The 55,099-nt window shown below is 55.3% G+C and carries 60 protein-coding genes and 2 tRNA genes (1 of these 62 cut by a window edge); 35 read left to right on the plus strand and 27 right to left on the minus strand.

From position 1 onward, the window contains the following. The first annotated feature begins 530 nt into the window (after positions 1-530). From N6P30_RS17275 to rutR, 3 genes are all read left to right on the plus strand, one after another. On the plus strand, positions 531-782 hold the full coding sequence (locus N6P30_RS17275; protein ID WP_023292816.1) for a hypothetical protein: 252 nt from the start codon (positions 531-533) through the stop codon (positions 780-782). After that, entirely contained in the window at positions 754-1,101 is a 348-nt protein-coding gene (locus N6P30_RS17280) for a low molecular weight protein tyrosine phosphatase family protein (protein ID WP_032663841.1), read from the plus strand. The genes N6P30_RS17275 and N6P30_RS17280 overlap by 29 nt, the downstream gene beginning before the upstream one ends. A 236-nt stretch (positions 1,102-1,337) precedes the next feature. After that, positions 1,338-1,976: an HTH-type transcriptional regulator RutR gene (rutR, locus tag N6P30_RS17285; RefSeq protein WP_008499819.1), complete on the plus strand. Its 639-nt coding sequence runs from the start codon at positions 1,338-1,340 to the stop codon at positions 1,974-1,976. On the opposite strand, the gene N6P30_RS17290 is transcribed toward rutR, so the two are convergent. Both N6P30_RS17290 and putA read right to left on the minus strand, forming a co-directional pair. Further along, positions 1,973-2,368, minus strand: a complete 396-nt coding sequence (locus N6P30_RS17290) for a lysozyme inhibitor LprI family protein (protein WP_023292815.1) — start codon at positions 2,366-2,368, stop codon at positions 1,973-1,975. The genes rutR and N6P30_RS17290 overlap by 4 nt on opposite strands. A gap of 101 nt (positions 2,369-2,469) precedes the next feature. Further along, positions 2,470-6,432, minus strand: a complete 3,963-nt coding sequence (putA, locus tag N6P30_RS17295) for a trifunctional transcriptional regulator/proline dehydrogenase/L-glutamate gamma-semialdehyde dehydrogenase (protein WP_023292814.1) — start codon at positions 6,430-6,432, stop codon at positions 2,470-2,472. A 423-nt stretch (positions 6,433-6,855) separates the two neighbouring features. Here putA and putP point away from each other — a divergent pair, with 423 nt between their 5' ends. Both putP and N6P30_RS17305 read left to right on the plus strand, forming a co-directional pair. Beyond that, positions 6,856-8,364: a sodium/proline symporter PutP gene (gene putP, locus N6P30_RS17300; RefSeq protein ID WP_008499815.1), complete on the plus strand. Its 1,509-nt coding sequence runs from the start codon at positions 6,856-6,858 to the stop codon at positions 8,362-8,364. A 116-nt stretch (positions 8,365-8,480) separates the two neighbouring features. After that, positions 8,481-8,900, plus strand: a complete 420-nt coding sequence (locus N6P30_RS17305; protein WP_023292812.1) for a DUF3574 domain-containing protein — start codon at positions 8,481-8,483, stop codon at positions 8,898-8,900. A 70-nt stretch (positions 8,901-8,970) separates the two neighbouring features. Here N6P30_RS17305 and N6P30_RS17310 read toward each other — a convergent pair whose 3' ends face one another. Continuing rightward, positions 8,971-10,155, minus strand: a complete 1,185-nt coding sequence (locus N6P30_RS17310; RefSeq protein ID WP_021240801.1) for a NupC/NupG family nucleoside CNT transporter — start codon at positions 10,153-10,155, stop codon at positions 8,971-8,973. 251 nt (positions 10,156-10,406) lie between these two features. Here N6P30_RS17310 and efeU point away from each other — a divergent pair, with 251 nt between their 5' ends. The 4 genes from efeU (at position 10,407) to phoH (ending at position 14,986) form a co-directional block, all read left to right on the plus strand. Further along, a complete protein-coding gene (gene efeU, locus N6P30_RS17315) occupies positions 10,407-11,240 on the plus strand; it encodes an iron uptake transporter permease EfeU (protein WP_008503506.1) in 834 nt (277 codons plus the stop codon). A 40-nt stretch (positions 11,241-11,280) separates the two neighbouring features. Continuing rightward, positions 11,281-12,408, plus strand: coding sequence for an iron uptake system protein EfeO (gene efeO, locus N6P30_RS17320; protein WP_021240800.1), 1,128 nt, complete (start codon positions 11,281-11,283; stop codon positions 12,406-12,408). 5 nt (positions 12,409-12,413) lie between these two features. Continuing rightward, entirely contained in the window at positions 12,414-13,697 is a 1,284-nt protein-coding gene (gene efeB / locus N6P30_RS17325; protein ID WP_023292811.1) for an iron uptake transporter deferrochelatase/peroxidase subunit, read from the plus strand. Between the two features lie 500 nt (positions 13,698-14,197). Continuing rightward, a complete protein-coding gene (phoH, locus tag N6P30_RS17330; RefSeq protein WP_008503509.1) occupies positions 14,198-14,986 on the plus strand; it encodes a phosphate starvation-inducible protein PhoH in 789 nt (262 codons plus the stop codon). A gap of 221 nt (positions 14,987-15,207) precedes the next feature. Here phoH and N6P30_RS17335 read toward each other — a convergent pair. The 3 genes from N6P30_RS17335 to N6P30_RS17345 form a co-directional block, all read right to left on the minus strand. After that, positions 15,208-15,295: transfer RNA gene (locus N6P30_RS17335), tRNA-Ser, on the minus strand. Positions 15,296-15,442: 147 nt separating this feature from the next. After that, positions 15,443-16,120, minus strand: coding sequence for an isochorismatase family protein (locus N6P30_RS17340; protein ID WP_008503510.1), 678 nt, complete (start codon positions 16,118-16,120; stop codon positions 15,443-15,445). Between the two features lie 20 nt (positions 16,121-16,140). Beyond that, positions 16,141-17,001 carry a pirin family protein gene (locus tag N6P30_RS17345; protein WP_023292809.1) on the minus strand — a complete coding sequence of 287 codons (861 nt, stop codon included), beginning with the start codon at positions 16,999-17,001 and terminating at the stop codon, positions 16,141-16,143. A 109-nt stretch (positions 17,002-17,110) separates the two neighbouring features. Here N6P30_RS17345 and N6P30_RS17350 point away from each other — a divergent pair, with 109 nt between their 5' ends. Next, a complete protein-coding gene (locus N6P30_RS17350) occupies positions 17,111-18,016 on the plus strand; it encodes a LysR family transcriptional regulator (RefSeq protein ID WP_023292808.1) in 906 nt (301 codons plus the stop codon). A gap of 134 nt (positions 18,017-18,150) precedes the next feature. On the opposite strand, the gene N6P30_RS17355 is transcribed toward N6P30_RS17350, so the two are convergent. Next, positions 18,151-18,238 (minus strand) — tRNA-Ser (locus N6P30_RS17355). A gap of 232 nt (positions 18,239-18,470) precedes the next feature. Between N6P30_RS17355 and ghrA the strand changes: the two genes are divergently transcribed. The 4 genes from ghrA to N6P30_RS17375 all read left to right on the plus strand — a co-directional run bounded on the left by ghrA (position 18,471) and on the right by N6P30_RS17375 (position 21,386). Continuing rightward, complete coding sequence (gene ghrA / locus N6P30_RS17360) at positions 18,471-19,409, plus strand: glyoxylate/hydroxypyruvate reductase GhrA (RefSeq protein WP_032663835.1); 939 nt, start codon at positions 18,471-18,473, stop codon at positions 19,407-19,409. An 84-nt stretch (positions 19,410-19,493) separates the two neighbouring features. Beyond that, positions 19,494-20,231: a phosphatase gene (locus tag N6P30_RS17365; protein WP_008500850.1), complete on the plus strand. Its 738-nt coding sequence runs from the start codon at positions 19,494-19,496 to the stop codon at positions 20,229-20,231. A 21-nt stretch (positions 20,232-20,252) separates the two neighbouring features. Continuing rightward, the gene (locus tag N6P30_RS17370; RefSeq protein ID WP_021240794.1) at positions 20,253-20,807 is read left to right on the plus strand and encodes a molecular chaperone; all 555 of its coding nucleotides are present in this window, start codon (positions 20,253-20,255) and stop codon (positions 20,805-20,807) included. Between the two features lie 96 nt (positions 20,808-20,903). Continuing rightward, entirely contained in the window at positions 20,904-21,386 is a 483-nt protein-coding gene (locus N6P30_RS17375) for a DUF1097 domain-containing protein (RefSeq protein WP_072203727.1), read from the plus strand. A 43-nt stretch (positions 21,387-21,429) separates the two neighbouring features. Here the strand turns inward: N6P30_RS17375 and csgG are convergent, their stop codons facing one another. Genes csgG through csgD form a run of 4 tightly spaced genes read right to left on the minus strand, consistent with a single transcriptional unit; the run spans position 21,430 to position 23,771 of the window. Then, positions 21,430-22,263 carry a curli production assembly/transport protein CsgG gene (gene csgG, locus N6P30_RS17380; RefSeq protein ID WP_023292805.1) on the minus strand — a complete coding sequence of 278 codons (834 nt, stop codon included), beginning with the start codon at positions 22,261-22,263 and terminating at the stop codon, positions 21,430-21,432. A 26-nt stretch (positions 22,264-22,289) separates the two neighbouring features. Then, positions 22,290-22,703: a curli production assembly/transport protein CsgF gene (gene csgF, locus N6P30_RS17385; RefSeq protein ID WP_008500846.1), complete on the minus strand. Its 414-nt coding sequence runs from the start codon at positions 22,701-22,703 to the stop codon at positions 22,290-22,292. 23 nt (positions 22,704-22,726) lie between these two features. Continuing rightward, a complete protein-coding gene (csgE, locus tag N6P30_RS17390; protein WP_008500845.1) occupies positions 22,727-23,116 on the minus strand; it encodes a curli production assembly/transport protein CsgE in 390 nt (129 codons plus the stop codon). 4 nt (positions 23,117-23,120) lie between these two features. Further along, positions 23,121-23,771, minus strand: a complete 651-nt coding sequence (gene csgD / locus N6P30_RS17395; RefSeq protein ID WP_021240790.1) for a biofilm master transcriptional regulator CsgD — start codon at positions 23,769-23,771, stop codon at positions 23,121-23,123. Between the two features lie 763 nt (positions 23,772-24,534). Between csgD and csgB the strand changes: the two genes are divergently transcribed. The 5 genes from csgB (at position 24,535) to ymdB (ending at position 27,006) form a co-directional block, all read left to right on the plus strand. Beyond that, positions 24,535-24,990 carry a curli minor subunit CsgB gene (gene csgB, locus N6P30_RS17400; RefSeq protein WP_008500843.1) on the plus strand — a complete coding sequence of 152 codons (456 nt, stop codon included), beginning with the start codon at positions 24,535-24,537 and terminating at the stop codon, positions 24,988-24,990. A 41-nt stretch (positions 24,991-25,031) separates the two neighbouring features. Next, positions 25,032-25,484: a curli major subunit CsgA gene (gene csgA, locus N6P30_RS17405; protein WP_023292803.1), complete on the plus strand. Its 453-nt coding sequence runs from the start codon at positions 25,032-25,034 to the stop codon at positions 25,482-25,484. Positions 25,485-25,544: 60 nt separating this feature from the next. Beyond that, positions 25,545-25,877 carry a curli assembly chaperone CsgC gene (csgC, locus tag N6P30_RS17410; protein WP_023292802.1) on the plus strand — a complete coding sequence of 111 codons (333 nt, stop codon included), beginning with the start codon at positions 25,545-25,547 and terminating at the stop codon, positions 25,875-25,877. Between the two features lie 160 nt (positions 25,878-26,037). Further along, on the plus strand, positions 26,038-26,358 hold the full coding sequence (locus N6P30_RS17415; protein WP_008500840.1) for a type 1 fimbrial protein: 321 nt from the start codon (positions 26,038-26,040) through the stop codon (positions 26,356-26,358). A 105-nt stretch (positions 26,359-26,463) separates the two neighbouring features. Then, positions 26,464-27,006, plus strand: a complete 543-nt coding sequence (gene ymdB / locus N6P30_RS17420) for an O-acetyl-ADP-ribose deacetylase (RefSeq protein WP_008500839.1) — start codon at positions 26,464-26,466, stop codon at positions 27,004-27,006. Between the two features lie 34 nt (positions 27,007-27,040). Here the strand turns inward: ymdB and mdoC are convergent, their stop codons facing one another. Continuing rightward, positions 27,041-28,180, minus strand: a complete 1,140-nt coding sequence (gene mdoC / locus N6P30_RS17425; protein WP_008500838.1) for a glucans biosynthesis protein MdoC — start codon at positions 28,178-28,180, stop codon at positions 27,041-27,043. Between the two features lie 254 nt (positions 28,181-28,434). Between mdoC and mdoG the strand changes: the two genes are divergently transcribed. The 3 genes from mdoG to N6P30_RS17440 all read left to right on the plus strand — a co-directional run bounded on the left by mdoG (position 28,435) and on the right by N6P30_RS17440 (position 32,821). Then, positions 28,435-29,988 (plus strand): glucans biosynthesis protein MdoG, encoded by a 1,554-nt coding sequence (gene mdoG / locus N6P30_RS17430; RefSeq protein WP_032663830.1) that lies wholly within the window; start codon positions 28,435-28,437, stop codon positions 29,986-29,988. Beyond that, positions 29,981-32,509 (plus strand): glucans biosynthesis glucosyltransferase MdoH, encoded by a 2,529-nt coding sequence (gene mdoH, locus N6P30_RS17435; RefSeq protein ID WP_023292800.1) that lies wholly within the window; start codon positions 29,981-29,983, stop codon positions 32,507-32,509. Before mdoG ends, mdoH begins: the two co-directional genes overlap by 8 nt. An 84-nt stretch (positions 32,510-32,593) precedes the next feature. Beyond that, a complete protein-coding gene (locus N6P30_RS17440; protein WP_008500835.1) occupies positions 32,594-32,821 on the plus strand; it encodes a YceK/YidQ family lipoprotein in 228 nt (75 codons plus the stop codon). Positions 32,822-32,827: 6 nt separating this feature from the next. On the opposite strand, the gene N6P30_RS17445 is transcribed toward N6P30_RS17440, so the two are convergent. The 3 genes from N6P30_RS17445 to N6P30_RS17455 all read right to left on the minus strand — a co-directional run bounded on the left by N6P30_RS17445 (position 32,828) and on the right by N6P30_RS17455 (position 35,586). Beyond that, complete coding sequence (locus tag N6P30_RS17445) at positions 32,828-33,202, minus strand: MysB family protein (protein ID WP_008500834.1); 375 nt, start codon at positions 33,200-33,202, stop codon at positions 32,828-32,830. A gap of 96 nt (positions 33,203-33,298) precedes the next feature. Further along, on the minus strand, positions 33,299-34,516 hold the full coding sequence (gene mdtG, locus N6P30_RS17450; RefSeq protein WP_023292799.1) for a multidrug efflux MFS transporter MdtG: 1,218 nt from the start codon (positions 34,514-34,516) through the stop codon (positions 33,299-33,301). A 143-nt stretch (positions 34,517-34,659) separates the two neighbouring features. Then, positions 34,660-35,586, minus strand: coding sequence for a Kdo(2)-lipid IV(A) acyltransferase (locus N6P30_RS17455; protein WP_008500832.1), 927 nt, complete (start codon positions 35,584-35,586; stop codon positions 34,660-34,662). A gap of 221 nt (positions 35,587-35,807) precedes the next feature. Between N6P30_RS17455 and N6P30_RS17460 the strand changes: the two genes are divergently transcribed. Then, positions 35,808-36,857: a rhodanese-related sulfurtransferase gene (locus tag N6P30_RS17460; RefSeq protein ID WP_023292798.1), complete on the plus strand. Its 1,050-nt coding sequence runs from the start codon at positions 35,808-35,810 to the stop codon at positions 36,855-36,857. Between the two features lie 41 nt (positions 36,858-36,898). On the opposite strand, the gene N6P30_RS17465 is transcribed toward N6P30_RS17460, so the two are convergent. The 9 genes from N6P30_RS17465 to mdtH form a co-directional block, all read right to left on the minus strand. After that, positions 36,899-37,477 (minus strand): YceI family protein, encoded by a 579-nt coding sequence (locus tag N6P30_RS17465; RefSeq protein WP_008500830.1) that lies wholly within the window; start codon positions 37,475-37,477, stop codon positions 36,899-36,901. A 1-nt stretch (position 37,478) separates the two neighbouring features. Further along, a complete protein-coding gene (locus N6P30_RS17470; RefSeq protein WP_023292797.1) occupies positions 37,479-38,045 on the minus strand; it encodes a cytochrome b in 567 nt (188 codons plus the stop codon). A gap of 208 nt (positions 38,046-38,253) precedes the next feature. Then, positions 38,254-38,367 (minus strand): DUF2770 family protein, encoded by a 114-nt coding sequence (locus N6P30_RS17475; protein WP_021240776.1) that lies wholly within the window; start codon positions 38,365-38,367, stop codon positions 38,254-38,256. 59 nt (positions 38,368-38,426) lie between these two features. Further along, positions 38,427-39,545 (minus strand): N-methyl-L-tryptophan oxidase, encoded by a 1,119-nt coding sequence (gene solA, locus N6P30_RS17480; protein ID WP_023292796.1) that lies wholly within the window; start codon positions 39,543-39,545, stop codon positions 38,427-38,429. 116 nt (positions 39,546-39,661) lie between these two features. Beyond that, complete coding sequence (gene bssS, locus N6P30_RS17485) at positions 39,662-39,916, minus strand: biofilm formation regulator BssS (RefSeq protein ID WP_008500827.1); 255 nt, start codon at positions 39,914-39,916, stop codon at positions 39,662-39,664. Between the two features lie 272 nt (positions 39,917-40,188). Further along, a complete protein-coding gene (gene dinI, locus N6P30_RS17490) occupies positions 40,189-40,434 on the minus strand; it encodes a DNA damage-inducible protein I (RefSeq protein ID WP_008500826.1) in 246 nt (81 codons plus the stop codon). Positions 40,435-40,508: 74 nt separating this feature from the next. Beyond that, a complete protein-coding gene (gene pyrC / locus N6P30_RS17495; protein WP_023292795.1) occupies positions 40,509-41,555 on the minus strand; it encodes a dihydroorotase in 1,047 nt (348 codons plus the stop codon). Positions 41,556-41,682: 127 nt separating this feature from the next. Continuing rightward, complete coding sequence (locus tag N6P30_RS17500; protein ID WP_008500824.1) at positions 41,683-42,243, minus strand: lipoprotein; 561 nt, start codon at positions 42,241-42,243, stop codon at positions 41,683-41,685. Positions 42,244-42,366: 123 nt separating this feature from the next. Further along, the gene (gene mdtH, locus N6P30_RS17505) at positions 42,367-43,575 is read right to left on the minus strand and encodes a multidrug efflux MFS transporter MdtH (protein WP_023292794.1); all 1,209 of its coding nucleotides are present in this window, start codon (positions 43,573-43,575) and stop codon (positions 42,367-42,369) included. 236 nt (positions 43,576-43,811) lie between these two features. Here mdtH and rimJ point away from each other — a divergent pair, with 236 nt between their 5' ends. The 4 genes from rimJ (at position 43,812) to murJ (ending at position 47,647) form a co-directional block, all read left to right on the plus strand. Next, positions 43,812-44,396: a ribosomal protein S5-alanine N-acetyltransferase gene (gene rimJ, locus N6P30_RS17510; protein WP_008500822.1), complete on the plus strand. Its 585-nt coding sequence runs from the start codon at positions 43,812-43,814 to the stop codon at positions 44,394-44,396. Between the two features lie 9 nt (positions 44,397-44,405). Continuing rightward, positions 44,406-45,056 carry a YceH family protein gene (locus N6P30_RS17515; RefSeq protein WP_021240772.1) on the plus strand — a complete coding sequence of 217 codons (651 nt, stop codon included), beginning with the start codon at positions 44,406-44,408 and terminating at the stop codon, positions 45,054-45,056. Positions 45,057-45,058: 2 nt separating this feature from the next. Further along, positions 45,059-45,982: a Gfo/Idh/MocA family protein gene (locus N6P30_RS17520; RefSeq protein ID WP_023292793.1), complete on the plus strand. Its 924-nt coding sequence runs from the start codon at positions 45,059-45,061 to the stop codon at positions 45,980-45,982. Between the two features lie 129 nt (positions 45,983-46,111). After that, entirely contained in the window at positions 46,112-47,647 is a 1,536-nt protein-coding gene (gene murJ, locus N6P30_RS17525) for a murein biosynthesis integral membrane protein MurJ (protein ID WP_021240770.1), read from the plus strand. A 59-nt stretch (positions 47,648-47,706) separates the two neighbouring features. On the opposite strand, the gene flgN is transcribed toward murJ, so the two are convergent. The 3 genes from flgN to flgA all read right to left on the minus strand — a co-directional run bounded on the left by flgN (position 47,707) and on the right by flgA (position 49,183). After that, a complete protein-coding gene (flgN, locus tag N6P30_RS17530; RefSeq protein ID WP_008500818.1) occupies positions 47,707-48,132 on the minus strand; it encodes a flagella biosynthesis chaperone FlgN in 426 nt (141 codons plus the stop codon). A gap of 4 nt (positions 48,133-48,136) precedes the next feature. Then, entirely contained in the window at positions 48,137-48,430 is a 294-nt protein-coding gene (gene flgM / locus N6P30_RS17535) for a flagellar biosynthesis anti-sigma factor FlgM (protein WP_008500817.1), read from the minus strand. 93 nt (positions 48,431-48,523) lie between these two features. Further along, the gene (flgA, locus tag N6P30_RS17540; protein WP_023292792.1) at positions 48,524-49,183 is read right to left on the minus strand and encodes a flagellar basal body P-ring formation chaperone FlgA; all 660 of its coding nucleotides are present in this window, start codon (positions 49,181-49,183) and stop codon (positions 48,524-48,526) included. Positions 49,184-49,340: 157 nt separating this feature from the next. On the opposite strand from flgA, the gene flgB reads away from it, so the two are divergent. The 8 genes in view from flgB to N6P30_RS17580 are tightly spaced (at most 57 nt apart) and all read left to right on the plus strand, a layout consistent with a single transcriptional unit that may run on beyond the window. Then, positions 49,341-49,757: a flagellar basal body rod protein FlgB gene (flgB, locus tag N6P30_RS17545; RefSeq protein WP_008500815.1), complete on the plus strand. Its 417-nt coding sequence runs from the start codon at positions 49,341-49,343 to the stop codon at positions 49,755-49,757. A gap of 3 nt (positions 49,758-49,760) precedes the next feature. Beyond that, on the plus strand, positions 49,761-50,165 hold the full coding sequence (flgC, locus tag N6P30_RS17550; RefSeq protein WP_008500814.1) for a flagellar basal body rod protein FlgC: 405 nt from the start codon (positions 49,761-49,763) through the stop codon (positions 50,163-50,165). Between the two features lie 11 nt (positions 50,166-50,176). Next, positions 50,177-50,887, plus strand: coding sequence for a flagellar hook assembly protein FlgD (flgD, locus tag N6P30_RS17555; protein WP_021240768.1), 711 nt, complete (start codon positions 50,177-50,179; stop codon positions 50,885-50,887). Between the two features lie 26 nt (positions 50,888-50,913). Continuing rightward, positions 50,914-52,122 carry a flagellar hook protein FlgE gene (gene flgE / locus N6P30_RS17560; RefSeq protein WP_008500812.1) on the plus strand — a complete coding sequence of 403 codons (1,209 nt, stop codon included), beginning with the start codon at positions 50,914-50,916 and terminating at the stop codon, positions 52,120-52,122. Positions 52,123-52,142: 20 nt separating this feature from the next. Next, positions 52,143-52,898, plus strand: a complete 756-nt coding sequence (locus N6P30_RS17565; RefSeq protein WP_008500811.1) for a flagellar basal body rod protein FlgF — start codon at positions 52,143-52,145, stop codon at positions 52,896-52,898. An 11-nt stretch (positions 52,899-52,909) separates the two neighbouring features. Continuing rightward, entirely contained in the window at positions 52,910-53,692 is a 783-nt protein-coding gene (gene flgG, locus N6P30_RS17570) for a flagellar basal-body rod protein FlgG (protein ID WP_008500810.1), read from the plus strand. A 57-nt stretch (positions 53,693-53,749) separates the two neighbouring features. Next, the gene (gene flgH, locus N6P30_RS17575) at positions 53,750-54,448 is read left to right on the plus strand and encodes a flagellar basal body L-ring protein FlgH (RefSeq protein ID WP_008500809.1); all 699 of its coding nucleotides are present in this window, start codon (positions 53,750-53,752) and stop codon (positions 54,446-54,448) included. Positions 54,449-54,460: 12 nt separating this feature from the next. Beyond that, on the plus strand, positions 54,461-55,099 hold the 5' portion of the coding sequence (locus N6P30_RS17580; protein ID WP_008500808.1) for a flagellar basal body P-ring protein FlgI. The gene runs 459 nt beyond the window's last position; the window shows 639 of its 1,098 coding nt (coding positions 1-639); it begins with the start codon at positions 54,461-54,463; its stop codon lies off the right edge, out of view.

Here is a 55,099-nt window from a genome sequence, read left to right on the forward strand (position 1 = left end):
ATCAACGGCTCAGAAGTGTCTAGATTATCCGTGGCGATTCAGTGACATCACTGTCTGGAAAAGACAGGGCTGATTAATATGACTGCTACGTGGTGTTAAAAATGAAGGAAATTGACGAGTTTGTAGAATATGATTTGGACTGGTTTTTATCCAGCCAGGAAGGGTGCCTCACGCATTTTACAACCCTTCTGACCCATAATGCGGCTTTTGTTCCATGGAGCTATTGTCATGTTCAATCTCCATTGGGTTAGTAGATGTGATTATGGTTGTCCTATATGAGCCAGGAGTGGAAGTGAGCTTTATGATTAACTCGACCATTTTCGGACAATTTTCTAAAAACGAATGTTCTGTTTTGATGGGGTATTTACCCTTCGTTTGAGCGGAGTATACCTATCACCGAAGCCAGAAACTTGACTATGACTCACCATAAACGGGAGTATTAACTGCCCCCGTAAGATGCTAAGCTTCTACAGTTTGTTCTCCCCGTATTATCGCGGCTGCTGACCCGATTAATCTGAGAGAGTAAAACAATGGAAACAAAACGTACTCGAGATTGGCGCAATGCACAGAAGCGACGTAACAAGTCTCGTGATATCCGCAAGACCTTATTAAAATTCCGTGGCGAAAAAAACTGGAAGATGCTTTACACGCGGTCGGATAAATTGTTGCGTGCCGCACAACTGGGGCTTGAGTATCCACGTATTACTAACCAACAGCTTGCCTTGAGAGGTCTGGAAGAGTACCTCTATTCGGATGAACGTACTTTTTATATGCAGTCGTAATCAATGGCGAAGCCCCACGGCGGAACAGGTGTTCCGCCGTTATCCATCCCTTGCCGTACTTTCCGCTGGGACTAGCCGGAATGCAAAAAAAAGAGTCTCTGCCGAATTGCTTCAATGGGCTGATGTTGTCTGTGTGATGGAGCAGAAGCACAAAAATCGCTTAGTGGCCCAATATGGCAGGATCATCGCATTCAAGCCTCTGCATGTGCTCGATATCTCTGACGATTATCTTTTTATGGATCCTGAGTTGATAGCAATATTCAAAGATATCTTACCGGAAAAATTGGGACTAACCGATCAAGAAACAGAGAGCCAATAAGCGTTTTATCTTTCTGTTATTTATTTCTACACATCCTTCTTCGACAATGTCCGCTTCTGGCGCAAAGCGGACCGTCTAAATGACCGAGGAGCCAGCCATAAAGAAAGGTCAGTAACATTCACACCTGGCCTCCCACAACTGCTTTCCTTTTTCGATTCGGCACAGCCCCGCCCCCAAAATGTCGAGAGAAAGCAGGGCTTTTGCTATGCTATGGCAAACCAATAAGGAGAGCGGGAATGACACAAGGCGCAGTGAAAACACCAGGTAAACGTTCGCAGGCGGTGAGCGCCAAGAAGCAGGCGATCCTCAGCGCGGCGCTGGAGACCTTTTCGCAGTTTGGCATTCACGGCACGCGCCTGGAGCAGGTGGCGGAGCAGTCCGGGGTATCCAAAACCAATCTGCTCTACTATTACCCGTCGAAAGAGGCGCTGTATGTTGCGGTGATGCAGCAGATCCTCGATATCTGGCTGGCGCCGCTGAAAGCGTTCCGCGAAGAGCTGGCCCCGCTGGTGGCGATCAAAGAGTACATTCGCCTGAAGCTGGAGGTGTCGCGCGATTACCCGCAGGCATCACGGCTGTTTTGTCTTGAGATGCTGCAGGGGGCGCCGCTGTTGCAGGCGGAGCTGACCGGAGATTTAAAACAGCTGGTGGACGATAAGTCGGCCATTATCGCGGGATGGGTGGCCAGCGGAAAACTGGCCCCGGTCGATCCGCATCATCTGATCTTTATGATTTGGGCCTCCACCCAGCATTATGCTGACTTTGCGGCCCAGGTCGAGGCGGTGACCGGTAAAACGCTCCAGGACGAAGCGTTTTTCCACAGCACCCTGGAAAACGTGCAGCGGATGATTATCGAAGGGATCCGCTTGCGCTAGTTCCCCGGTGGGAGAGGGCAGCTTAAGTCGCCCTCTTCGCACTGCATCAGCGAGGCCAGAAACGCCTCGCGCTCCACGGTTTTCTCCGCCAGGCACTGATTCACGATCATCGGCTGAACGCTGCCGCCTTCCGTCCCCGAACCGATAAACGCACAGTCCGCGTCGCGCAGGGCAATCCAGGCCTGCTGCGCCTTTTTCAGCAGCTCGCGCTGAGGGGCTACCGCACGCTTGACGGCGGCCTGATAGGTCTGGTTGAGCTTTTTGTCGGCAGCCTGGTACTGCTGCGCGCTACAGGTATTCAGTTCAACCTGGGTGGTCGCTTTGTCGCACTCGTCGGCCAGCGCGCTGGCGCTCAGCAGCAGCGCTGCGCCTGCGAGAAATACTCTTTTCATCATCCCCTCCGTGTAAAAAAGCCGGATGCGCTGCGCTTATCCGGCCTACGGTTGTTTTGTAGCCCCGGTAAGCGTAGCGCCACCGGGGAGAGTTTACACGATTAACCGATGGTCATCAGGCTGGCGTTACCGCCCGCTGCCGCGGTGTTGACGCTGAGCGAGCGCTCCACGTACAGGCGTTCCAGCAGCAGGTTGGTTTCGCCGCGCGCGAAGCCCTGCACCGAAACAATCGCCCCGCTGCGGGCCGCAACCTGCTCGCACAGCTCGCGCAGCTGGTCAGAATCACCGTGGTAAATGACGGCATCAAACGGCTGCGTCAGGAGCGCATCGGCTTTCGCGAAGTGAATGCGGGCCGAGACCGCTTTCGGCAGCTGTTTGGCCAGGTCGCGATGCAGCGCATCGTCCGGCCACAGCACTTCACACCCGGTGGCCATCGCGGCGGCCAACTGTACCAGCGCGTCCTGCTCGTTATCCGCCACGCACAGAACGCGCTCGCGCGGCATCAGCGTCCAGGTATTGCGCTCGCCGGTCGGCCCCGGCAGCAGACGCTGCGTACCGGCCTGTGCCAGCTCGCCGTACTGCTGCGCAATCGCACGCAGCTCTGGACGATTATCAGCCCACTTAATCAGCGCGTCCAGCGGCTGGGTCAGCACGGTTTTCAGCTGCGCATCCACCGGATACTCCGCATCCTGACGCGCCAGGGTAACGCCCAGCGCGTTCTCAGGACGGTTCGCCAGCAGACGGTACAGGTAGAGCGGACCGCCCGCTTTCGGACCGGTGCCGGAGAGGCCTTCACCGCCGAACGGCTGCACGCCCACGACCGCGCCAACCATGTTGCGGTTAACGTACAGGTTGCCCACTTTGGCGCTGCCGGTCACCTGCGCGATGGTCTCGTCGATACGGGTATGCACGCCGAGCGTCAGGCCATAGCCGGAGGCGTTGATCTGCTCAACCAGCTCGTTGAGGTTGTTGCGGTTGTAGCGCACCACGTGCAGCACCGGACCGAAGACCTCTTTTTTCAGCTCGTCGAAGCTTGCCAGCTCGATAAGCGTAGGCGGCACAAAGGTGCCGGAACGCCACTCGCGGGCGTCTTCGCTGTTGTCTCGCACCGCCTGGAACACCGGACGGCCTTTCGCGCGCATGGCCTGAATGTGGTTTTCAATATTGGCTTTGGCTTCCGCGTCGATCACCGGCCCGATGTCGGTGGTGAGACGGCCCGGGTTGCCCATGCGGCATTCGGCCATCGCGCCGCGCAGCATCTTCAGCGTGTGGTCCGCCACGTCATCCTGCAGGCACAGCACGCGCAGGGCGGAGCAGCGCTGACCGGCGCTGTCGAAGGCGGAGGCCAGAACGTCAACTACCACCTGCTCGGTGAGGGCAGAGGAGTCGACGATCATGGCGTTCATGCCGCCGGTTTCCGCAATGAGCGGCGTAGGACGACCCTGCGCATCCAGACGGGTGGCAATATTGCGCTGCAGCAGCGAGGCCACTTCGGTCGAACCGGTAAACATCACGCCGCGCACGCGGTTATCGGAGGTCAGTTTGGCGCCCACGGTTTCACCGCGGCCCGGCAGCAGCTGGACCACGCCCGCCGGTACGCCTGCCTCCAGAAGAATGTTGATGCCCTGTGCGGCAATCAGCGGGGTCTGCTCTGCCGGTTTTGCCAGCACGCTGTTGCCTGCGGCCAGGGCAGCGGCAATCTGGCCGGTGAAGATCGCCAGCGGGAAGTTCCACGGGCTGATACAGACGACCGGGCCGAGCGGACGGTGGGTTTCGTTGTCGAAATCATCGCGCACCTGACCGGCGTAGTAGTGCAGGAAGTCGACCGCCTCGCGCACTTCGGCGATGGCGTTGCTGAAGGTTTTACCCGCTTCGCGCACCAGAATGCCGATAAGCGACTGCATCTGGTCTTCCATCAGCACCGCCGCGCGTTCCAGAATGGCGGCACGCTCCTGCGGCGGGGTGGCGAACCAGATAGGGGCGTTATTCACCGCGCTGTCCAGCGCCTGATCCACTTCCGCTTCGGTGGCTTCACGCACGTAGCCGACGATATCTTTTGGCTCCGCCGGGTTGATGACCGGCTGCATGTCGCCGTCAGCAACGGGCTGCTCCAGCATCGGTTTGGCCTGCCACTTCTGCAGCGCGCTGTTGAGCAGGGCAGAGGAGAGGGACGCCAGACGGTGTTCGTTGGCGAGATCCAGCCCCGCCGAGTTGACGCGCCCCTTGCCGTACAGCTCGCGCGGCAGGGCAATCTTCGGATGCGGCAGGCCAATCTGGCCTTCCTGCGCCGCCATCTTCTCAACGGCCTGCACCGGATCGGCGACCAGCTCGTCGAGCGGCAGGGTGGTGTCGGCGATGCGGTTAACGAAGGAGGTGTTCGCGCCGTTTTCCAGCAGGCGACGCACCAGATATGCCAGCAGGGTTTCGTGGGTACCTACCGGGGCGTAAATGCGGCACGGGCGGTTAAGCTTGCCGTCCGCCACTTTACCGGTCACCTGCTCGTACAGCGGTTCACCCATGCCGTGCAGGCACTGGAATTCGTACTGGCCCGGGTAGTAGTTCTGCCCGGCCAGGCTGTAAATGGCCGCCAGGGTGTGGGCGTTGTGGGTGGCGAACTGCGGATAGATCAGGTTCGGCACGCCGAGCAGCTTTTTCGCGCAGGCGAGGTAAGAGACGTCGGTATAGACCTTGCGGGTGTAGACCGGATAGCCTTCCAGCCCTTCCATCTGGGCGCGTTTGATTTCGCTGTCCCAGTAGGCCCCTTTCACCAGGCGGATCATCAGGCGACGGCGGCTGCGGCTGGCCAGGTCAATCAGGTAATCAATGACGAACGGGCAGCGCTTCTGGTAGGCCTGGATCACGAAGCCAATGCCGTTCCAGCCCGCCAGCTCCGGTTCGAAGCACAGTTTTTCCAGCAGATCGAGGGAGATCTCCAGACGGTCGGCCTCTTCGGCGTCGATGTTGATGCCGATATCATACTGGCGCGCCAGCAGGGTCAGGGACTTCAGGCGCGGGTAGAGCTCTTCCATTACCCGATCGTACTGCGCGCGGCTGTAGCGCGGGTGCAGGGCGGAAAGCTTAATGGAGATGCCCGGGCCTTCATAAATACCGCGACCGTTGGACGCTTTACCGATGGCGTGGATCGCCTGCTGGTAAGAAACCATGTAGGCCTGCGCGTCGGCGGCGGTCAGCGCCGCTTCGCCCAGCATGTCGTAGGAGTAGCGGAAACCTTTATCTTCCAGCTTGCGGGCGTTCGCCAGCGCTTCGGCAATGGTTTCCCCGGTGACGAACTGCTCGCCCATCAGACGCATCGCCATGTCCACGCCCTTGCGGATCAGCGGCTCGCCGCTCTTGCCGATGATGCGGTTCAGGGAGCGGGAGAGGTTGGCTTCGTTATGGGTCGAGACCAGTTTGCCGGTGAACAGCAGGCCCCAGGTCGCGGCGTTGACAAACAGCGACGGGCTGCGGCCAATGTGCGAATGCCAGTTGCCGTTACTGATCTTGTCGCGGATCAGCGCGTCGCGGGTGGCTTTATCCGGAATACGCAGCAGCGCTTCCGCCAGGCACATCAGCGCCACGCCTTCCTGTGAGGAGAGGGAAAACTCCTGCAGCAGACCCTGAACCATCCCGGCGCGGCCGGTGGCGGTTTTCTGGTTACGCAGTTTGTCAGCCAGCTGGTACGCCAGGCTGTGCGCCTGTGCGGCAATAGCTTCCGGCAGACGGGCCTGCTCCAGCAGCATCGGTACGGCGTCGGTTTCGGCGCGACGGTACGCACCGGTGATGGCGGCACGGCTGACGGACTGCGGCAGGATCTGCTCGGCGAATTCGAGGAACGGCTGATGGCTTTCATCGCCAGCGGCAGGCGCGTCCTCGCTTTCATTGGCGGCACCGGCGAGCAGGGCAGGCAGCTCCGGCAGGCCCTCGTCGCTCTCGAGTCTTTCGAGATAGTTAAAAATCGCCTGCTTAATTAACCAGTGCGGCGTGCGATCAATGCGGGTTGCTGCGGTCTTAATCCGTTCGCGGGTCGCGTCATCCAGCTTAACCCCCATGGTGGTCATACCCATGCCAAAGCTCCTGTTGTGCTTTCATCGTGTTTGGTCGTTAGCGTGAAATATCCACCATGTTGCAACTTTGTGCAACCGTGTTAAATGTGACCTGGTTTGCAACCCAGAAAATGAATGGATTGTTAACGAATGGTTAGCTGGAAAAACGTGCTGGCTTTGTCGCGGAAAGCCTGGTTTTATGCGGGAGTTAACACTTTTCAAAGGTGCAACCCGTAAAAGCGTGAGCGAGTGCAACCTATAGGAAACTCGTATCAAACCGGGGATGAAATTGATGTAAATGCAGTGTTAAATCGTTTGTCAGCGGAGGGCGCATACGGCAGGATAGCGCGCCCAACCGAAACACAAGATACCGTCACCTCGTTCCGGTGATCATATAACAAGGCAACCCGGATGGTTGTCGCTCGACACTTTTGGAGAATTTGAATGGCAATTAGCACACCGATGCTGGTGACATTTCTCGTTTATATTTTTGGCATGATCCTGATAGGGTTTTTGGCGTGGCGTTCCACGAAAAACTTTGACGACTACATTCTGGGCGGACGCAGTTTAGGCCCGATGGTGACCGCACTCTCCGCGGGCGCATCGGACATGAGCGGATGGCTGCTGATGGGTCTGCCGGGTGCGATTTTTATCTCCGGTATCTCTGAAAGCTGGATCGCCATCGGTCTGACCGTGGGCGCGTGGATCAACTGGAAGCTGGTGGCGGGCCGTCTGCGCGTGCATACCGAGGCTAACAATAATGCCCTGACGCTGCCGGACTACTTCACCGGACGCTTTGAAGATAACAGCCGCATTCTGCGCATTATCTCTGCCGTGGTTATCCTCCTGTTCTTTACCATCTACTGTGCCTCCGGCATCGTGGCGGGCGCGCGCCTGTTCGAAAGCACCTTCGGCATGAGCTACGAAACCGCCCTGTGGGCCGGTGCGGCGGCGACCATCCTCTATACCTTCGTGGGCGGGTTCCTGGCGGTAAGCTGGACCGACACCGTGCAGGCGAGCCTGATGATCTTTGCCCTGATCCTGACCCCGGTGATTGTGATTTTCACCGTTGGCGGCTTTGGCGAATCGCTGGAAGTGATCAAGCAGAAGAGCATTGAAAACGTCGACATGCTGAAAGGGCTGAACTTTGTCGCCATCGTCTCCCTGATGGGCTGGGGCCTGGGCTACTTCGGTCAGCCGCACATTCTGGCGCGCTTTATGGCGGCAGATTCTCATCACACCATCGTTCATGCGCGTCGCATCAGCATGACGTGGATGATTTTGTGTCTGGCGGGCGCGTGTGCGGTCGGTTTCTTCGGTATCGCCTACTTTAATAACAACCCGGCGCAGGCGGGCGCGGTGAACCAGAACGCCGAGCGCGTGTTCATCGAACTGGCGCAGATTCTGTTTAACCCGTGGATTGCCGGTATTCTGCTCTCTGCGATCCTGGCGGCGGTGATGTCCACCCTGAGCTGTCAGCTGCTGGTCTGCTCCAGTGCAATCACCGAAGACCTCTATAAGGCCTTCCTGCGTAAAAACGCGAGCCAGAAAGAGCTGGTGTGGGTAGGGCGCTTTATGGTGCTGCTGGTGGCGCTGGTGGCGATTGCGCTGGCGGCCAACCCGGAAAACCGCGTGCTGGGTCTCGTGAGCTACGCGTGGGCGGGCTTCGGTGCGGCGTTTGGTCCGGTCGTCCTGTTCTCCGTCATGTGGTCCCGTATGACCCGTAACGGCGCGCTGGCGGGGATGATTATCGGTGCGGTGACCGTTATCGTCTGGAAACAGTTCGCCTGGCTGGGCCTGTACGAAATCATTCCTGGCTTCATCTTCGGCAGCATCGGTATCGTGGTCTTCAGCCTGCTGGGTAAAGCACCGTCTGCCTCCATGCAGAAACGCTTTGCGGAAGCCGACGCGCATTACCACTCCGCGCCGCCGTCTAAGCTGCAGCCGGAATAATTTTCTCACGCAGTACCGTAGGCCGGGTAAGCGCAAGCGCCACCCGGCTTTTTTCTTGCCAAAATCCGTCTTTTCCTGTGATATCCATGTGCTTATAACAATGAGGATAGCGAAGCATGACAATCAAAACAGGGTTAATGGCGGCGGCATTATTGATGCTGGCGGGCTGCAACGCGCCATCGCAACACGCGGCGGTGGAGACCTGCAAAGCGGATAGCCAGATGCAGCAAACCACGCTCTATTTCGGCTTAAACCGTCCTGCCGGGGCGCAGATTACCAGCAACGAGTGGCAGCAGTTTGTTGACCAGGACGTGACGCCGCGCTTTCGCGATGGCTTAACGGTGTTTGATGCCCGCGGGCAGTGGCTGGGGAACGACGGAAAAGTGGCGCGCGAGCCGAGCAAGGCGCTGATGCTGATCCACGGTAAAGATGCGCAGAGCGAGAAGAACATCGAAGCGTTACGCGGGATTTATAAGTCCCGCTTCGCGCAGGAGTCGGTGATGCGTGTCGATCAGCCGGTGTGCGTGCAGTTTTAATGAAAACGGCGGGAATTCCCGCCGTTGTTGTTTTGTAGGCCGGGATCGCTGCGCGCCACCCGGCATTGCATCAGAGCACCAACCCCGCAAAGCTCGCCGACAGCAAACTCACCAGCGTCGCGCCGTACACCAGACGCAGCCCGAAACGCGATACCACGTTACCCTGCTGCTCGTTCAGGCCCTTAATCGCCCCGGCCACGATGCCGATGGAGGCAAAGTTCGCGAACGAGACGAGGAAGACGGATAAAATCCCCAGCCCGCGCGGGGACATCTGGTGGGCTATTTTCTGCAGCTCAATCATCGCCACAAATTCATTCGCCACCAGCTTGGTCGCCATAATGCTGCCCGCGTTTAAGGCATCGCTCAGCGGAATCCCTACCAGCCACGCCAGGGGATAAAATACATAGCCCAGGATCTGCTGGAAGCTCATGCCAAATACGCTGGAGAAGAGGGCATTAACGGCGCTAATAAGCGCGATAAAGCCAATCAGCATCGCCAGAATAATCATCGCCACCTTAAAACCGGCCAGAATATACTCGCCGAGCATCTCGAAGAAGCTCTGGGATTCATGCAGTTTTTCGAGCTTAACATCCGGTTCCGCTTCCGGGCGCGCCGGGTTGATGACTGAGAGGATAATAAAGGTGCTGAACATGTTGAGAATCAGCGCCGCGACGACATATTTGGCGTCGAGCATGGTCATATACGCCCCGACAATCGACAGGGAAACCGTCGACATGGCCGTGGCCGCCATGGTGAACAGACGACGCGAGGAGAGATCGCCCAGCACGCCTTTGTAGGCAATGAAGTTTTCCGACTGGCCGAGGATCAGCGAGCTCACCGCGTTAAAGGATTCCAGCTTGCCCATACCGTTCAGTTTTGACAGCAGCGTACCGATTACCCGAATAAAAATTGGCAGGATCCGCCAGTGCTGAAGAATACCGATCAGTGCGGAAATAAAAATAATCGGACAAAGCACGCCGAGGAAAATGAACGCCAGCCCTTTTTCACCCATACCGCCAAAGACGAAATTGGTGCCTTCGCCAGCAAATTTGAGCAGTGACTCAAAAAATCCTGAGACGTATTTAATCAGGAATAACCCGCTTTCGGCGTGCAGGAAAAAGAACGCCAGCGCAATTTCAATAACAATCAGCTGTAAAACAAAACGAACCCGAATTTTCCGGCGGTCAAAACTCGTAAGCCAGGCGAGCGCAAGAATAATCACCAGCGCCAGCAGGAAATGGACAATTTTAAACATGGTTTATTTTCAGTTAGGTTGTGAGGCGGATATTTAGCCACAGCCCTGAATCAGCGTAAATGGGCATTTTCGTTATAACTTATAAACCTGAACGTTACGTACGTCACTATTATCAGGCTTTGCGTTTACAACTCGTCATCAAAACACCGCACATTTCGCTTGTTTTTCTTTCCGTCGTAATGATAATCACTATCACAAGAATTTACCTTTCTTTGCATCAGTTGACCGCGATAAACATTTAAGGTGTCGGCATGTTTGTTCCATTTCTCATTATGTTACGTGAAGGGCTCGAAGCCGCCCTTATCGTGAGCCTCATCGCCAGTTATCTGAAGCGAACCCAGCGCGGGCGGTGGATTGGCGTCATGTGGGTCGGGGTATTCCTTGCCGCGGCGCTCTGCCTGGGCCTGGGCATTCTCATTAACGAAACCACCGGCGAGTTCCCGCAGAAAGAGCAGGAGCTGTTTGAAGGTATCGTGGCCGTGATTGCGGTGGTGATCCTCACCTGGATGGTGTTCTGGATGCGTAAAGTCTCGCGTAACGTGAAGGTGCAGCTGGAGCAGGCGGTGGATAACGCGCTGCAGAAGGGGAACAACCACGGCTGGGCGCTCATTATGATGGTCTTTTTCGCCGTCGCGCGTGAAGGGCTGGAGTCTGTTTTCTTCCTGCTGGCAGCGTTTCAGCAGGATGTGGGGATCTGGCCGCCGCTGGGGGCCGTGCTGGGCCTCGCCACGGCCGTGGTGCTCGGCTTCCTGCTGTACTGGGGCGGTATCCGCCTGAACCTGGGCGCCTTCTTCAAGTGGACCAGCCTGTTTATTCTGCTGGTGGCGGCGGGTCTGGCGGCTGGGGCGATTCGCGCCTTCCATGAAGCGGGCCTGTGGAACCATTTCCAGGACGTGGCGTTTGACCTCAGCAACGTTCTCTCCACGCACTCTCTGACCGGAACCCTGCTCGAAGGTATCTTCGGCTATCAGGAAACGCCGAGCGTCAGCGAGGTGGCGATGTACTTCATTTATCTGGTTCCGGCGCTGGTGCTGTTCGCAATGCCGCCGCGTACCGGCACGCAGGCGTCGCGCGTTGCGCCGTAATTTTTGATTTAGTGACAACATACTTTTAAAGGGAAGAGTCATGGCAATTCAGTTCCGTCGTAGTGCGTTATGCGCAGGCATTGCCGCGCTGTTCGCTTCTGCTTTCTCCGCCTGGGGCGCGGATGTTCCTCAGGTCAAAGTCACCGTCAATGATAAGCAGTGTGAGCCGATGACCCTCACGGTGAACAGCGGCAAAACCCAGTTTATTATTCAGAACCACAGCCAGAAGGCGCTGGAGTGGGAGATCCTGAAAGGCGTTCTGGTGGTGGAAGAGCGTGAAAATATCGCCCCTGGCTTTAGCCAGAAGATGACCGCCAACCTGCAGCCGGGCGAGTATGAGATGACCTGCGGCCTGCTGACCAACCCGAAAGGGAAGCTCATCGTCAAAGGTGAAGCGACGGCCGATGCGGCGAAAGGCGCTGCGGTGCTGAGCCTGGGCGATGCAATTACCGCGTATAAGGCGTACGTCACGAAAGAGACGGCGGAGCTGGCGACGGCAACTAAAGCCTTTACCGATGCGGTGAAGGCCGGGGATATCGAAAAAGCGAAATCCCTCTATGCGCCAACCCGTCAGCACTACGAGCGCATCGAGCCGATCGCCGAGCTGTTCTCTGACCTTGATGGCAGCATCGATGCCCGTGAAGATGATTTCGAGCAGAAGGCTGCCGATCCGAAATTCACCGGTTTCCACCGTCTGGAGAAAGCCCTGTTTGGCGACAACACCACCAAAGGGATGGAGAAATACGCTGAGCAGCTGAACAGCGACGTGCTGGAGCTGCAAAAGCGCATCAGCGAGCTGGCCTTCCCGCCGTCTAAAGTGGTGGGCGGCGCGGCCGGTCTGATTGAAGAAGTGGCCGCGAGCAAAATCAGCGGCGAAGAAGATCGCTACAGCCATACCGACCTGTGGGACTTCCAGGCAAACGTCGACGGCGCGCAGAAAATTGTTAACCTGCTGCGTCCTCAGCTGCAGAAAGAGAACGGCGAGCTGCTGGCCAAGGTGGACGCCAACTTCAAAAAGGTCGACACCATTCTGGCGAAGTACCGTACCAAAGACGGCTTTGAAACCTACGACAAGCTGACCGATGCCGACCGTAACGCGCTAAAAGGCCCGATTACCGCCCTGGCGGAAGATCTCTCCCTGCTGCGTGGCGTACTGGGTCTGGACTAAGCACGATGAATAAGCATAACGAGAACGACGTGGCTGAGCCTTCCCGTCGTCGGTTGTTAAAAGGGGTAGGGGCGCTCGGGGGCGCGCTTGCTCTGGCTCGCGGGTGTCCGGTGGCGCACGCGGCGAAACCGCAAAGTGCGCCCGGCACGCTGTCACCCAACGCCCGCATGGAGACGCAGCCGTTTTATGGCGAGCATCAGGCGGGCATTCTGACGCCGCAGCAGGCGTCGATGATGCTGGTGGCCTTTGATTCGCTGGCCAGCGATAAAGCCGATCTGGAACGCCTGTTCCGCCTGCTGACGACGCGCATCGCGTTTCTGACCGCCGGTGGACCGGCGCCCGATACGCCGAACCCGCGTCTGCCGCCAATGGACTCCGGCATTCTGGGGCCTTTCATCGCCCCGGATAACCTGACCATTACCGTTTCGCTGGGTGAATCGCTGTTTGACGCGCGCTACGGGCTGGCAAAACAAAAGCCGAAGGCGCTGCAAAAAATGACGCGCTTCCCGAATGATTCCCTGGACGCCGCCCTCTGCCACGGCGATCTGCTTCTGCAGATTTGCGCCAATACGCAGGACACGGTAATCCACGCCCTGCGCGACATCATTAAGCACACGCCGGATCTGCTGAGCGTGCGCTGGAAGCGGGAAGGGTTTATCTCTGACCACGCCGCCCGCAGCAAAGGGAAAGAGACCCCGGTGAACCTGCTGGGCTTCAAGGACGGCACGGCCAACCCGGACAGCCATGATAGTGCGCTCATGAAGGAGGTGGTGTGGGTCACTGCCGATCAGGGCGAACCGGCATGGGCGGTCGGCGGTAGCTATCAGGCGGTGCGCATTATTCAGTTCCACGTGGAGTTCTGGGACCGCACGCCGCTCAAAGAGCAGCAGACGATCTTCGGTCGCGATAAGCAAAGCGGGGCGCCGCTCGGCATGAAGAACGAGCATGATGTGCCTGACTACGCCCGCGATCCGAATGGCGACGTGATTGCGCTGGACAGCCATATTCGTCTGGCCAATCCGCGTACCAAAGAGACGCAGTCCAGTCTGATGATGCGTCGGGGATACAGCTACTCGCTCGGCGTGACCAATTCCGGTCAGCTCGATATGGGGCTGCTGTTCGTCTGCTATCAGCACGATCTGGAAAAGGGCTTCCTGACCGTGCAGAAGCGGCTCAACGGCGAAGCGCTGGAAGAGTACATTAAACCCATCGGCGGCGGCTATTTCTTTGCCCTGCCAGGCGTGCGCGACAGCAACGCGTATCTCGCTCAAGGTCTTATTGAAGCCTGATAATTGTCCCTGCGACGATTCGCAGGGACATTATTTTTTCATATGACTATCCTGCTGTTATATTTCTGTAATATTTCTATATGAGACTGATTTCAACTGTAGGGACAGTCCTAAAAGTTGCATTCAGGTAAAATAAATGTTGCATTTATGATAACTCCTGATGTACTTAAGATAAGACAGCGGTAGTTCCCGGCAGTGATGCTGAATCACTATGGAGATCGCGAATGGTTGCGTCCTGTACTGGACAAGGTAAACATAACAACCGCAGCACCCGGCGCGGAGGCTCAGACTCCGGCAGCGATTTCCTCACCACTAAATTTTCCCCCCTCCCTCAAGAATCTGATTCGACCGACGTGCAGAACGGTGCGCGTAGCTGTTCCGTATCGTCATCCGATAGTGCAAGCAATGGCTTACAAGGAAGCCAACCCTCTGATGTTCGTGCGCATAATCGTGCCGACGCTGGCGCGTGTGATGAATACCAACAACTCAAGGTGCTATCCATGGGAAGACAAAAAGCAGTGATCAAAGCTCGTCGCGAAGCAAAACGTGTGCTGAGACGGGATTCACGTAGCCATAAACAGCGTGAAGAAGAATCGGTCACCTCGCTTGTGCAGATGAGTGGCGTAGAAGCAATTGGCATGGCCCGTGACAGCCGTGATAATTCTCCAATTGTGGCGCGCAATGAGGCTCAGGCGCACTACCTGAATGCTATCGAGAGTAAACAGCTCATCTTTGCAACCGGTGAAGCCGGATGCGGGAAAACCTGGATCAGTGCAGCCAAAGCGGCGGAAGCGCTGATCCATAAGGACGTGGAAAGAATCATTGTTACCCGTCCGGTACTGCAGGCTGATGAAGATCTCGGCTTCTTGCCCGGTGACATTTCGGAGAAGTTTGCCCCGTACTTCAGGCCCGTCTATGACGTGCTGGTGAAGCGGCTGGGTGCATCCTTTATGCAGTACTGCCTGCGGCCAGAGATTGGCAAGGTGGAAATCGCGCCGTTCGCCTACATGCGCGGACGTACATTTGAAAATGCGGTCGTCATTCTTGACGAGGCTCAGAACGTGACCGCTGCGCAAATGAAGATGTTTTTAACGCGCCTCGGGGAGAACGTGACGGTTATCGTTAACGGCGATATTACCCAGTGTGACCTGCCGTCCGGCGTGAAATCCGGACTGAGCGACGCGATGTCACGTTTTGAGGAAGATGAGATGATTGGGGTGGTACGCTTCACCAAAGATGACTGCGTGCGCTCGGCGCTCTGCCAGCGCACGCTGCAAGCGTATTACTGAGTGTGCAGTTGCGTTCAAGGCCCGGGAAACCGGGCTTTGTTTTATGTGCAGGCATGTTGTCGGGTGGCGCTGCGCTTACCCGACCTACAATACCCGTAGGCCTGGTAAGCGCAGCGCCACCAGGCATAAAGAGCGCAGGGAGTTTCAAGGTTCGAATCCCCCCTTTCGGAGAATATAAAAGAAAAAAGCCCGTACTTTCGTACGAGCTCTCATCTTGAATATGGCGGTGAGGGGGGGATTCGAACCCCCGATACGTTGCCGTATACACACTTTCCAGGCGTGCTCCTTCAGCCACTCGGACACCTCACCATATTGTTTTGCTGCCTGACCGCGTGGGGGGCAACGGGGCGCTACTATAGGGAGTTGCGCTGACACGGTCAAGCAGATTTTCAGCTTTAGTGCCTGTTCGGTTAAGCAATAATCAGCTCCACGGTTTTTACGCCGCGGAGCAGGGGATTAACGCTGTGAATCGAGCACTTCGCTGTTTTTAACCACTTCCTGCGCTTTGCTGTAGCTTTCGATCAGCAGCTGATAAGCCGGGAAGATATGGGTGTACACTTCCGCCCATTCCGCCGCATCTTCACGGTTCCAGGTACGCTGGATCTCAGAGGCCACCGCCGCCGTATCCATCGGGACCACACCGGCCTGTACCACGCGCGCCAGCGTGATCTCCTGCGCCATTTTGCTGTAGGTGCCGGAGGCATCAATCACCGCAAACACCTTATACCCGTCCGCAACCGCGCTGATCGACGGGAAGGCCATGCAGACGCTGGTAATGGTACCCGCAATGATCAACGTCTTACGCCCGGTGGCTTTTACCGCCGCCACGAATTCCGGGTTATCCCAGGCGTTGATCTCGCCTTTGCGGGCAACATATTGCGCATGCGGCGCGTTGGCGTGGATCTCCGGGATAAGCGGTCCGTTCGGCCCTTGCGGGACGGATGCGGTGGTGATCACCGGGATCTTCGCCAGGGTAGCGATTTTTGCCAGCGCTGCCGCACGGGCACGCAGTTCCGGCATTGGCATATCACCAACGGTCTGGAACAGACCGCTCTGGTGATCGATAAGGAGCATCACAGCATCGTTCACATCGATGACCGGACGGGTTCCATTAAAGTTCGCAGGTGTAGACATGTTCTTCTCCTTTATTACGTTCAGAGCTGGCCGAAGCGGCCGGAATTGAAATCACGAATGGCTTCGTTGATTTCGGCTTTACTGTTCATCACAAACGGGCCGTAGCCCACGATCGGTTCATTCAGCGGCTCGCCGGCCATCAGCAGCACTTTTGCATCGCTGTTCGCTTCCAGGTGCAGTTTGTCGCCTTCCTGACTTAACACGACCAGCTGGGCTTCACCCGCCTGAGCGGTACCGTTTACCGTGATGCTGCCTTCAAGCACGACCAGCGCCGTGCTCCAGCCTTCCGGCTGAGCGAGCGTCAGATGGCTTCCCTGGTTCAGCGCGATGTCCCAGACGTTGAGCGGCGAGAAAGTGTGCGCCGGGCCGGTCACCGTGTCGTAGCGACCGGCAATAACCCGCAGCGTTCCACCGTCGTCAGGCAGCGTCACTACCGGGATGTCGGCTTTCGTAATGCTCTGGTAGCCCGGTGCGGCCATCTTGTCTTTCGCCGGCAGGTTGACCCAAAGCTGCATCATTTTGAGTTCTCCGCCTTTTTGCGAGAACGCGCTGGAGTGGAACTCCTCGTGCAAAATGCCTGCGCCGGCGGTCATCCACTGCACGTCCCCGGGGCCAATGACGCCGCCTTTCCCCGTGGAGTCGCGATGCTCCACTTCACCGGCATAGACGAGAGTGACCGTTTCAAAACCCCGGTGAGGGTGTTGGCCTACGCCGCGTTTCGCACCGTCTGCCGGAAAGGTGTATGGGCCCGCGTAGTCCAGCAGCAGGAACGGGCTGAGCGGCTCGCCGTGCGTCTGATAGGAGAACATTGAACGGACCGGGAAACCGTCGCCCACCCAGTGCTGACGTGGCGCGGTATAAACGCCAGTGATGTTTTTCATGATTAACTCCTGATGTTCTGTTGATGTAATTAGCTTATATTCAGGGTTAATATCCCGGTAGATAGTGAAAATGGCATTCACTGTTCTGAAAATAGAACGATGAGGATTTATGCAGGATCTCAATGACTTCGTCTGGTTTGTGAAGGTAGTGGAGTACGGGGGGTTTGCGGCGGCGGGAAGGGCGCTTGACCAACCCAAGTCCAAACTGAGCCGCAGGATCGCGCAGCTGGAGGAGCGGCTTGGCGTACGGTTGATACAGCGCACGACGCGGCAGTTTACGGTGACGGAAGTGGGGCACACTTTCTATCAGCACTGTAAGGCAATGCTGATAGAAGCAGAAGCGGCAGAGGAGGCCGTTGCTGCGCTGCAGGCTGAGCCGCGCGGCGTCGTCAGGATCACCTGTCCCGTCACGTTACTGCACGTCCACGTGGGACCGATGCTGGCGCGGTTTATGGCGCGCTACCCCGGGATTAATCTCCAGCTTGAGGCCACCAATCGTCGGGTCGATCTTGTTGGCGAAGGTATTGATGTGGCTATCCGCGTGCGTCCGCGTCCGTTTGATGACAGCGATCTGGTGTTAAGGGTGCTGGCTGACAGGGGGCATTGCCTGGTGGCAAGTCCGCAGTTGATTGAACGTATGGGTAAACCGCGAATGCCTTCCGAGCTCAGTGAATGGCCTGGATTAAGTATGGGGGCCGGTAAACAGGTGCATAAATGGGAGCTCAGTGGTCCAGAAGGGGCGAAAGCGGAGATCCACTACACACCGCGCTTTATTACCACCGACATGCTGGCACTGCGGGAAGCAGCGATGGCGGGCGTGGGCGTTGTACAGTTGCCGATATTGATGGTGAAGGATCAGCTTGCGTCAGGGGAACTGGTACGGGTGCTGGACGCGTGGGAACCCCGACGGGAAGTGATTCACGCGGTTTATCCTTCGCGGCGCGGCATGCTGCCGTCGGTCAGGACGCTGGTGGATTTTCTGACTGAAGAGTATGCGAAGATGGTGGAGGAGTAGCTTTTTGTAGGTCGGGTAAGCGCAGCGCCACCCGACATAAAGAGCGCAGGGAGTTTCAAGGTTCGAATCCCCCCTGCATGCGTGCAATATGCGAAAAAAAAGCCCGCATTTTCATGCGAGCTCTTCTTTAAATATGGCGGTGAGGGGGGGATTCGAACCCCCGATACGTTGCCGTATACACACTTTCCAGGCGTGCTCCTTCAGCCACTCGGACACCTCACCATATTGTCATCCCGTTGTTGACGGGACGGGCGCTAATGTAAGGAAAAGCCGAACTGCCGTCAACTCACTTTTTCAGTAATTTAGCGCGTTTAGACAAACTTCAGGCAACATGATTCTTAATTGTGCTGAAAGCGTCTTTTTTATCAGCAACACAGCCGCGCAATAAATTTGTTATGCTGACAACCTCGTTAAAAAGCAAAATAAATCAGCGCAATAAAAGGCAGGAATGACTATGGATATACTTTTCTATCACCCCACGTTTGATACGGCCTACTGGATCGAGGCGCTCACGGCAGCTTTACCCGGCGCACGCGTTCGCGAGTGGAAGCGTGGAGATAACGAACATGCTGACTATGCGCTGGTCTGGCATCCACCGGTAGAAATGCTCCAGGGCCGTAAGCTGAAGGCCGTTTTTGCCCTGGGGGCGGGCGTGGATTCCATTCTGAGCAAGCTGAAGGCGCATCCTGACATGCTGCCGGAAGCGATTCCCCTGTTCCGCCTGGAAGATACCGGAATGGGCCAGCAGATGCAGGAATATGCCGTCAGCCAGGTGCTGCACTGGTTCCGCCGTTTTGATGACTATCAGGCCTTTAAACAGCAGGCCCACTGGGAGCCGCTGCCGGATTACCGTCGCGAAGACTTTACCATCGGCATCCTCGGTGCGGGCGTGCTGGGCTCAAAAGTGGCTGAAGCTCTCGCTCCGTGGGGCTTCCCGCTGCGCTGCTGGAGCCGCAGCCGTAAGGACTATCCGGGCGTAGAGAGCTTTGCCGGAACGGATGAGCTTCCGGCCTTTCTGAACGGCACGCGCGTGCTGATCAACCTGCTGCCCAACACGGCGGAAACGGTAGGGATCATCAATGAAGCCTTGCTCAACCAGTTAGCCGATCAGAGCTACCTGATGAACCTGGCGCGTGGGGTGCATCTGGTCGAGCCCGATCTGCTGAAGGCGCTGGACAGCGGAAAGCTAAAAGGCGCCATGCTGGATGTCTACAGCCGTGAGCCGCTGCCGGTGGAAAGCCCGCTGTGGGCACATCCGCGCGTGGCGATGACCCCGCACGTGGCCGCCGTGACGCGTCCGGCAGAAGCGGTGGCGTACATATCCCATACCATCAGCGAAATGGAGAAGGGTAACGCGGTCACCGGCCAGGTTGACAGACAGCGCGGCTACTGAGAGAAACCCGGCGTTCGCCGGGTTTTTGCTAATATTCGCCGCTGATAACTGCTATCCTTTGGAAAAACCGCAGAGGAGAGAGAGATGTATCCCGTTGACCTGCATATGCACACCGTCGCCAGTACCCACGCGTATAGCAACCTCCATGATTATATCGCCCAGGCGAAGCTGAAAGGCATTAAGCTGTTCGCGATCACCGATCATGGTCCGGACATGGCGGATGCGCCGCACTACTGGCATTTTGTGAATATGCGGATCTGGCCACGTCTGGTGGACGGCATTGGGATACTGCGCGGCATCGAGGCGAATATCAAAAATACCGACGGTGAGATCGACTGCACCGGGCCGATGCTGACGTCTCTGGATCTTATCCTCGCCGGTTTCCACGAGCCGGTTTTTGCACCTCAGGATAAAGAGACCAACACCGCGGCGATGATTGCCACCATTGCCAGCGGCAATGTGCACATTATCAGCCACCCCGGCAACCCGAAGTACCCGATTGATATTCAGGCTGTCGCGCAGGCGGCAGCGAAGCACCGCGTGGCGCTGGAGATTAACAACTCCTCCTTTGTTCACTCGCGCAAGGGCAGTGAAGCCAACTGCCGCGAAGTGGCCGCCGCCGTACGCGATGCGGGCGGCATGGTGGCGTTGGGTTCGGATTCCCATACCGCCTTTACGCTGGGTGATTTCAGCGAGTGCCTGAAAGTGCTCAATGACGTTAACTTCCCGGAAGCGCAAATCCTGAACGTGACTCCGCGCCGCATGCTCGATTTCCTCGAATCGCGCGGCATGGAGCCGATTGCCGAATTTGCCGATCTTTAATTGTGTAATGGAATAATAAAAATGAACGAGTTTTCCATCCTTTGCCGCGTGCTGGGTACGCTCTATTATCGCCAGCCGCAAGACCCGCTGTTGGTTCCGCTCTTTACGTTAATTCGTGAAGGTAAGCTGGCGGAGAACTGGCCGCTGGAACAGGATGATTTACTGGCGCGTCTGCAAAAAAGCTGCGACATGCAGCAGATTGCGACCGATTACAATGCGCTGTTCGTCGGCGATGAGTGCCGCGTTTCGCCATACCGTTCTGCCTGGCAGGAAGGGGCGACGGAAGCGGAAGTCCGTGCTTTCCTCTCCACGCGCGGTATGCCGCTGAGCGATACGCCTGCGGACCATATCGGTACGCTGCTGCTGGCCGCTTCCTGGATTGAAGATAACGCCGGGGATGATGAGAACGAAGCTATCGAAACGCTTTTCGAAACGTACCTGCTGCCGTGGGTCGGAACATTCCTTGGGAAAGTCGAAGCCCACGCCGCCTCGCCATTCTGGAGAACGCTGGCACCGCTGACCCGCGACGCAATTGCGGCGATGTGGGATGAGCTGGAAGAAGAGAACGAAGAGTGACTTAGATCACATAAATCCTGCAACGCCGCATTTCAATTTGCACATAATGTGCTTCTGATCGCATTTCTATGGTGCGCTTCTGCTAAGATGCGCGCCATGAACATATTACTTTGTATCGCAATAACAACGGGCATTCTCTCCGGGCTCTGGGGATGGGTGGCCGTGTCTCTCGGATTGCTCAGCTGGGCTGGATTCCTTGGCTGTACGGCCTATTTCGCCTGCCCGCAGGGGGGCGTCAAAGGGCTCTTTATCTCAGGCTGCACGCTGATGAGCGGGGTTATCTGGGCGCTGGTGATCATGAAAGGCAGCGCGCTGGCGCCGCATCTGGAGATGCTGGGGTACATTATGACGGGCGTAGTTGCCTTCCTGATGTGTATTCAGGCTAAGCATCTCCTGCTTTCGTTTGTGCCGGGCACCTTTATCGGGGCGTGCGCGACCTTTGCAGGGCAGGGTGACTGGAAGCTGGTGGTGCCTTCCCTGGCGCTGGGGTTGCTGTTTGGCTATGCCATGAAAAACAGCGGTCTTTGGCTGGCGTCGCGGCGGGAAAAAGCGCAAGACATCACGGCGGTGAGCGAATAAAAAAAGGCGAGATAATCATCTCGCCTTTTTTATGCGCTTCCTGTCAGGATTCCGGAGGGACTGACATATCGCGGTATTTCACCAGTATCGGGTTCTGCACGTCTGCTTTGTTTTGCAGATCCCACAGCCCGCGGTCAATACCGTCGTTGATTAAGAAGATCACGCCGGTTTCAATGGCCGACATCAGACACATCATGACCGGCTCGTTAGAGGTGTAGCCAATTTCACCCTCCAGCAAACGCTGGTAATCGATGAAGCGGAATACCCCTGCCTGAACTTCATAAGACAGGATGGTTTTGCTGGTGTTCACCGAATAGAGCACTTCGCCTGTACTGACGTTGACCACACGCAGGTTAACGGCGATTTGGTCGAGCTGGTACTGGGTATCCGCACCGATACCGAAGTACCGCGCGCCCGCACCACCCGATTTAACGTTACTTTCGTAACCAATAATCGACCCTTCAATCATCACGTTCGCTGCCGCCAGAGATTCCAGAGGCGTGCGGTTATTGGCCGCGACGGTACCATTCTCCTGTGCGGCACGAATGATTTTCCGTTCATTCAACAGGTTCTGAAGACCCTGACGTTCCAGCGGAATAAACCAGTGGGAATCCTTGAGCGCGGTAACCAGCATCGCGGTGGCACTTTGCGGCACGGCCGTGGAGAAGTTACTTGCCGGGTAAGGTTTGAATTGCCCGGTTTCATCCTGAATGTTGTATACGGAGACAAATATTTTCCCCGTTGGAGCAGGTAAATGCGTTAAATCACGATAACTCTGGGCCCGAGGCATTAATGTTGGTTTTGCAGCTTCTTTAGGTGGAGCAGTTAAACAACCGCTCAATAAGCACACTGCAACAAATATCAGGAAGCGCTGCATGATCGTTGTCCTTATTTAGCTATTGTTTAAAAGTCAGTTGAATTACTTTGTAGACCGGAAACCTGAATAGTGGAGATCCTTCCGGTTTTACGATCGGTCACGTTCAGCTGAAGCTGTCCATCGGTGTTGGCGATATCAACGATAAAATCGTTGGTCACCATCCGGCCGGGTTTGCCGGTATTAATGTTGGTCAGTAACCCGCCTAAAATCTGCGACTGGATAGCCTGAGTGAAGTTGTCCAGTGCGGATGGGGTATCAACGCTAAAATCCTTTAAGCTTGGGTCCTTATAGGAGTTTTGCGCCTGCGCTTCATTCAGCAGAAAGGCACCGTTGTTAGGGTTACCGCCAAAGTTAGGGTTACGGAACTGAAACGTCATATTTCCGGCCCAGCTTATAGGTGTTATTAGCATTATCGAAACAACTGCATATGCAATACGCATGACAGCCTCCGCATATCGGTTCGCTAGAACTCGTCTTTAGCTAAATCGCTGGTGCTTAATAGGGCTTTATCTATTTGCAGGCGATTAATAGCGTCTTCTGATTGGGCCAGTGCCAGGGCTACGTTTTTATCGAAGTCCATTTTAGTGGGGAATAAAAACGTTTGATAAATAACGTACTGATTGGCCGTTATTGTTATCCAACTTCCCCATCGTGCACTGGGCCGCTCGTTGATTGTTATATTTCCGGTATAAGTACTGTCCCATTTGTCACTGAAGGCTCGGTAAAAACTGTGCCCGACCGATGAGACAGTGTGGTCTGTTAACAATCCGGGAACTTCGACCTCGACGGCCTTTAGATTCCCGGCAGCGAGCAGGAAACTCGCTGCGGCGATCCAACTCAACGTGCGCTTCATGTGATTAACGCCTGAGGTTATCGTTTGCCCACGAAACCGCCTGAGTTCGGTTTTTTACAGCTATCTTCTTGAAAAGATTATAAAGGTGCGTCTTTACCGTATTTTCGCTGATAAATAACGAACGGGCGATTTCAATATTTGAAGCACCAATGCGTAACTTATTCAGGATCTCTTTCTCACGGTGCGTGAGCAGTGCTGACTCTGAGCTGTTATAGCGATAATTTCCGGAGTGCGTGATGAGGTAGCTGGCCAGCTTTTGCGAAAAATAACACTCTCCGCGCAATATGCCTTGCAGACCCTCAACTACCCGGTCTTCTTCTTCCGTGACGTAGAACACGCCATTGATATGCGGCCAGCTTTCAATATCCCTGAAAGGATATTCATCAGGCGTATTCAATAATAGCACGCGGATATTATTGTTTTTCCTGCTTAAAATATCTTGCCAGTAATGGATGAGCTTTTTATCAGCTTCCATCATATCGAACAGAATGATGCTGCCAGGTGCAATATCATCAAAAGAACGTTGAATATTATGCAATTTCCCGTTCAGTGATAAAGATTGCTTTAAATGTTGTAATAACGCTGTCGCTTGCAAAGAAGGTTTTGTGATCAACAGTAATGTATGACCATGTAAACTATGGACTTCATTATACATGATGAAACCCCACTTTTTTTTGGCACCTGGCAGCTGTCCTCCTGTTTAATAGAGGACACCAGAAGTACTGACAGATGTTGCACTGCTGTGTGTAGAATCAGACCATAACCTCCACGGGGAGGTAAATATAAAACCAATTTCGTACATCTAATTTCAATCTAGCTTTTACGAAGTTTAAAGCAAGTGTTAAACATGTAACCGAATGTAAAAATCAATATTAATTTGTGAAAATCACTTGTGATGAATGGCGAGAAATGATGAGAAAGTTGTACACCTAAATAGAGATGCACAGTTTTTAAAAATCATACAAATATTTATATCTCATTGATTATTAGATATATTTATTATTTTATGCGAACGATAAAACAGTATGAGGTACAGATTATTTCTAAGCCCATAAATGCGCGGTTGTCTGGCTTAAGAAAACGGGCTTCGTGTCACGACTGTGAAAAAGTGTCCTTCTGCCGTTACGTTTAAACAACGCGAGAAGACGCGTGGACAGCCTTCGCCTCGTTGTACAACCTGATTGTTGGACAGGGGAAATAAAAAATATAAGCTGGCCTGAGTAAAGTGATTTTTGTCGTAAATTACGACTTTGTGGTGATCCGAAAAATAAAAATAAGCCGCGCGGGTGAGATATTTAAAATGTTTCAGCGGACATACTCTTCACCGTAACGACGCGTTAACACAATATGCATCGTTTTTACAAGTAACACGGTTATAGGTTATGGCGTGATTAAATAACCAGGTCCAGGGTGACAACATGAAATACACATCGTTATTTATGGTGTTTACATTACTGGGTGCGCCTGGATTTGTAACCGCAGCGAATTCAGATTTAGCCAATGCTGAATATAACTTTGCGGTTAACGAATTAAGTCTTTCATCACTCAATCAGGCAGCCATTATTGGTCAACAGGGTGTTTTTAATGACGCTCAGGTTCGCCAGGAAGGTTCAAAACTCTTGTCCATTGTTTCACAGGATGGGGCGGGCAACAGAGCAAGAGTTGATCAATCAGGGAGTTACAATATAGCCTGGATCGATCAGAGCGGTACCGCGAATGATGCAGGTATTACGCAAGAGGGATACGGTAATAGCGCGAAAATTATCCAGAAAGGGTCGGGTAATAGAGCAAATATTACGCAGTACGGTACGCAGAAAACCGCAGTTGTAGTGCAGAAACAGTCGCAAATGGCGATTAACGTTATTCAACATTAGCGCATTCGCGACGATTTTAATCAATCCGATGGGGGTTTACCATGAAATTTCTCAAAGTGGCAGCGCTTGCAGCAATCGTAGTTTCTGGTAGTGCTATGGCGGGTTCTATTAATCAGGGCGGCTGGGGCCATGGGCATGGTCATGGCGGATACAGTGGCCCAAATTCAACCCTGAATATTTATCAGGACGGTGGCGGTAACTCCGCGGTTGCTCTGCAGACAGACGCCAGAAATTCCGTGCTGAATATTACCCAGAAAGGTGGCGGTAACGGCGCTGACGTTGGTCAGGGTTCTGATGACAGTAAAATCAACCTGACCCAGAAAGGATTTGGCAACAGTGCAACACTGGATCAGTGGAACAGCAAAAAATCTGTTATGAACGTTAACCAGTCCGGCGGCTTTAACGGCGCCCTCGTCGACCAGACTGCCTCTAACTCTACTGTTAACGTTACCCAGATTGGCTTTGGTAACCACGCGACAGCTCATCAGTACTGATACTGAAATCTGTGCTACAAAAAAACAGGGCTGATGCCCTGTTTTTTTCGGGAGTACATCATGAATACCTTAATTCTTCTTGCCGCGCTTTCCAGCCAGATAACTTTCAAAACGTCGCAGCAGGAAAATATGACCACCATTATTCCTCAGGTCACCCTGGCGCAGCCGTGTGATTGTCTGGTTCAGATTGTTTCCTTTCGGGAAGGGCAGGGGGGACAAAGTTCGTCCCGACAGCAAAATACCCTTTTTATACCCGCTAATCAGACGATTGATTTAATGCGCCTGAGTTTAAATATTAATGCGGGAGACACGGTAAAAATCGTTGTCACCGTTTCAGACGGTAAATCGCTTCATTTATCACAGCAGTGGTCGCCTGCGGAACGTTCGCTTTAATCATTCATGAAATCAATGTGTTGCGAATGTGGCGGGTCTGTGCCGTTGAGCTATGCTGATATCAGGGATCAGGTCATTATGTTCCTTAACGTGAGACTTCGTTTGTCATAATGAAGTGCGTTTACCCCTCAAGGACGATTTTCATTGAGGAGTACCGATAATGAACCACTCTTTCGCTCGACTCGTGACGGGTCTGGGCCTGATTGTTTCTGTTTTTAGCCTCCCGGTTTATTCGGCTACCATTGTGAACGGTGGCGTTATTCATTTTCGCGGTGCCATTGTTGCAGACCCCTGTGAAGTTACGCCGCAGCAGAGACAGTTTGCTATGTCCTGTCCGGATAATAATCGTATGCAAACGCGCATGGTCAGTTATGAAGAGGCGCTTAATGGCAAAGTGTCCGATTCAGATCTGGTGTCGCTCCGCATGAAATACCTTAACCCTGAAAAAACGCTCGCGGTTGTCGAAATCCAGTATCGATAGCGTTCTCTCTTCCGCTTTGTGCGGAAGAGGATTTTTTCTGATAGTTTTTTCTCCCGGGCAGCCCTGCGATACACTTAATAAAAAGGCGGGTTGCAGAGGGGCTTTATGAAACCGCAAATTGAAGTTATTCATGGTGATATTACGACCATGCACGTCGACGTCATCGTCAATGCGGCCAATCCCTCCCTGATGGGGGGAGGCGGTGTGGACGGGGCTATCCACCGGGCTGCAGGACCGCAGCTGCTGGAAGCCTGCAAAACCGTACGGCAACAGCAGGGCGAATGTCCTCCCGGCCATGCGGTCATTACGCTTGCGGGCGATCTGCCTGCCAAAGCGGTGATCCACGCCGTAGGGCCTGTCTGGCACGGTGGCGATCGGCACGAGGCGAGTATTCTGGAAGAGGCTTACCGAAACTGTCTGCGGCTGGCTGCCGACAACGGCTATAAAACAATGGCGTTCCCGGCCATCAGTACGGGGGTGTATGGCTATCCTAAGGCGGCTGCCGCTACGATCGCCGTCGACACCGTTTACCGCTATCTGTCGCTAAAACCGATGCCTGAGAAAGTAATCTTTGTCTGTTTCGATGAAGAAACCACCCACCTTTATCAACGGTTGCTGACCCAGCGCGGGCAGGAACTGGACACCTGAAGCAAACGCGGCGCACTGAGTGCGCCGCGGTTGTTTATGAGGCTTTTACCTGAGGTTTTCCTGAGAAGAGGAAACGCAGAAGCGGGATCCGCAGGTGGATTTCATAGAGCACGATCGCAATCCCCACGACAAACACCAGACCGGTAAAGAAGCCCAGCGTGTTAGAGGCGATATGCGGGGTGATGTAAGCCCCGAAGAAGAGCGTGAGCGGGTGATGCACCAGATAAATAAACAGCGACGCATTCACAAAGTAGGTCACGCGGCTGGACTTAAAGTTCAGCAGGCGGTGGCCGAGCGCGAATACTACGTTCACCATCCATAAACCCAGCAGCATGGTGATCACGCTTTCCGTTTCGTACATCCAGGCGTCACCGCTCCCGTAGCGCTGGTTCAGCAGATAGGCCGCGAACGCGATGGCCGCACCAACAGCACACCACGGTGACGGGGTAGTAAACAGCGCTTTCAGCTTCGGGTAAATAAACGCCAGCGCGCCAATTAAAAAGAACGGAATGTAGAAAAGGGACTGCATCACCACAAAATTAAACAGGCCGTCGCTCAGTATCGGTGGATAGACGATAAACAGGATGCGTCTCACCGCGGCGTAAGCGATACCCAACAGCAAGAAGAGCACCGACAGTTTGCCCAGCGTAACGGTGGCGAAAAAGGCGTCAGCTCTCGAACTCAGGTGGTGACGCAGGCGGCTGAAAATGAACAGGCTCACCGTAGTGAGCACCACCAGGACCAGCAGGAACCACAGGTGAGACACCAGCTCCCAGACCAGCGTATTGTACTTTTCATACAGTGACAGATTCGGCCAGTTTTCCGCTTTGCCTTTGACGTACTGCAGCATAATGAACTGAGGCAGCGTCAGTAGCGGAATCGCGGTCAGCATGGGGATCCCCACGCGCTCGACGCGCACCTTCCACCAGCGTTTAAGCGGGTATCGCAGAAACAGCATGTAAGAGAAATAGCCGGAGATGACAAAAAACACCTGCATACGGAAGGCGTGAATAAAGTCATTAAACAGCGTCAGCCACCAGGAGGGCATCTGGCTATTCACATGCCAGGTATGGCTGGAGTAAATCAGTGATATGTGAAAAGGGATCCCCAATAGCATCAGCCATGCCCGGATCGAGTCGAGGAAATATTCACGTTCTGTTGGTGTTGTGCTCATATAACGTTGTGCATTCTCAGACTTTTCGTCTTATCCCTAAGACTCATAATGGTTACATTCGAAAGCAACCCTACACCAAGACCGACACCCTGTCTCCAGGATAAGCACGCAAAGTGAATAATGGGTTCTTTCATTTGCTTAATCCATGAGCCAGCAGCTGAACAAAGCAGTGATAATGTTGTCGGATTGCCTGAGTTTCCATTAAAATGGATCGGATCGATATAAGCACACAAAGGGGGAAGTGCTTACTTATTATGAAACATAAACCACAAATGATGAAAATGCGTTGGTTAGGTGCTGCAGTGGTGTTATCACTGTATACCTCATCGGCACTGGCCTTTAACATCGACGATGTCGCAAAACAGGCAAAATCGATGGCTGGCAAGAGCTACGAAGCGCCGAAAAGTAACTTGCCCTCCGTTTTCCGCGATATGAAATATGCGGACTATCAGCAGATCCAGTTCAATCATGACAAAGCCTACTGGAGCAACATCAAGACCCCGTTCAAGCTTGAGTTTTATCATCAGGGTATGTATTTCGACACGCCTGTTGCCATCAACGAAGTGACGGCCACAGCGGTACGTAAGATCAAATACAGCCCGGATTACTTCAATTTTGGCAATGTGCAACACGACAAAGATACGGTGAAAGACCTGGGCTTCGCAGGCTTTAAGGTGCTTTACCCGATCAACAGCAAAGATAAAAACGACGAAATCGTCAGCATGCTGGGTGCCAGCTATTTCCGCGTGATTGGCGCGGGGCAGGTATACGGGCTTTCTGCGCGCGGACTGGCGATTGATACCGCGCTGCCATCAGGTGAAGAATTCCCACGTTTCCGTGAGTTCTGGATTGAACGTCCAAAACCAACGGATAAACGTCTGACCATTTACGCGCTGCTGGATTCACCGCGTGCGACCGGCGCCTATCGCTTTGTGATTATGCCGGGTCGTGACACCGTGGTTGACGTGCAGTCCAAGGTTTACCTGCGTGATAAAGTGGGCAAACTGGGCGTTGCACCACTGACCAGCATGTTCCTGTTTGGGCCGAACCAGCCGTCTCCGGCCACTAACTTCCGCCCGGAACTGCACGACTCCAACGGTCTGTCTATTCATGCCGGTAACGGAGAGTGGATCTGGCGTCCGCTGAACAACCCGAAACATCTGGCGGTGAGCAGCTTCGCGATGGAAAACCCGCAAGGTTTTGGCCTGCTGCAGCGTGGCCGTCAGTTCTCCCGCTTTGAAGATCTGGACGACCGCTATGACCAGCGTCCAAGCGCCTGGGTCACGCCAAACGGTGACTGGGGTAAAGGTAAGGTTGAGCTGGTTGAGATTCCAACCAACGACGAAACCAACGATAACATCGTGGCTTACTGGACGCCGGATCAGCTGCCGGAAGCCGGTAAAGAGATGAACTTCAAGTACACCATCACCTTCAGCCGCGACGAAGATAAGCTGCATGCGCCGGATAACGCGTATGTGATGCAGACTCGTCGTTCAACGGGTGATGTGAAGCAGTCTAATCTTATCCGTCAGCCTGACGGTACCGTGGCCTTTGTCGTGGACTTTGCAGGCCAGGATATGAAGAAACTGTCACCGGACACCGCCGTTGCCGCTCAGGCCAGCATCGGTGATAACGGTGAAATCGTTGAGAATACCGTGCGTTACAACCCGGTAACCAAAGGCTGGCGTCTGACCCTGCGCGTGAAAGTGAAAGATCCGAAACAGACCACTGAAATGCGTGCTGCGCTGGTCAGTAACGATCAGCCGCTGAGTGAAACCTGGAGCTATCAGCTACCTGCCAATGAATAATACATCTGAATATATTGATGCCATGCCGCTGACGGATATCGAAAAAGCGGCACTGCCTAAGAGCGACATCCGCGCGGTTCACACCGCGCTGGATGGTGAACATCGTCAGTTTTCCCGTGATGATGATACGCCGCTGGGGTCAGTAAAGGCACGTCTGGAGCAGGCCTGGCCGGACTCGCTGGCAGAAGGGCAGTTGATTAAAGACGACGAAGGGCGCGATCAGCTTCAGGCGATGCCGAAGGCCACGCGTTCCTCAATGTTCCCCGATCCGTGGCGCACCAACCCGGTGGGCCGCTTCTGGGATCGCCTGCGCGGGCGTGATGTGACGCCGCGCTATCTGTCACGCCTGACGAAAGAAGAGCAGGCTTCCGAACAGAAATGGCGTACCGTGGGGACCCTCCGTCGCTACATCCTGCTGCTGTTGACGCTGGCGCAGACGGTCGTCGCGACCTGGTATATGAAAACCATCCTGCCGTATCAGGGCTGGGCGTTCATCAATCCGATGGACATGATGGGCCAGGATCTCTGGGTCTCCTTCATGCAGCTGCTGCCGTATATCCTGCAGAGCGGCATCCTTCTGCTGTTCGCGGTTCTCTTCTGCTGGGTCTCGGCCGGTTTCTGGACCGCGCTGATGGGCTTCCTGCAGCTGCTGATGGGGCGTGACAAATACAGTATTTCGGCGTCAACGGTCGGGGATGAACCCCTCAATCCTGAGCACCGTACCGCGCTGATTATGCCTATCTGTAACGAAGACGTTGACCGCGTGTTTGCGGGCCTGCGTGCCACCTGGGAGTCCGTGAAGGCCACCGGCAACGCGGAGCATTTCGACGTTTACATCCTGAGCGACAGCTACAACCCCGATATCTGCGTGGCAGAACAAAAAGCGTGGATGGAGCTGATTGCAGAAGTGCAGGGCGAAGGACAGATCTTCTACCGTCGCCGCCGTCGTCGTGTGAAGCGTAAAAGCGGTAACATCGATGACTTCTGCCGCCGCTGGGGTAACCAGTACAGCTACATGGTGGTGCTGGATGCTGACTCCGTCATGAGCGGTGACTGCCTGAGCGGTCTGGTGCGTCTGATGGAAGCCAACCCGAACGCGGGTATCATTCAGTCTTCGCCAAAAGCGTCCGGTATGGACACGCTCTATGCGCGCTGTCAGCAGTTCGCCACCCGTGTTTACGGGCCGCTGTTCACGGCGGGCCTGCACTTCTGGCAGCTGGGTGAATCCCACTACTGGGGTCACAACGCCATCATCCGCGTGAAGCCGTTCATTGAGCACTGTGCGCTGGCGCCGCTGCCGGGCGAGGGTTCGTTTGCCGGCTCTATTCTGTCGCATGACTTCGTAGAAGCGGCGCTGATGCGTCGTGCTGGCTGGGGCGTCTGGATTGCCTACGACCTGCCGGGATCGTACGAAGAGCTGCCGCCGAACCTGCTGGACGAGCTCAAGCGTGACCGCCGCTGGTGTCACGGTAACCTGATGAACTTCCGTCTGTTCCTGGTGAAAGGGATGCACCCGGTTCACCGCGCGGTGTTCCTGACGGGCGTGATGTCTTATCTCTCCGCACCGCTGTGGTTTATGTTCCTTGCGCTCTCCACAGCGCTGCAGGTCGTGCATGCCCTGACGGAGCCGCAATACTTCCTGCAGCCGCGCCAGCTGTTCCCGGTGTGGCCGCAGTGGCGTCCGGAACTGGCGATTGCGCTGTTTGCCTCCACCATGGTGCTGCTGTTCCTGCCTAAGCTGCTCAGCATCATCCTGATCTGGTGCAAAGGCTCAAAAGAGTACGGCGGTTTCTTCCGCGTGACCCTTTCACTGCTGCTGGAAGTGCTGTTCTCCGTGCTGCTGGCACCGGTGCGTATGCTGTTCCACACCGTGTTCGTGGTCAGTGCGTTCCTGGGCTGGGAAGTGGTCTGGAACTCACCGCAGCGTGATGACGACTCCACGCCGTGGAGCGAAGCCTTTATGCGCCATGGTTCTCAGCTGCTGCTGGGTCTGGTGTGGGCGGCCGGGATGGCGTGGCTGGATCTGCGCTTCCTGTTCTGGCTGGCGCCGATTGTCTTCTCGCTGATCCTGTCGCCGTTTGTCTCCGTGATCTCCAGCCGTTCGACGGTGGGGCTGCGGACCAAACGCTGGAAGCTGTTCCTGATCCCGGAAGAGTATTCCCCGCCGCAGGTGCTGGTAGACACCGATCGTTATCTCGAGCAGAACCGCAATCGCACGCTGGATGACGGCTTTATGCACGCCGTGTTTAACCCGTCATTCAACGCCCTGGCGACGGCAATGGCGACGGCGCGTCACCGTGCCAGCCAGGTGCTGGAGATTGCCCGCGATCGTCACGTTGAGCAGGCGCTGAACGAGACCCCGGAAAAACTCAACCGTGACCGTCGTCTGGTCCTGTTGAGCGACCCGGTTACGATGGCGCGTCTTCACTACCGCGTATGGTCCGCTCCGGAGAGATACTCTTCGTGGGTAAACTACTATAAAGAACTGAAGCTGAACCCGCTGGCGTTGAAGGCGAAGTAAGTGGTTAAGTAGAGCGGGTAAGCGAAGCGCCTCCCGCCAACTAAAATACCGGCATAATCGCCGGTATTTTTTTAGAGGTTACTCATGAGAATCATCATCGTCGTTCTGATGGCATGCCTGCTCAGCGGCTGCGGCAGCATCATCAGCCGCACCATTCCAGGGCAGGGCCACGGGAATCAGTATTACCCGGGTGTGAAATGGGATCTCCGAGACTCCGCATGGCGCTACCTCACCGTGCTGGATCTGCCATTCTCGCTAATTTTCGACACGCTGCTGCTGCCGATCGATGCCAGCCACGGCCCTTACGAGTAGCGTAAATTAACGCTCGTCCCACTCATCGGCTGCGGTTTGACCTTCTTCCGTATCCAGCGGTGGCTCGAGCTGAAATTCGCCCTCATCCCACTCGTGCAATGTGTTCTCTTCCAGCCATTCCTGCCGCAGTTCGATTTCATCATAGTCGCCATCAAAGACGGCCTGCGCACCTTCACCGCTCAGGACCGGCAGGCATTCCCCTTCTTCACCTTCATCGGCAAAGAATTCGGCCTGCCACATAATATCCCCATCCTGCAGAACGTATTTCTGGATATTAAGTTGTTGCACGTCAGCATCTTCTTCTTCAACGCCGGGGTTGTCGGCGAGGAACTCTTCACGAGCGGCATCAATAGCTTCTTCCAGCGTGGCGTACATGGTCATTGGTGTCTCCCTGTTTTCCAGATGGTTTCAGGGAAAGAATAGCTGAATATCCGATTCTGCAAGTATGAATGCGAAAATAAGCGTCAGGCGTTCGTCTTATTCCGCCACTGGCCGTAGCGCGCGGGATAAACTGAACCACGAATAAATTGCATTAAACAGTACCACGCCCGCCGTCACGATAAAGACGGCGCGAAAACCGAAGCTGGCGGAGATGCTCGCCCCGAGAAGCGGTCCGGTGACGTTACCGATGTCGCGAAATGACTGGTTATAGCTGAAGATCCGCCCGGCAATCTGGTTCGTGGAGTTGTAAACCAGCAGGGTCTGTACGGCGGGTAGCAAGGCCCCGTCTGCGGCACCAAGCAAAAAGCGAAGTAAGCCTAGCTGCCACGGAGAGTGCACCATCGACATGGGGATCAGCAGCAGGACGGAGATCACCAGCGCACAGATCAGAATTTTTTCCGGACCGACGCGGTCCCCCAGTTTTCCCAACCTCGGCGCGCTAAGCAGCGCCGCCACCCCGGGCACGGAGGCGATCAGCCCGCTGATAAACGCGATATTGCTGACGTTGCCCGCCAGATCGCGAACGTACAGCGTGAGGATAGGGGCAATCGATCCGGTTGCGACCTGAATAATCAGGGTCGTCACGAACAGGCTCAGCACCAGTCTGGGATTTTTAAGCGAGGTCAGCACCTCCCTGGCGTGGAGCATCTCTTTCTTCGCAACGGGCGTGAAGTTTTCCCGTATACAGAGCAGGGTGACAACAAAGCACAGGAACAGCACGCAGGCGGTGATAAAGAACACCGGACGCAGGCCATAGCTATCGGCCATGAGTCCGCCGGCCAGTGGCCCCAACAGGGCACCGCTTACGCCGCCGGTTGAGAGTGTGCCCAGCGCCCAGCCGCTCTTATGGCGAGGAATTTGCGTGGCAATCAGGGCATTGGCATTGGGAATAAATCCTCCCAGCAAACCCAGCAACGCGCGCAAAATCAGGAACTGCCAGACGTTCTGCGCCACGCCCATCAGCGCCATGATAATGGCCATCCCCAGCGCCGAGCGCAGCAGCATGATTTTACGGCCCTTGCGGTCGGCAAGGCCGCCCCAGAAGGGCGAGGCTATCGCGGAGAACAGGAACGTGATGCTGAATACCAGGCCGGACCACATATTGAGCGCGCTATGGCCCGTCACGCCCAGCTGTTCGACGTAAAGCGGCAGAAAAGGCATGACCAGGCTAAACGCCGCGCCGGTGAGAAAACAGCCAAGCCACGCAATCGTGAGGTTACGCTTCCAGTTTATGGGGGCATCTGAAGGTGACATAACAATCCGCATAATGAGGTGCTGAGCACCTGAGGCAAGAAGTAATAAGCCTGCTAATTATGCGCCTGGGTTATGATTGCCGCAATGAGGGGGAGCTTTTAAAGCTAAAACAGGATGCGACCCTGGGGATCGCATCCTGAAAATCAATAGCGGGACGGCGTGCCTTTTGGCCGTGTTTTAAAGCGGCGGTGCAACCACATGTACTGCTCGGGTGCGAGCATGATGCATTTCTCTACGATACCGTTCATCCAGCGCGCGGTGGTTTCTGCATCGTCAAGCGGCGGCGCGAGTTCCGGTTCTAGCATCATCAACTCGTAGCCCGAACCGTCAGGCTTGCGGCGGGGAACAAAGGGTACGATGGCGGCTTTGGACATGCGCGCCAGCATCCAGGTGCCGGTGGTTGTGGCGGCCTCTTCAACGGCGAAGAAGGGGACAAAAACGCTGGCCTGTGGGCCATAGTCGTGGTCGGGGGCATACCAGACCACTTCGCCGGATTTCAGCGCACGGATCATTCCCTTCAGATCTTTACGGTCGATCATGCTTTTGTTGGAGCGCATGCGGCCATTGGTCTGGATTAAATCGATGACCGGGTTATCGTTAGGGCGATAAACGCCAATGCCGGGCGCCTGCATGCCGAACATACGCGCCCCGATTTCCAGCGTCAGAAAATGGACGCCGATCAGCAGAACGCCCGTCTGGTTGGCCTGAAGCGTATGTACAGGATCCATGCCGGTTCCCGTTACCTCGCTCCAGCGGGCCATGCGTTTGTCCGGCCAGAACCACGCCATGCCGGTTTCCATAAGGCCCATCCCAACGGATTCGAAGTTCTTCGCGACCATATTGTGACGCTCTGAGTCGCTCATCTGCGGAAAACACAGCTCAAGGTTGCGGTACGCGATTCTGGCGCGACGCTTCATGAATAGTTGTGCGAAACGGCCCAGAAATTTACCCAACCGAAAAATAACAGGGTAGGGAAGCTGTACCAGAAGCCATAAAAAGCCGATGCCAAGCCAGGTCAACCAATAGCGGGGATGCAAAAGGGCGGCAGTAAATTTTGGTAACTGGGTCATGTCTTTCCTGTGTTCAAACGTCCTGTTTCGCTAGTGTCTCATTTTTTGAGGCGTAGCCAAAATATCTGCTTTCGAAGCGTGCACGAATACAGCAATTGTTAATCCTGATTAATCAGGGTGTGTGAAATGTAGCGTAAATTGTGTGGATGTAAATTGGTTTTGTTTGCTATATGATGCCGACCGATTTTTCATTCTCTCTAACGACTCCAGGACTGTACACCATGCCAGTGTTACACAACCGCGTTTCGAACGAGATGTTAAAAGCGCGTATGTTGGCTGAAACCGAACCGCGCACAACCATCTCATTCTATAAATACTTCACGATCGACGATCCGCAGGCGACCCGAGATGCGCTTTATCAGGCGTTCACGGCGCTGAACGTCTTCGGCCGCGTCTACCTTGCCCGTGAAGGCATCAACGCGCAGATTAGCGTACCGGAAAGCAAAGTCAGCGCCTTCCGCGACGTACTTTATCAATTTGACCCGGCCCTTAACGGCTTACGCCTGAACATTGCCCTGGATGATGACGGGAAATCCTTCTGGGTGCTGCGCATGAAGGTGCGTGAACGCATCGTGGCGGACGGTATCGACGATCCGGAGTTTAACCCGGCGGACGTCGGTGAATACCTGAAGGCGGCGGAAGTGAATGCGATGCTGGACGATCCGGATGCCGTGTTCATCGATATGCGTAACCACTATGAGTATGAAGTGGGGCATTTCGAGAATGCGATGGAGATTCCGGCGGATACCTTCCGCGAGCAGTTGCCGAAAGCGGTTGAGATGATGCAGGAGCATAAAGATAAAAAGATCGTTATGTACTGCACCGGCGGTATCCGCTGTGAGAAAGCCAGCGCGTGGATGAAGCACAACGGCTTCAATAAAGTCTGGCACATTGAAGGCGGCATTATTGAGTACGCTCGCCGCGCCCGTGAACAGGGGCTGCCGGTACGCTTTATCGGGAAAAACTTTGTCTTTGACGAGCGTATGGGTGAACGTATTTCGGATGACGTCATCGCCCAGTGCCACCAGTGCGGCGCGCCGTGCGATACCCACACCAACTGCAAAAACGACGGTTGTCATCTGCTGTTCATTCAGTGCCCGGCCTGTGCCGAGAGGTTTAACGGTTGTTGTAGCGAGCTGTGCAGTGAAGAGAGCATCCTGCCGGAAGAAGAGCAGCGTCGCCGTCGCGCAGGACGTGAAAACGGCAACAAGATTTTCAATAAATCTCGCGGTCGTCTGAATACCAAACTGGGTATCCCTGATCCGGAATGATAATAACGCCCGGCACGGCAAAAGCCTGCCGGGCGACGTTATTATGATTTCTGCTGTACACCTTCAACGGAAATAATCAGCTCCACGTCCTGAGACGCCGGGCCTAAATCCGTTGTGATATTAAAATCTTTCAGGTGAATTTTCCCTGCCGCTTCGAAGCCTGCGCGTTTACCGCCCCACGGATCGTCACCCTGGCCCAGTAATTTCGCATCAAGCGTGACCGGTTTGGTTACGCCGTTAAGCGTCAGGTTGCCGGTAATATTCAGCTTATCACCCTCTTTCTTCACCTCAGTAGAAGTGAAGGTCGCCTGCGGGAATTTCGCGACGTTGAGGAATTCCCCACTGCGCAGGTGTTTATCGCGCTCTGCGTGGTTCGTGTCGACGCTGTTCGTATTAATGGTCACATTGACTTTATCGGCTGCGGGATTTTTTTCGTCAAAGGTGAATGTGCCGTCAAAATCCTTAAAGGTGCCGTACAGCCAGCTATATCCCAGGTGCTGAATACGGAAATTGACGAAAGCGTGCTGGCCCTCTTTATCAATTTTATAATCCGCCGCCACGGCGGAGCCAGCGGTGAATAACAGAGAACCCAGTGCGATACCCAGCAGGTGTTTTTTCATTTTATGCTCCAGAGTCAACTGACGAGCGGCCAAGCATGCGCTTTAGCGTATCGTCTTTATCAATAAAATGGTGTTTAAGGGCGGCAAGCCCGTGCAGCACGGACAGAATCACCACGCTCCAGGCGAGCCAGAGGTGAACAACCCCCGCCGTGTCGGCCTGTGCCCCGGCATCGCTAAGGGTTGCCGGAACCTCGAACAGGCCAAAAACGTTAATCGGCTTACCGTCAGCCGTCGAAATGAGATAGCCGCTAATCAGGATGGCAAACAGCAGCGCATAAAGGGCAATATGCGCGGCGACTGCACTGACGCGGGTAAATTTGCTGTGAGTCTTTTGCGCGCCGGGCGGTGGGGAAATGTGCCGCCAGATCACGCGGAAAACCAGCCCCAGCATCAGCAGGACACCAATACTTTTATGCAATTCCGGCGCCTGGTGATACCAGCCATCGTAATAGCTGAGCGTGACCATCCAGAGCCCAAGTCCAAACATACCGTAGACGGCAAGAGCAAATATCCAGTGCAAACCTATGGATATTATTCCGTAGCGCCGGGAGGAGTTACGCCATTGCATCAGAATGTCCATTTTCAAATTAACCGAAGGGTAAAAATGAACGGGAAGGCGGGATATTGCAACTGAAATAATTGTCTATTGATTTTTATTTTATTTATTTCAGCAATTTTGAAAAGGATCGCTAGCGCTAATTCAATCTCTTCGTGCAAGATGAAAATATAAGCTTCAATAAAGATAAAGTAATGTCAATTATTGTCAGTCTGGGTTTTCAGTAAAATACAATGTAAACAAAATCAATAATGGCCAGCAGCGCCCACAATAAGAGATAGAGCATAAAATGCTCGCGAATATTATTCATCAGAAAGCTAACGATCTTGCGCATAACGCCCCAACATGCGGTGTGAATGAAGCGGGCCCCTTGACCTCCGGAGCCCGTGCGGATTATCCGTTAAAACGCGAGAGGGAGAAGGGCGTCAGATCAAACTGCGGCGCAATGCCCTGGGCAAACTGCGCGGCGATTTCACCCAGAACGGAAGCAAACTTAAAGCCGTGGCCGCTCAGTCCGGTGATGAGCAGGGTGTTGTCATGCCCCGGCAGCGTATCAATGATAAAGTCTTCATCCGGCGTATTGTCGTAGGTACAGGCCGCACCATACAGCAAGCCACCGACGCCCGGAAGAATAGTGCGCAGGAACGAGAAGGCTTCTGAGCCATCCTGTGGGAAGGCGCCGAAAGGTTTACGCTCTTCAGGGGAGGAGATCGCCTGGCCGCCGTTGTGTTTACCGATTTTCAGCGCGTCTTTTTCTGACGGGAAGCCGTAGAACTGGTCCCCGTTGGGTAATTCGCCGGTGAAGGCCGGGAATTTATTCTGGGCGCTGTAACGGCCATCCGACTGGAACCAGGAGAAGACCTTGCGCACCGGCTGGATCGGCAGATCGGGCAGCAGGCGGGTAACCCAGGTACCTGCGCTGACCAGCAGGCGGGACGCTGAATAATCGCCGTCAATAGTGGTGACCGTGACGCCATTATCATCATGGGTGATGGCCTCTACCGGACAGTTGAACAGCTGCGCGCAGCCTGCCTTCGCAGCAAGCTCGATCCAGGTTTTGATCGCCGTTTCGCAATGGAGCACCCCAGAGTGGGCTTCAAAGAGGCCAATATAATCGTCCGGGACGGTAATTTCGGGCCAGCGTGCGGTAATGCCCGTCGCGTCCAGCTTCTCAACGTCCAGATTAAACGCTTTCGCGCTGCGTTCGACGCCAGCGAGAAACGCAGAATGTGCCGGACCCAGGTTGATGACGCCAGTACGCTCGAAAATACGATCTTCGGTCTGTTTCGCCAGTTCATCCCACAGCGTCTGGGCGCGAAGCACCAGCGGAACGTAGCGTTCACCTTCACCGTACGCATGGCGGATGAGGCGGGTATCGCCATGATGGCTGCCTTCCGCATGAGGAGGCAGATGGCTATCGATCATCAGAACCTTCAGACCTGCCTGTGTTGCGTAATAGCCTGCGGCAGATCCTACGGAGCCGCTGCCAATAATGATTAAGTCGTATCTCATATGCATCTCATAAACTGATGTTTTGTTAGCAGAGTAATTAACAACGCGGGGTTAGACAAGGGAGAAATAAATAAGGCACCGCGAGGGTGCCTGTAGAGAGAAAAGTGGGCATAAGCTTAGTGCCGTTTATACTCATTTTCCTGATAGTCGCCAGATTCTATTTTTGCAATACCTGCTTCTAAAATAGAAATAAACTGACGGGCGACGTCTGTTGTTAGCCACAGCGTCTGTCCAACTTCCGCTTCTTCACGGTTGAGTTGATTTGGGGTCTGGTAGTGCAAACGCAGCATCAGCGCATCGTAGCTATCTACGGTACTGATATCCCAGCCAACAAGTGGGTGGGTCTGGATGACTTCACTATTCTTTTCCATTATAACCCCCTTAATGCGTGTTAGAAGACAACGGCTTTGAGGTTCAATGCATGTTTTTCTGAAAGCAACTTCAGTATACCAAGTAATAAGGGTTCCGAAGGGAAAAATAAACAGGTGGCAACACATTTTTCTGCTTTTTAGGATTGTTCGAACAATAAAACACCATCTCGTTCACGATTTTTAAAGAAGATGCCGAATTAATTTGAACTTACGGGATTTTAGGCAAAAAAAAGCCGGGGCGACCCGGCAAAAAACACAATGAGGGAGCAGTGTTAATCCGTGATGAACCAGTCGTCAGCGCTTTCCCACGTTTCCTGCAGGATTTCGCTGATGCGATCTTTGTCTTCTTTTGCGGCACCAATAACGGAAAGGTTGTTTGCCGCGGCGTAACGCACCGTGACGGCACCTGCGTTGTCAGGAAAGGTATTGTTAATACGACGGGATAATTCGCCTGCCAGTGCATCAAGCGCGCCGGCAGGCAGAACGGTAGTTTTGGCTATGGTGACTTCAATACGCATAAATGCCCCCTGTGTAATATACTGTTTATTTATACAGGTATATTATCAGTTTGACAACAAGGGGCATTGATTTTTTAACGTTTTACCGTCCAGCTTACGGTTTCACCCGCCAGGAATGGGATCAGCGTGTCATCCGTCAGGGCAATGGACTCCTCAACGTGGCTCGCTTTACGCTCCAGTTCGATGAAGGTGTCATTGACCGGCAGGCCGTAGAAGCGCGGGCCGTTAAGAGAGCAGAATGCTTCGAAATGTTCCAGCGCGTTCATCTCTTCAAATACAGTTGCGTAGCTGGCAAGCGCCGTTGGGGCGTTGAAGCAGCCTGCACAGCCGCAGCTTGCCTCTTTACGATGGCGGGCGTGAGGCGCGGAATCGGTACCGAGGAACGCGCGGGAGAACCCGCTGGCGACCAGCTCACGCAGCGCCTGCTGGTGGATGTTGCGCTTGAGGATAGGCAGACAGTAGAGGTGAGGGCGCACCCCGCCCACCAGCATGTGGTTACGGTTAAACATCAGGTGTTGTGGCGTAATGGTGGCGGCGATGAGATCGTTGCCGTCACGTACGTACTCTGCCGCGTCTTTGGTGGTGATATGCTCAAAGACCACCTTCAGCGCGGGCAGGCGCTGGCGCAGAGGCTCCATCACGGTCTCGATAAAACGGGCTTCACGGTCGAAGATGTCAATGTCAGCATTCGTCACTTCACCGTGAACCAGCAGCGGCATACCCAGTTTCTGCATGCGTTCCAGAACCGGCATGATGGCATCAATGCTGGTGACGCCGTGGCTGGAGTTGGTGGTGGCATTTGCCGGGTAGAGTTTCGCTGCCGTAAACACGCCTTCGTTAAAGCCGCGCTCCACTTCGTTCGGATCCAGTGAATCGGTCAGGTAGCAGGTCATCAACGGGGTAAAATCGTGTCCCGCAGGAACGGCGTCGAGGATGCGCTGGCGATAGGCTATCGCGGCATCGACGGTGGTGACTGGTGGCACCAGGTTAGGCATGACAATCGCGCGGCCATAAATTTCGCTGGTATAAGGCACGACGGTTTTCAGCATATCACCATCACGCAGATGAATATGCCAGTCGTCAGGGCGGCGGATTTTAAGAACCTGGGGTTGTGCAGTCATGGAAGCTCCGGCTTGTCAGGAATCAGTCATAAGGATGGCTGTTTTTGCCGGACACAAATCATAAGCGGAAACGTTTTCGTTTGCACACTTTTCCGTGAAAAAAAAGGGCGCCGCAGCGCCCTTCAGATTAATCGGTGAAAGGAATGATAATTTCGCCCGGTTTCACCTCTATGCCTTTTGCATATTTTTTCGCCAGAGCTTCACCCTTGCTTTTGTCTTCGCTTAAGACGTACGCGGGCTGCTGGTTAAAGTAATTCCGCAGCGACTGATTCAGATAGGGCATCAGGGTTTGCAGAACCGGCGCCATCTTGTCCGGAGACACCTTCGCGTCGACCACTTCCATCTCCTGCAGGAAAATCGCCCCTTTCTCTTTGTTGAAAACAGGCAGTGCCTTCAGCTTGAGCTTGATGTTGGCTTTCTGATTGCCAAAGAGGGAGGACATATCGAGGTCCGCATCACCGGCCAGGGTGACTTTGTTTGGCTCTTCACGTCCGATTTGACTGGTGAGGTTTGTGAGCACGATATGCGCATCGGCAAGACCCGGTACGCCAATGTCTTTCGAGAAATTGTTATGTTTTTCCAGCGCCTGATTAATTTCCTGTTCACTGACGGTGTATTGCGTGAGCTGGTTACAGCCAACCAGCAGGCCGCTGACAATCAATGCCGCGGCTAAGACAATTTTCTTCATAGTGTTCCTCAACGAAAAATCGGCGCTTCTGTCCTGTTACGCCAGTATGTCAGCGTGAATGGGCAGAAACCAGCAGAAAAAACTGAGAAGTGGGGCGGGAAGGGCTCCCGCCCGAGGGAAAGGCTACGCGCCAGGCTCGAGCATGCCGCTCGCGCTGCGTTTCTGGCTGAACTGCCACCACAGGGCGAGTAGCGTCATAAAGCCCACCACGCCCAGCATCATCCACGGAAGTTCAGGTTGATTTAACGCTTTGCCAGCATCAAACAACCAGCCGCCGCCGGCGTAACCTAATGCCCCGCCAAGCGCCAGCCCCAGTCGGCTGAACCCCATATAGCTGCCGCGTGCACGCGCATCCGCAAGCGAGGCGCTTAGCGTTTCGCGGGCAGGCTCGGCGATGATCGAGCCAATATAGAACGTGCAAATCAACGTAAACAGCTGCTGGAGCGTGTTCACCAGGCCGATCGGCATCATGCTCAGCGTCATCAGGAACAGTCCGGCCATCAGGCGATGCTCCAGGCGAAAACGCCGCTCGCTCCAGCGGGCAATCGGATAGAGGAGCGTTAACGACAGGCAGGCTTCGATGGCGTACATCCATTTCACCGCCGCAGGGGTACCGGCAATGTCGTTAACCATGATCGGCAGCATCAGCATGACCTGCACGGCCAGCATGTAATATCCCGTCAGGGTCAACACATAGGTGACAAAACGTCTGTCGCGCAGGACGCGGCCCAGCCCTTCGCGAACCGGCGCTTTCACCGTTGACAGTTTCCACGCCGGCAGGAACAGGCCATTAAACAGCGCGCACAGCATAAAGAGCACCGCCCCAGCCGCGCAGACCAGACGGAAATCATACTGCAGCAGCCAGCTTCCCAGCAGGGCGCCGATAACCGCCCCGGCACTGTCCTGCATCATCAGAATCGAGAAGAAACGGCCGCGGTGCTGCGGGCGAATCAGCTTTACCACCAGCGCGGTGCGTGGCGGATCGAACAGCGTGCCCCCGATACCGGAGAGGAAACAGGAGAACCAGAGCAGCCAGGGCTCCTGGGCGACCGCCATCGTGGCAAACCCTGCCGCGCGCAGCAGCATACCGGTGACGATCATCGGTTTCGCGCCAAAGCGGTCGGCGATAGCCCCGCCAAAGACGCCCAGGCCCTGCTGGACAAACTGGCGTAGCCCCAGGGCAATGCCGACCATTAATGCCGCCCAGCCCATCTGATCGACAAAGCGGATCGAAATAAGCGGAAAAACGACAAAAAAGCCGAGCACGACCAGCATGTTATCGACGAGCAGGAAATATTTACCCAGGCTCCTGGCCTGTGATACGCGGGACATTTTCCCTCCAGGGAAAATAAGATGGTGAGCACGCTAACATTCTGCGGTGTCGCCGCGTTTTTTCCCACCCCTGCACGTGACAATATTTTTTTATCAAAAGGGTGCTTTGATAGAGAGTTCTCATCGAAAAATGTGAAAAGAGGTGAAAATGGTATGTCACTGTTTTCACAGACGGCGCAGGCGCAGGTATAGTAAAGCTAATGGGCAAGCTGAAGTGACGGGAAGGAGTGGTATCGATGTTTGGCTATCGCAGTAATGTGCCAAAAGTGCGTCTGACAACGGACAGGCTGGTCGTTCGTCTGGTGCATGAGCGTGATGCCTGGCGTCTGGCGGATTATTACGCCGAGAATCGCCAGTTTTTAAAACCCTGGGAACCCGTTCGGGATGAGAGCCATTGTTACCCTTCCGGCTGGCAGGCGCGCCTCAGCATGATTACGGAATTTCACAAGCAGGGCAGCGCGTTTTATTTCGCGCTGCTGGATCCTGAAGAGAAAGAGATTATCGGGATCGCCAATTTTTCAAACGTGGTGCGGGGATCGTTTCACGCCTGCTACCTGGGCTACTCCATCGGCCAGAAGTGGCAGGGGCAGGGGCTGATGTACGAGGCGCTGACGGTAGCGATCCGCTATATGCAACGCACCCAGCACATTCATCGCATTATGGCGAACTATATGCCGCATAACCAGCGCAGCGGAAATCTGCTGGCGCGTTTAGGGTTCGAGAAAGAGGGTTACGCCAAAGACTATCTGCTGATAGACGGAGAGTGGCGCGACCACGTTCTGACGGCATTAACCACCCGGGACTGGACTGCAGGTCGTTAAGGAGAAAAGATGAAGTATCAGCTAAACGGTACAGAAGCGCGCGTGATTGGGTGCTTACTCGAAAAACAGGTCACCACGCCGGAGCAGTATCCGCTGTCCGTCAACGCCGTGACCATGGCCTGCAACCAGAAAACCAACCGCGAGCCGGTGATGAACCTCAGCGAGCATGAGGTTCAGGACGTGCTGGATGCGCTGGTCAAACGCCACTATCTGCGCACCGTCAGCGGCTTCGGCAACCGCGTGACCAAATACGAACAGCGCTTCTGTAACTCCGAATTTGGTGACCTGAAGCTGAGCAGTGCGGAAGTGGCGGTCATCACCACGCTGTTGTTGCGCGGGGCGCAAACGCCGGGAGAACTGCGCACGCGCGCTTCCCGCATGCATGAGTTCAGCGATATGCAGGAGGTCGAGCAGACCCTCGAAGGGCTGGCCGCGCGTGAAGACGGTCCTTACGTGGTGCGTCTGGCGCGCGAGCCGGGCAAGCGTGAAAGCCGCTATATGCACCTGTTCAGCGGTGACGTTGATAGTTCAGTTAAATCCAGCGCAACCGACATAACGGCCGTAGATGATGATTTGGTTGCCCGCGTAGCGGCGCTGGAAGACGAGGTCGCCGGGCTGAAACAGCGTCTGGATGCCCTGCTGGCACATTTGGGAGACTGACGGTGAAAAAATTACGCATTGGCGTAGTAGGGCTGGGCGGTATTGCACAAAAAGCCTGGCTGCCGGTTCTGGGGGCAGCGACGGACTGGACGCTGCAAGGGGCATGGTCACCCACGCGCGAGAAGGCCGAGCGGATCTGCGAAACCTGGCGTATGCCGTATGCGGCGTCGCTTCAGGATCTGGCCCGCGAGTGCGATGCGGTCTTTGTGCATACCTCAACGTCTACCCACTATCAGGTCGTGAGCGAGCTGCTCAATGCGGGCGTTCACGTTTGCGTGGATAAACCGCTGGCGGAAAATGTTCCGGACGCGGAACGCCTGATTGAGCTGGCGGCGCGTAAAAAACTGACGCTGATGGTCGGCTTCAACCGCCGCTTCGCGCCCCTTTACCAGCAGCTTAAGGCACAGTCGGGCACGCTTGCCTCGCTGCGGATGGATAAGCACCGCACGGACAGCATCGGGCCAAACGATCTGCGCTTCACGCTGCTGGATGATTATCTCCACGTTGTGGATACGGCGCTGTGGCTCGCCGGTAGTAACGCGCAGCTGCAAAGTGGCACGCTGCTCACGAACGAGCAGGGTGAAATGGTCTACGCAGAACACCATTTCGCGATTGACCATCTGCAGATCACGACCAGCATGCATCGTCGTGCCGGCAGCCAGCGAGAATGCGTCCAGGCCGTCACCGACGGGGCGTTGTACGACATTACCGACATGCGTGAATGGCGGGAAGAGAAGGGCAGCGGCGTGATGACGCTCCCCGCGCCTGGCTGGCAGAGCACGCTTGAACAGCGCGGTTTTGCCGGTTGCGCCCGCCATTTCATCACCTGCGTGCAAAATCAGACGGTTCCTGAAACGTCCGGCGAGCAGGCCATCATGGCGCAGCGCATTGTGGAAAGGCTCTGGCGCGAGGCCATGAGTGAATAACTCGCTGTAACATCTGCGGATAGTAATTCGTTGAAATCCGGGTAGACTAAGCGCCGCTTGTAGGCTTTGCCGGGTGGCGCTTACGCTTGCCCGTCCTGGAAATCCGTATGGTTCTGGAAATTCACGTTAATGAACTTATTAAAATCGCTGGCGGCCGTCAGCTCGATGACCATGTTTTCCCGCGTGCTGGGTTTTGCGCGCGACGCCATTGTGGCAAGGGTATTTGGTGCAGGGATGGCCACGGACGCCTTTTTCGTCGCGTTCAAATTACCGAACCTGCTGCGTCGTATTTTTGCGGAAGGGGCGTTTTCCCAGGCATTCGTCCCGATCCTGGCAGAATATAAAAGCAAGCAGGGCGAGGACGCCACGCGCGTCTTTGTGTCTTATGTCTCCGGCCTCCTGACGCTGGCGCTGGCGGTGGTGACCGTCCTCGGGATGCTGGCCGCGCCCTGGGTGATTATGGTGACCGCGCCCGGCTTTGCCGATACGGCCGACAAGTTTGCCCTGACCTCGCAGCTGTTGCGCATTACTTTCCCCTATATTCTGCTGATCTCGCTGGCCTCGCTGGTAGGGGCGATCCTCAATACCTGGAACCGCTTCTCTGTACCGGCGTTTGCGCCGACGTTTCTTAACGTCAGCATGATCGGCTTTGCCCTGTTCGCCGCCCCGCACTTCAACCCGCCGGTGCTGGCGCTGGCCTGGGCGGTCACCGTCGGCGGCGTGCTGCAGCTGGCGTATCAGCTGCCGCACCTGAAAAAAATCGGCATGCTGGTGCTGCCGCGCATCAACCTCAAAGATGCCGGGGCGATGCGCGTCATCAAGCAAATGGGGCCCGCCATTCTCGGCGTCTCCGTCAGCCAGATCTCGCTGATTATCAATACCATCTTTGCCTCGTTCCTGGTGTCCGGCTCGGTTTCCTGGATGTACTACGCCGACCGCCTGATGGAGTTTCCGTCCGGGGTGCTGGGCGTGGCGCTGGGGACCATCCTGCTGCCGTCGCTGTCGAAAAGTTTTGCCAGCGGCAATCATGATGAGTATTGCCGCCTGATGGACTGGGGCCTGCGTCTCTGCTTCCTGCTGGCCCTGCCAAGCGCGGTGGCGCTGGGTATTCTGGCCAAACCGCTGACGGTGTCGCTCTTCCAGTACGGGAAATTCACTGCCTTCGATGCCGCCATGACCCAGCGCGCGCTGATTGCCTACTCGGTGGGACTGATGGGGCTGATCGTGGTGAAAGTGCTGGCGCCGGGCTTTTACTCGCGTCAGGACATCAAAACGCCGGTAAAAATTGCCATCGTGACGCTGATTATGACGCAGCTGATGAACCTGGCGTTTATTGGTCCGCTGAAACATGCCGGCCTGTCATTATCGATTGGTCTGGCGGCCTGTCTGAATGCCGGGCTGCTGTACTGGCAGCTGCGCAAGCAGGATATTTTCACGCCGCAGCCGGGGTGGGGCAGTTTCCTGGTGCGTCTGATCGTTGCGGTATTGGTGATGTCTGCCGCGCTGCTTGGCATGATGCACGTGATGCCGGAGTGGTCCCTGGGCACGATGCCTTATCGTCTGATGCGCCTGATGGCCGTGGTGTGCGTTGGTGTGGTGGCGTACTTTGCCACGCTCGCGGTGCTGGGTTTCAAAGTCAAAGAGTTTGCCCGCCGGACGGCATAAACGCCAAAAGGGGAGTTCACCTCATGGTGCTCCCCACTGCATGATTAGTCGCTTATGCGTCAAATCGAAATCTTTTTCACACCTGCAATACGCGCCGTCGCCGTCTGACCATCCGCACCGTACAGACCGGTTTCTTTATGCGGTTTCAACACCTCAAGCGCCTGCTGATTACGCTCAATCTGCCCTTCCAGTAGCCAGCCGTTATGCTGGTTAAGATCGCGCAGGTGCTGAGTTTTTTCGGTAATGGTCTGCCAGCGCTCAATAATATCGTCATTGGCGCTGCGCTTAGGATCTTGCTCAGCGCGTCGCTGTTGTTCCAGATAATCCAGCGTTGCCAGAAGCGAACTTTTGTCTTCAGTAATACGCTGCAGCGCGCTGCCGTTGATGTGACCGGAAGAGAGATGCTGCTGTTCAGCGTCCATTACCGTTTTCAGGTCGTTCAGGACAACCGTCATTTGATCCAGTATTTCTGACAGTCGACTCATACGGTTAGTTACTCTGTAAGAAACTCTGTGCTTCCTGAATCAGGGCGTCAGCGATTTTGCTGGTGTCCATTTTCAGCTCACCGTTACGAATAGCCGTTTTCAGCGCTTCAACACGTTCCATATTGATATCGTTGCTGCCCGGCTGCATCAGTTTTGCCTGCGCGTCGCTCAGGGTCACGCTGGTGCTGTTGGACGTTGACGGTTTCTCCAGACGCGTTTTCTGCGCCGTTGCGTCATTCGTTTCGCGAGGTTGTACAGCGCTTACCGGCTTCAGGGCTGATGTACGATCAATGCTCATAGTGTTGTCCTCATCGAGGGTTCGCGGCGTTTGCGCCTGACATCATCATTAGTGGAATATTTATCGGCACGCGCCGCGAAATCTTTAAAAAGATTATAGGTTAATCAGAATATTCCCATCAGCATCGACGGTTCCGCTCACCACCTGGCCTGAGGACATTCTGACGCGGGCGTTTTGCGCCACCGCGGCATTGTTCAACGCTTTCCCTTCACTGTTGATGCTAAAGCCATCTCCGTTGGCCACCACCATCACCTGTTGGCCTGCTTTTACCCGCCATGCCTGACGCAGCATGGAGATCTGTATCGGCTGGCCTGGCGCGACGTCGCGCAGGCTGACGGCGTCCTGAGCCTGGTTAATATCCAGCATGGTGCGTGGCGGCAGCTGATCCAGACGGCCGCGCTTCAAGGTCACGCTGTTTGTCTGCAGTACGCTGCCGCGCGCAATGGGCACGGCGGCGACAACATAATTGCCCGTCGCCTGAACGGCAACCTGTAAATAGCGTTTTTCGTTGGCGCAGCGTGCCAGCACGTTCACATTCCCCCAGAGCTTTGTGAACCCTACCACGCTGAAGGACGGCTGGTCGCACGTCGGGTACAGATTCGGTGGCGTGCGCACGGTAACGGTCACGTCATCGCTAAAGCCTGCCAGTTTTTCGGCAAAAAAAGCCGTTAGCCGATCCTGTAACCCTTCAGCCTGCGCCAGAGGGCTTAACAGCAAGAGAGTCGCCACCAGACCACGTTTTAACGTTTGCATCGCAAGTTCCACCGTTTCCAGAGTTGAACGAATTCTACCTGCAGTGGTTTTGCATCAACGGAATAAATAGCGACGCATTTTGCGCTTATTCCGTCGATAGGGGAGACCGGGTGAGATTTAAGCTGTGAACTGAAATTTTGCCATCAGCGGAGGAGACATGCTCGATAAACTCGACGCCGCGTTACGTTTTCAGCAGGAAGCGCTCAACTTACGCGCCCAGCGGCAGGAGATTTTAGCCGCCAATATCGCTAACGCCGATACCCCGGGGTATCAGGCGCGCGATATTGATTTTTCCAGTGAACTCAAAAAGGTGATGGAGCGTGGACGTGCCGAAGGAACGGGTGTTGCACTTGCCATGACATCCTCTCGCCATATTCCTGCTCAGGCGATGACCGCGCCAGCGACCGATTTACTTTATCGCATTCCCGATCAGCCCTCACTCGACGGTAACACCGTGGATATGGACCGGGAGCGTACCCAGTTTGCCGACAACAGCCTGAAATACCAGACGGGCCTGACCGTACTCGGCGGACAAATCAAAGGCATGATGAACGTCCTGCAGGGGGGGAACTGATAGATGGCCTTGCTGAATATTTTTGATATCGCCGGTTCGGCGTTAACCGCACAGTCCAAGCGCCTGAACGTGGCCGCCAGTAACCTCGCGAACGCCGACAGCGTCACCGGACCCGACGGCCAGCCTTATCGTGCCAAACAGGTTGTCTTTCAGGTCGATGCTGCGCCAGGCGCGGCGACGGGCGGCGTGAAGGTCTCGGATGTGGTGGAGAGCCAGGCCCCGGACAGACTGGTGTATGAGCCGGGTAACCCACTGGCGGATGCCAGCGGATACGTGAAGATGCCAAACGTGGATGTGGTGGGTGAGATGGTGAACTCCATGTCGGCTTCCCGTAGCTACCAGGCCAACGTCGAAGTGCTTAATACCGTGAAGAGCATGATGCTCAAAACACTCACTCTCGGCCAGTAAAGGAGACATGCATGTCCATCGCCGTAAATGTGAATGATCCGACGAACTCGGGTGTTAACAACACAAAGAGTACGACGGGTTCTAACTCCCTGACGGGGAGTAACGCCGCCGATCTTCAGGGCAGCTTTCTGACGCTGCTGGTGGCGCAGCTTAAGAACCAGGACCCCACTAACCCGATGCAGAACAACGAACTGACCACGCAGCTTGCGCAGATCAGCACCGTTAGCGGCATTGAGAAACTCAACACCACCCTTGGTTCCGTCTCTGGACAGATTAATAGCGCCCAGTCTCTGCAGGCGGCAAGCCTGATTGGCCACGGGGTGATGATCCCGGGAACCACGATTCTGGCAGGCACCAGCACTACCGAAGGCAACACTACAACGACCACAACGCCGTTTGGCGTTGAGCTGCAGCAGGCGGCGGAGAAAGTTACCGCAACCATTACCGACAGCAACGGCACGGTCGTGCGCACCATTGATATCGGTGAGCTGAAGGCGGGCGTTCACACCTTTACGTGGGATGGCAGCCTGACCGACGGCACGAAAGCACCAAACGGTGCTTACAAAGTCGCGATCAGCGCCAGCAACGGGACGACCCAGCTGGTGGCGCAGCCGCTGCAGTTCGCGCTGGTCCAGGGCGTGATTAAAGGAAGCGACGGCAACAAACTGGATTTGGGAACCTCTGGTTCCACCACACTCGACGAAGTTCGGCAGATTATCTAAGCCTTAACACTTATCAGGAGTAAGTCATGGCCTTTTCTCAAGCGGTCAGCGGCCTGAATGCTGCGGCCACCAACCTGGACGTCATTGGCAACAACATCGCCAACTCCGCGACCTATGGTTTTAAATCCGGTTCTGCTTCCTTTGCAGACATGTTTGCCGGTTCCAAAGTCGGCCTGGGCGTGAAAGTTGCGGGCATCACGCAGGACTTTAGCGACGGCACCACCACCAACACCGGTCGCGGCCTGGACGTTGCCATCAGCCAGAACGGTTTCTTCCGTATGGTCGACTCCAACGGTTCTGTGTTCTACAGCCGTAACGGCCAGTTCAAGCTCGATGAAAACCGTAACCTGGTGAACATGCAGGGGATGCAGTTAACCGGTTATCCGGTTGCCGGGACGCCATCAACGGTTCAGACCGGGGCGAACCCACAGGTCATTAATATCCCAACCACGTTGATGGCCGCGAAGTCCACCACCACGGCTTCCCAGCAGATTAACCTGAATTCCACCGATACCGCGCCGACCACCGCCTTTGATCCGGCTAACCCGGACACGTACAACAAAAAAGGTACGGTGACCGTCTTTGATAGCCAGGGTAATGCGCACAACATGAACCTGTTTTATGTCAAAGATGCGACCCCGGCTAACTCCTGGAAAGTGTATGCCCAGGACGGTAGCGTCGCAGGCAGCACGGCGGCACTCGCCACCACGCTGACCTTCGATAATAACGGTACGCTGACCGGTGGTGGAAATATCAACATCACTACCGCGACCATCCCAGGTGCGACGCCAGCAACCTTCGCCATGAGTTTTGCTAACTCCATGCAGCAGAACACCGGCGCGAACAATATCGTCGCGACCAGCCAGAATGGTTTTAAACCAGGCGACCTGGTGAGCTACCAAATCAATGACGACGGCACTGTGGTCGGTAACTATTCCAATGAGCAGACCCAGGTTCTGGGCCAGATCGTGCTGGCAAACTTCGCCAACAACGAAGGTCTGAAATCGGAAGGCGACAACGTCTGGTCTGCCACCCAGTCCTCCGGCGTGGCGCTGCTGGGTACTGCCGGAAGCGGTAACTTCGGCACGCTGACCAACGGTGCGCTGGAAGCCTCTAACGTCGATCTGAGTAAAGAGCTGGTGAACATGATCGTCGCGCAGCGTAACTATCAGTCGAACGCGCAGACCATCAAAACCCAGGATCAAATCCTCAACACGCTGGTTAACCTGCGTTAAGCGGCTAACAGGAAAGCGCAATGGATCACGCAATATATACCGCGATGGGCGCGGCAAGTCAGACGCTCAATCAGCAGGCCGTTACCGCCAGCAACCTGGCAAACGCCTCAACGCCGGGCTTTCGCGCGCAGCTTAATGCGCTGCGCGCGGTGCCGGTAGAAGGACTTTCCCTGCCGACCCGTACGCTGGTGACCGCATCAACCCCTGGCGCCGATATGACGCCAGGGCAGATGGATTACACCTCACGCCCGCTGGACGTGGCTCTGCAGCAGGACGGCTGGCTGGCGGTGCAAACGGCGGACGGTAGCGAAGGCTATACCCGTAACGGGAACATCCAGGTGAGCGCGACGGGCCAGCTGACGATTCAGGGGCATCCGGTGATGGGGGAAGCGGGTCCGCTGACCGTACCGGAAGGTTCTGAGCTGACTATCGCTGCGGACGGCACCATTTCGGCGCTCAACCCGGGCGACCCGGCAAATACCGTTGCGCCCGTCGGTCGTCTGAAGCTGGTCAAGGCGGAAGGCAAAGAGGTGCAGCGTGGCGACGACGGCATGTTCCGTCTGACCCAGGCGGCGCAGGCGACGCGGGGGGCCACCTTACAGGCCGATCCGAGCATCCGCGTGATGTCCGGTGTTCTGGAAGGCAGTAACGTCAAGCCGGTCGAAGCCATGACCGACATGATCGCCAGCGCCCGTCGTTTTGAAATGCAGATGAAGATCATCAGCAGCGTCGATGAAAACGCGGGCAAGGCTAACCAACTTCTGGCTATGAGCTAACAGGATTCCTTATGATCAGTTCTTTATGGATCGCGAAAACTGGCCTGGACGCCCAGCAAACCAATATGGACGTGATTGCCAACAACCTGGCAAACGTGAGCACCAATGGTTTCAAGCGTCAACGCGCCGTTTTCGAAGATTTGCTTTATCAAACCATCCGCCAGCCGGGCGCGCAGTCTTCTGAACAGACGACGCTGCCATCGGGCCTGCAGATCGGTACCGGTGTTCGTCCGGTGGCGACCGAGCGTCTGCACAGCCAGGGCAACCTGTCTCAGACCAACAACAGCAAAGACGTGGCGATCAAAGGCCAGGGCTTCTTCCAGGTGCAGCTGCCTGACGGGACTTCTGCCTACACCCGCGACGGCTCGTTCCAGGTCGATCAGAACGGCCAGCTGGTGACGGCGGGCGGTTTCCAGGTTCAGCCTGCGATTACCATCCCGGCGAACGCCCTGAGCATTACCATCGGACGTGACGGTGTGGTCAGCGTAACCCAGCAGGGGCAGGCTGCGCCGGTTCAGGTTGGGCAGCTCAACCTGACCACCTTCATGAACGATACCGGTCTGGAAAGCATTGGTGAGAACCTCTACACCGAGACGCAATCCTCCGGGACGCCAAATGAGAGCACTCCGGGCCTGAACGGCGCGGGCCTGCTGTATCAGGGCTATGTTGAAACCTCCAACGTGAACGTGGCGGAAGAGCTGGTGAATATGATCCAGGTTCAGCGCGCGTATGAAATTAACAGTAAAGCAGTGTCGACAACCGACCAGATGCTGCAGAAACTGACGCAACTCTAAGGTGTAGCCCGGTGCGGTAAACGCCGCGCCGGCTCCCTGTTTTCGAAGATGAAGGCAATGCAAAAAAACGCGGCGTTTCGTTATCCGATACTGACTGTTCTGGCCGTCACCCTCAGCGGGTGTGCCTGGATCCCGTCTAAACCTTTGGTCCAGGGTGCGACGACTGCCCAACCCGTTCCTGGCCCTGCGCCAGTAGTCAACGGCTCCATTTTCCAGACCGCGCAGCCGATTAATTACGGCTATCAGCCGCTGTTTGAAGATCGCCGCCCGCGTAACGTCGGCGATACATTGACCATTGTGCTGCAGGAAAACGTCAGCGCGAGCAAGAGCTCGTCGGCGAACGCCAGCCGTGATGGCAAAACGAATTTTGGCTTCGATACCGTTCCGCGCTACCTGCAGGGACTGTTCGGCAACGCGCGTGCTGATGTCGATGCCTCTGGCGGCAACACCTTTAACGGTAAAGGTGGCGCGAACGCCAGCAACACCTTCAGCGGCACGCTGACGGTCACGGTTGACCAGGTACTGGTTAACGGCAACTTACACGTTGTGGGTGAAAAACAGATCGCCATCAACCAGGGCACTGAATTCATTCGCTTCTCGGGCGTGGTTAACCCTCGCACCATCAGCGGCACCAACACCGTTCCGTCCACCCAGGTGGCGGATGCGCGCATTGAGTACGTCGGTAACGGCTACATTAATGAAGCGCAGAATATGGGTTGGCTGCAGCGCTTCTTCCTTAACTTATCGCCGATGTAAGCGAGGTGACCCATGTTTAAATCGATCTTCGCCGTGGCGCTCGCGCTGGTGGCTACCTTTGCCCAGGCTGACCGTATTCGCGATCTCACCAGCGTTCAGGGCGTGCGTGAAAACTCGCTGATTGGCTATGGCCTGGTGGTGGGGCTGGACGGTACCGGTGACCAGACGACCCAGACCCCCTTTACCACCCAAAGTCTGAACAACATGCTTTCCCAGCTCGGCATTACCGTGCCGGCGGGAACTAACATGCAGCTGAAAAACGTGGCGGCAGTAATGGTCACCGCATCCTACCCGGCGTTTGCGCGTCAGGGACAGACCATTGACGTGGTAGTCTCCTCAATGGGTAACGCCAAAAGCCTGCGCGGCGGTACGCTGCTGATGACCCCGCTTAAAGGCGTCGACAGCCAGGTTTATGCGCTGGCGCAGGGGAACATTCTGGTCGGCGGTGCCGGTGCATCCGCAGGCGGAAGCAGCGTGCAGGTGAACCAGCTCAACGGCGGACGGATTACCAACGGGGCGATCATTGAGCGTGAACTGCCGACCCAGTTTGGCGCGGGCAACACCATTAACCTGCAGCTCAATAATGAAGACTTCACGATGGCGCAGCAGATTGCCGATACCATCAACCGCAGCCGCGGCTACGGTAATGCC

The organism is Enterobacter sp. PL1 (assembly GCF_945957325.1).
Classification (GTDB): Bacteria; Pseudomonadota; Gammaproteobacteria; order Enterobacterales; family Enterobacteriaceae; genus Enterobacter; species Enterobacter roggenkampii.

Bases quoted from the DNA above. Each gene is read 5' to 3' on its own strand.
- N6P30_RS17275 (WP_023292816.1), top strand. From the start codon at position 531: ATGGAAACAAAACGTACTCGAGATTGGCGCAATGCACAGAAGCGACGT.
- N6P30_RS17280 (WP_032663841.1), top strand. From the start codon at position 754: ATGAACGTACTTTTTATATGCAGTCGTAATCAATGGCGAAGCCCCACG.
- rutR (WP_008499819.1), top strand. From the start codon at position 1,338: ATGACACAAGGCGCAGTGAAAACACCAGGTAAACGTTCGCAGGCGGTG.
- N6P30_RS17290 (WP_023292815.1), bottom strand. From the start codon at position 2,368: ATGAAAAGAGTATTTCTCGCAGGCGCAGCGCTGCTGCTGAGCGCCAGC.
- putA (WP_023292814.1), bottom strand. From the start codon at position 6,432: ATGGGTATGACCACCATGGGGGTTAAGCTGGATGACGCGACCCGCGAA.
- putP (WP_008499815.1), top strand. From the start codon at position 6,856: ATGGCAATTAGCACACCGATGCTGGTGACATTTCTCGTTTATATTTTT.
- N6P30_RS17305 (WP_023292812.1), top strand. From the start codon at position 8,481: ATGACAATCAAAACAGGGTTAATGGCGGCGGCATTATTGATGCTGGCG.
- N6P30_RS17310 (WP_021240801.1), bottom strand. From the start codon at position 10,155: ATGTTTAAAATTGTCCATTTCCTGCTGGCGCTGGTGATTATTCTTGCG.
- efeU (WP_008503506.1), top strand. From the start codon at position 10,407: ATGTTTGTTCCATTTCTCATTATGTTACGTGAAGGGCTCGAAGCCGCC.
- efeO (WP_021240800.1), top strand. From the start codon at position 11,281: ATGGCAATTCAGTTCCGTCGTAGTGCGTTATGCGCAGGCATTGCCGCG.
- efeB (WP_023292811.1), top strand. From the start codon at position 12,414: ATGAATAAGCATAACGAGAACGACGTGGCTGAGCCTTCCCGTCGTCGG.
- phoH (WP_008503509.1), top strand. From the start codon at position 14,198: ATGGGAAGACAAAAAGCAGTGATCAAAGCTCGTCGCGAAGCAAAACGT.
- N6P30_RS17340 (WP_008503510.1), bottom strand. From the start codon at position 16,120: ATGTCTACACCTGCGAACTTTAATGGAACCCGTCCGGTCATCGATGTG.
- N6P30_RS17345 (WP_023292809.1), bottom strand. From the start codon at position 17,001: ATGAAAAACATCACTGGCGTTTATACCGCGCCACGTCAGCACTGGGTG.
- N6P30_RS17350 (WP_023292808.1), top strand. From the start codon at position 17,111: ATGCAGGATCTCAATGACTTCGTCTGGTTTGTGAAGGTAGTGGAGTAC.
- ghrA (WP_032663835.1), top strand. From the start codon at position 18,471: ATGGATATACTTTTCTATCACCCCACGTTTGATACGGCCTACTGGATC.
- N6P30_RS17365 (WP_008500850.1), top strand. From the start codon at position 19,494: ATGTATCCCGTTGACCTGCATATGCACACCGTCGCCAGTACCCACGCG.
- N6P30_RS17370 (WP_021240794.1), top strand. From the start codon at position 20,253: ATGAACGAGTTTTCCATCCTTTGCCGCGTGCTGGGTACGCTCTATTAT.
- N6P30_RS17375 (WP_072203727.1), top strand. From the start codon at position 20,904: ATGAACATATTACTTTGTATCGCAATAACAACGGGCATTCTCTCCGGG.
- csgG (WP_023292805.1), bottom strand. From the start codon at position 22,263: ATGCAGCGCTTCCTGATATTTGTTGCAGTGTGCTTATTGAGCGGTTGT.
- csgF (WP_008500846.1), bottom strand. From the start codon at position 22,703: ATGCGTATTGCATATGCAGTTGTTTCGATAATGCTAATAACACCTATA.
- csgE (WP_008500845.1), bottom strand. From the start codon at position 23,116: ATGAAGCGCACGTTGAGTTGGATCGCCGCAGCGAGTTTCCTGCTCGCT.
- csgD (WP_021240790.1), bottom strand. From the start codon at position 23,771: ATGTATAATGAAGTCCATAGTTTACATGGTCATACATTACTGTTGATC.
- csgB (WP_008500843.1), top strand. From the start codon at position 24,535: ATGAAATACACATCGTTATTTATGGTGTTTACATTACTGGGTGCGCCT.
- csgA (WP_023292803.1), top strand. From the start codon at position 25,032: ATGAAATTTCTCAAAGTGGCAGCGCTTGCAGCAATCGTAGTTTCTGGT.
- csgC (WP_023292802.1), top strand. From the start codon at position 25,545: ATGAATACCTTAATTCTTCTTGCCGCGCTTTCCAGCCAGATAACTTTC.
- N6P30_RS17415 (WP_008500840.1), top strand. From the start codon at position 26,038: ATGAACCACTCTTTCGCTCGACTCGTGACGGGTCTGGGCCTGATTGTT.
- ymdB (WP_008500839.1), top strand. From the start codon at position 26,464: ATGAAACCGCAAATTGAAGTTATTCATGGTGATATTACGACCATGCAC.
- mdoC (WP_008500838.1), bottom strand. From the start codon at position 28,180: ATGAGCACAACACCAACAGAACGTGAATATTTCCTCGACTCGATCCGG.
- mdoG (WP_032663830.1), top strand. From the start codon at position 28,435: ATGAAACATAAACCACAAATGATGAAAATGCGTTGGTTAGGTGCTGCA.
- mdoH (WP_023292800.1), top strand. From the start codon at position 29,981: ATGAATAATACATCTGAATATATTGATGCCATGCCGCTGACGGATATC.
- N6P30_RS17440 (WP_008500835.1), top strand. From the start codon at position 32,594: ATGAGAATCATCATCGTCGTTCTGATGGCATGCCTGCTCAGCGGCTGC.
- N6P30_RS17445 (WP_008500834.1), bottom strand. From the start codon at position 33,202: ATGACCATGTACGCCACGCTGGAAGAAGCTATTGATGCCGCTCGTGAA.
- mdtG (WP_023292799.1), bottom strand. From the start codon at position 34,516: ATGTCACCTTCAGATGCCCCCATAAACTGGAAGCGTAACCTCACGATT.
- N6P30_RS17455 (WP_008500832.1), bottom strand. From the start codon at position 35,586: ATGACCCAGTTACCAAAATTTACTGCCGCCCTTTTGCATCCCCGCTAT.
- N6P30_RS17460 (WP_023292798.1), top strand. From the start codon at position 35,808: ATGCCAGTGTTACACAACCGCGTTTCGAACGAGATGTTAAAAGCGCGT.
- N6P30_RS17465 (WP_008500830.1), bottom strand. From the start codon at position 37,477: ATGAAAAAACACCTGCTGGGTATCGCACTGGGTTCTCTGTTATTCACC.
- N6P30_RS17470 (WP_023292797.1), bottom strand. From the start codon at position 38,045: ATGCAATGGCGTAACTCCTCCCGGCGCTACGGAATAATATCCATAGGT.
- N6P30_RS17475 (WP_021240776.1), bottom strand. From the start codon at position 38,367: ATGCGCAAGATCGTTAGCTTTCTGATGAATAATATTCGCGAGCATTTT.
- solA (WP_023292796.1), bottom strand. From the start codon at position 39,545: ATGAGATACGACTTAATCATTATTGGCAGCGGCTCCGTAGGATCTGCC.
- bssS (WP_008500827.1), bottom strand. From the start codon at position 39,916: ATGGAAAAGAATAGTGAAGTCATCCAGACCCACCCACTTGTTGGCTGG.
- dinI (WP_008500826.1), bottom strand. From the start codon at position 40,434: ATGCGTATTGAAGTCACCATAGCCAAAACTACCGTTCTGCCTGCCGGC.
- pyrC (WP_023292795.1), bottom strand. From the start codon at position 41,555: ATGACTGCACAACCCCAGGTTCTTAAAATCCGCCGCCCTGACGACTGG.
- N6P30_RS17500 (WP_008500824.1), bottom strand. From the start codon at position 42,243: ATGAAGAAAATTGTCTTAGCCGCGGCATTGATTGTCAGCGGCCTGCTG.
- mdtH (WP_023292794.1), bottom strand. From the start codon at position 43,575: ATGTCCCGCGTATCACAGGCCAGGAGCCTGGGTAAATATTTCCTGCTC.
- rimJ (WP_008500822.1), top strand. From the start codon at position 43,812: ATGTTTGGCTATCGCAGTAATGTGCCAAAAGTGCGTCTGACAACGGAC.
- N6P30_RS17515 (WP_021240772.1), top strand. From the start codon at position 44,406: ATGAAGTATCAGCTAAACGGTACAGAAGCGCGCGTGATTGGGTGCTTA.
- murJ (WP_021240770.1), top strand. From the start codon at position 46,112: ATGAACTTATTAAAATCGCTGGCGGCCGTCAGCTCGATGACCATGTTT.
- flgN (WP_008500818.1), bottom strand. From the start codon at position 48,132: ATGAGTCGACTGTCAGAAATACTGGATCAAATGACGGTTGTCCTGAAC.
- flgM (WP_008500817.1), bottom strand. From the start codon at position 48,430: ATGAGCATTGATCGTACATCAGCCCTGAAGCCGGTAAGCGCTGTACAA.
- flgA (WP_023292792.1), bottom strand. From the start codon at position 49,183: ATGCAAACGTTAAAACGTGGTCTGGTGGCGACTCTCTTGCTGTTAAGC.
- flgB (WP_008500815.1), top strand. From the start codon at position 49,341: ATGCTCGATAAACTCGACGCCGCGTTACGTTTTCAGCAGGAAGCGCTC.
- flgC (WP_008500814.1), top strand. From the start codon at position 49,761: ATGGCCTTGCTGAATATTTTTGATATCGCCGGTTCGGCGTTAACCGCA.
- flgD (WP_021240768.1), top strand. From the start codon at position 50,177: ATGTCCATCGCCGTAAATGTGAATGATCCGACGAACTCGGGTGTTAAC.
- flgE (WP_008500812.1), top strand. From the start codon at position 50,914: ATGGCCTTTTCTCAAGCGGTCAGCGGCCTGAATGCTGCGGCCACCAAC.
- N6P30_RS17565 (WP_008500811.1), top strand. From the start codon at position 52,143: ATGGATCACGCAATATATACCGCGATGGGCGCGGCAAGTCAGACGCTC.
- flgG (WP_008500810.1), top strand. From the start codon at position 52,910: ATGATCAGTTCTTTATGGATCGCGAAAACTGGCCTGGACGCCCAGCAA.
- flgH (WP_008500809.1), top strand. From the start codon at position 53,750: ATGCAAAAAAACGCGGCGTTTCGTTATCCGATACTGACTGTTCTGGCC.